Source organism: Nitrosomonas communis (assembly GCF_024102715.1).
In the GTDB taxonomy this organism is placed as follows: Bacteria; Pseudomonadota; Gammaproteobacteria; order Burkholderiales; family Nitrosomonadaceae; genus Nitrosomonas; species Nitrosomonas communis_B.
The window spans coordinates 1-42,323 of record NZ_JAGFJM010000013.1; the positions used below are offsets into that span (position 1 = coordinate 1).

Sequence of the window (42,323 nt, forward strand, 5' to 3'; positions counted from 1 at the left end):
CCCAATAAAAAAGAGACTAGAGAAAACCCCTAATCTCTTGATTTTATGGTGGGTCTGGCTGGACTCGAACCAGCGACCAAGGGATTATGAGTCCCCTGCTCTAACCAACTGAGCTACAGACCCATACGAACAATCAACTTACCATGAATAAACCGCAGCAAATATTTATCTCTTCTCCAGCAATCAGGAATAACTGATTAACGTCTTTCGTCTTCTTATTACGAATCAAACATCTCCGCGCCTCAACTACTCACCAAATTGGCGCACCAACAATCCCTACATTCCCAAATGCAAACATTATAACGCAATGCGTTACTTGCATAAAAAATTATGAGTTTCCCGTATCCAAAAAGCTACGCAGACGATCAGAACGAGCTGGATGTCGCAACTTCCGCAATGCCTTTGCTTCAATTTGTCGAATACGCTCGCGTGTAACATCGAACTGTTTTCCAACCTCTTCCAAGGTATGATCGGTATTCATTTCAATACCAAAACGCATGCGCAGAACTTTTGCCTCACGTGGCGTAAGGGAATCCAGCACATCCTTAGTAGCGGTACGTAGACTTGCATAAACAGCAGCATCAGCAGGTGCCACAGTTGATGAGTCCTCAATAAAATCACCCAAATGCGAGTCTTCATCATCACCAATTGGTGTTTCCATGGAGATTGGCTCTTTAGAAATCTTGAGAATTTTTCTAATCTTCTCTTCAGGCATCTCCATCTTTTGCGCCAGTAATGCTGGCTCCGGCTCCTGCCCAGTTTCCTGCAAGATCTGACGTGAAATACGATTCATTTTGTTAATCGTCTCGATCATATGAACCGGTATTCTAATCGTACGAGCCTGGTCGGCAATAGAGCGCGTTATTGCCTGACGTATCCACCATGTTGCATAGGTAGAAAATTTGTAACCACGTCGATATTCAAATTTATCAACGGCCTTCATCAAGCCAATATTACCTTCTTGAATGAGATCTAGAAATTGCAATCCACGATTAGTATATTTCTTTGCAATCGAAATCACCAATCGCAAATTAGCTTCTGTCATCTCACGCTTTGCACGTCGCGCCTTAGCTTCACCAGTGGTCATGCGACGATTGATTTCTTTCAATTCTTTAATAGGAATCTTGGCTTGTTCTTGTAACGCAAGCAAACATTGCTGCTGCTCCAAAATAGCTGGCATGAAATGTTTCAATGACTGACCGTAAGACTTGTTAGACTCAACCTCCAATCTAACCCAATCCAAATCTGTCTCATTGCCAGGAAAACATTTGATAAAATGATTGCGTGGCATTCCCGCCTTAGATACACATAGATCCATAATTTTTCGTTCGCAACCGCGAATTTCATTAACGAGATCGCGTTGTGTATCACATAATTTCTCTACCATTTTAGCTGAAAAGCGCATCGCCATAAGCTCGGATGAAATTTTCTCCTGCAGAGCTTTATATTTTTTATCTTCTCGCGCACTTTTCTTTTCGACTATTTTTTGCATTTCATTATAAGCTTTGCGAATCTCTACAAAACGCTCTAATACATCGCTCTTTAACTTAATCAAGCTGGCGCTTGCGACTGCAACGCCGCCCTCATCTTCCATATCATCAGAAATAAAATCCTGCTCCAGTGTCTCATCAGATAGCTCTTCATTAAGAATTTCCTGAGTATCATCATCAAGAAAACCATCGACCAATTCATCAACACGCAACCGATCATTCTCTACTTCCGTCGCCAAATCCAGAATATCCGCAATAATCGTTGGACACGCAGAAATAGCCTGGATCATATGTCTCAAGCCATCTTCAATACGTTTTGCAATTTCTATTTCACTTTCGCGTGTTAATAATTCAACAGATCCCATCTCACGCATATACATGCGCACTGGATCAGTAGTACGTCCAAACTCCGAATCTACACTTGAAAGGGCAGCTTCAGCCTCTTCAACTACGTCCTCATCAGTTACAGCGGTTGCCGTATCAGACATAAGCAATGCTTCTGCATCTGGCGCCTCATCATGAACCGATATTCCCATATCATTGATCATGCTAATGACGCCCTCAATTTGCTCAGCATCTAGCATATCATCGGGCAAGTGATCATTAATCTCAGCATAAGTCAAATAACCACGTTCCTTGCCCTGTACAATCAATTTTTTAAGCCGCATCTTTCGCGCCTCGATATCTTGAGGCGCAGAAGATAAAGTTTCCTCCACAATCTCTTCTACTTGATCATTATTTGGCGCTTTATTCTTTTTTGATACTCTCATTTTCACTGATTTTATCTTGGTTAACTCCAAGTGCTCAGCAGCAATTGGATTTTCTATGTCTTTTTCTGATGTTGATCGCTTTGTAGCCATATTTTTTTAAGTATCCTGAACCATTCCTAAAAAATTCAACCTCTATTTTTATAGCCGTCTCTTCTCTATGCGCACCCATTCATTTTAGCAACAAGGCCTATTTTCTATTTAAGAATTAATATTTGTTAAGCTATTAATTTCCTTCCAGGTTACCGCTAACCATTAATATCTATTTGCTGAATTCCGGTTGATAAAGATAAATAAAGTCTTAAATTTTAAGTATATCAAAAAATTGTCATACCGCTTCTTTTCATCTAGATAACGCCCCCCCCAAAGAGCTCATCTTCATTTATACCCTGTAACCTATTAACGCCACAACGCCGGCCCTCTTTTTGTTCAATTAATCAATGAAAAGTTCAAAATGAAAGTCATTCTCACCAACTGGCATCCAGATACCTTATTTATTATAGTAACAACTTGATAACAATCCTCACGACATAGCCAATTGCTGCAATTCCCGCTTTTCCTCTACAGTCAGCATGCTTAGAGGTTTACTTTGCAATACCGCCATTCTTTGCTTGCGCTGCATCTCTTGCAGCCGCAACAACACCCCAACAAACTCTGCCTCTATGTCCATACCCTCTTCCCATATATTTACCTCTTCCTCTATTTTTTCCAGCAATTCATAGCAAGGGCTATCACAGAAATATGCCTTAACTGACAACGATGCCGCATCTTTTAAGACCTCTGGTGGGAAAGAATTAAAAAAATCTACTAGCGCTAGTAAGAGCGTTTTTTCATCATTTTGTTCATCACAACCAGCAAGCACATTCTTATCTAACTTCCCAGCGTATGCAGGATTATGCAGGATCAACTGTATTAATTTACGATAGGGTGTAGTTGGTTGCGGTCGCTTCATTTTCGGACTCGAGAGGGATAATGAACTCTTTCGCTTAAATTGCAATATCTCCTCTAATTCATTTTGGTTAATAGCAGTGAGTTGTGATAGTCGCTTTATCAGCACAAGAGCAAGAACTGGAGCACCAATTTGAGCTAGCAGCGGTTTTGCATGCTGCACCAATCCAGCACGACCCTCGCTCGTTTGAAGATTCACACGTGCAGATAACTCACCATAAAAAAACTCTGACAGAGGTTGTGCCCGCTCCAAAAGCGCTTCAAACGATTCTTTCCCAAACTTACGAATATAACTATCGGGATCTTCATTCTCGGGCAGAAACAAAAAATTTATTTTCTTTCCATCTCTTAATTGAGTGAGGCTATTTTCAAGCGCCCGCCAAGCCGCTTTTCTTCCTGCATTGTCGCCATCGAAACAAAAAATTATTTCATCAGTTTGGCGCAGAAGCTTCTGTATATGAAAAGGTGTGGTAGCCGTTCCAAGAGTTGCAACCGCATAGTCAATACCATGCTGTGCAAGCACGATTACATCCATGTATCCTTCTACCACCAAAGCCCGACCTGATTTACGGATCACTTTACTAGCGGCAAATAAATTATAAAGCTCGCGTCCTTTTGTAAATAAAGGCGTCTCGGGAGAATTTAAATACTTTGGCTCTCCGGATTCCAACACCCTACCACCAAACCCAATTATCCTGCTTTTCTGGTCGAGAATTGGAAACATAATACGATTACGGAAACGATCATAATGCTTACCATCGTCGCCCGATACCACTAAACCCGCTTTTACCAGTACATTTTCCGCCTGATTTAACGAATAATCAGAAAACACAGCAGCAAGATTCTGCCAACCAGGCGGCGCATAACCAATTCCAAAACGAACGGCTGTTTCTCCCGTTAAACCGCGTTTTTTCAAATAATCGATAGCATGATTGGCATTCTTGAGCTGTCTACGATAATATCGGGCTGCAATGCTCATCGATTCAACCATACGATGCATAGATCCTCCCGCCTTATCTTGCTCACCTTCTTTTTTAGCAGCGGATAAATGGGATTCCGACACATGAGAGCTAGTCATCGCAGCTGGTCGAACTGGAACTTGCAATCCAGCATAGACAGCCAAATTTTCAACTGCATCGATAAAACTCATTCCATTATGCTCAATCAGAAAATTAATGGCATTGCCATGTCTACCACAACCAAAGCAATGATAGAACTGCTTAGCGGGACTAACCGTAAATGATGGGGTTTTTTCATCATGAAAGGGGCAACATGCGCTAAAATTGCCACCGACTTTCTTGAGTGGCACATAACGCCCGACTACATCCGTTATATCGATGCGACTGAGCAACTCTTGAATAAACGATTGAGCAATCATTTATTAAAGTAAGTCAATATGTTAGTTGATTATTAAAGAAATCGCCAAACCCTTACCACTGACTCACGCAAACTTAAAACGAATATCCATCCAATAAAATCAAGAAGAAATTTTTTTCTTCACCAGCGCAGCCACCTGAGCCATATCCGCACATCCAGCCAGCCTAGCCTTTAGCAACGCCATGATCTTCCCCATTCGCTGCTGCCCCGTATCTGCCACATCAGCGACAATCTCATTCACTATATTATCAATTTCAACTTCACTTAACATCTGCGGCATATAGGCGCGCAATACGTCTACCTCATATTTCTCAGCATCAGCCAAATCCTGCCGGCGCGCTGCCTCATATTGCACAATCGAGTCCCGACGCTGCTTAAGCATTTTTTCGATCACAGCAATAATCGCCGCATCATCCAATTCAATACGCTTATCAACCTCTCGCTGCTTAATTGCTGCTCGCAACAGCCGGATCGCATCGCGCCTCTTCGAGTCACCGGCACGCATTGCGGCCTTCATATCTTCTGTGATTCTCTGCTTCAAATTCATAATCAAGCAGCCCAAAAAACTCGTCTTATAAACCTACTGATCAGCTAATAAAGTTTTGGCGGAAGTAATTGGCTACGCAAACGTTTGTAGGTGCGCTTTACCGCTGCAGCGAGCTTACGTTTACGCTCTGCCGTTGGTTTCTCATAAAATTCTCTTGCACGCAATTCTGTGAGTAACCCAGTTTTCTCAACCGCGCGTTTAAAACGACGCATAGCAACTTCAAATGGCTCGTTTTCTTTAACTTTAACAGTGGTCATAAAACAGTAATCCTTTCGGTCTCCTTCTATTGAATGTTAATAATTTTACAAAAAGCTTGCTACTATAGCATTATTATTTTTTTTATAAAAGCTTACCGCAAGAAAAATTCTTCAATACAATCAAATGAAAATCAACTAACCATTAATTGCGTTTTACCATTGATCTCTTTTCGATAGCCCCTTTTGCGCCCAATAGGCATAAAATTAGATACAGAAAAATTTAGTATAAATTATATTTACATTTAAAATGATTGTGCTTGGCATTGAGACATCGTGTGATGAGACAGGCATCGCCCTCTATCACACTGAACATGGTTTATTAAGTCACACGCTATATTCGCAAACTGAAATCCACAATGAGTATGGCGGAGTTGTACCAGAGCTCGCCTCACGTGATCATATCCGCCATGTAGTCCCTCTTATAAAACAAGCTTTGAAAGAAGCAAATATTTGCCTGAAGGAAGTTAATGCCATTGCTTACACGCAAGGGCCTGGCTTGGCAGGAGCATTATTGGTAGGTGCATGCATCGGTTCTGCGCTTTCATTTGCTCTTGGTATTCCAGTACTGCATATTCATCACCTTGAAGGCCATCTTCTGTCTCCTTTATTATCGACACCATCTCCCACATTTCCTTTTTTAGCATTACTCGTTTCTGGTGGTCACACCCAACTGATCAGGGTAAATGACATAGGACAATATGTACTACTTGGTGAAACAGTCGACGATGCAGCGGGTGAAGCTTTTGATAAAACCGCGAAGCTTCTTGGGCTAGATTATCCCGGCGGACGGGCACTTGCCGCGCTCGCTGAACAAGGTGGTAGATCCAGTCATTTTAAACTTCCTCGTCCCATGCGGCATAGCGGGGATTTTAACTTTAGTTTCAGCGGGCTAAAAACCGCTGTTTCTACCTTAATAAAAAATCATAAAATTACCCACCAAGTCAGCGCCGACATTGCGCTTTCTTTTCAAGAAGCAGTCATCGATATCCTGACAGAAAAATCCTTGTCTGCCCTCGTGCAAACTGGACTCAGTCAACTCGTTGTAGCTGGCGGAGTAGGCGCAAATATTCAGTTACGTAAAAGACTCTTTCGCGAAACAACCAATATGGGGGCAACAGTTTTTTTTCCTGAATTCGAATTCTGCACAGACAATGGTGCAATGATCGCTTTTGCTGGAGCGATGCGCGTACAAAAGCAAGGCATCAACTGTCAACAACTTATGAATAGCTTCACCGTTAGAGCTAGATGGGATCTGGAAACACTGTAAAAAATAGTCGATATCAAATCACAATTTACTTTTTTCTCCAATACGCGTTTCTCTACCTGCAGCCAGATTGATGATATTTGGTTTATGCCGCCAAAAAAGAAGTAGCGATATCATCGTAATGGCCCAGACATTTATTCCGGGGCCAAACAAAATATATGCATAAATAGGCGCCAGCAGTGCAGCAACCAATGCAGCCAATGAAGATACACGCCAAATTATTGCGACCAGCGCCCAGGTAAGCATCACTGCCCCTCCTAACCAAAGATCCAAGCCGAGTAGCACGCCAGCCGATGTTGCCACCCCCTTGCCACCTTTAAAGTCAAGAAAAATAGGAAACAAATGACCAAGAAAAACAGCCAACGCAACGCCAGCGATCACTTCGCTTCCAAGTTCCCATGCGAAGGAAAAATATTTGGCGAGTATTACTGCTAGCCACCCTTTGCCCGCATCACCCAATAACGTTAAAACTGCTGCTACTTTCTTGCCGCTACGCAGCACATTGGTCGCACCAGGATTTTTTGAGCCATATGTTCTCGGATCAGGCAATTTAAATAGCCAACTTGCTATTACTGCAAATGAAATTGAGCCCAGCAAATAAGCTACTAACAACATCAACCCTATTTCCATACCATCACCAAAATAGCACCACTTTTATAAATAGACTAGAATCGCTATAACAATACATGAAGACATTTTTTAAATTAATTCAAAGCAAAACTATAAATCACATTTAAATCCGAATGATGGATACTATCTTTCTCCAAGGCTTCCAAGCAAAAACGCTCATTGGAATTTATCCATGGGAAAAAAAAATTGCTCAAACAATTGAGCTTAACCTTGAAATTGCCCTCCCAACCAATCGCGCCTGTTTTACCGACAATCTAGAAGATTCGCTGGATTATTCCCTCATTGTCAAGCGTATCAATGATACTTTGGCTACCAAACACTTCTGTTTACTTGAGGCACTAGCCGAGCATATTGCTCAAATTGTCTTGATAGAATTTAATTCACCATGGGTAAAAGTAAGCGTTGCTAAGCTTGACATTATTCAAGGAGTAAAAAAGCTTGGTATCTGTATTGAACGAAAATCAACGCTATACCAGCTTACCCCTTCGCCTGCATAGCAGATTTATACTATTTAGCCCGTAATCCTCTTAATCCGGAAATGACGAAAACATTGAGCCAGATCTTCAAGATATTCTATATCGTGTTGGATCGGGGATCTGTGCCGCATTAAAACCCGCCTTGCGCAAGCGGCATGCATCACATAGACCGCAAGCGAATCCAGTTTCATCAGACTGATAACAAGAGACAGTTAAACCATAATCAATCCCTAATTCTACTCCCAGACAGATAATTTCTTTTTTGGAAAGATTAATAAGCGGCGCATGCAGCGTCAGCTTATTCCCCTCTCTGGCAGTTTTGGTTGCAAGATTCGACATTTTCTCAAACGCTTCAATATAGTCTGGCCGACAATCCGGATAACCAGAATAATCGATAGCATTGACACCGATAAAGATATCGTGACTTCCGAGCACTTCAGCCCAGGCTAATGCCAGGGAAAGCATAATCGTATTACGTGCAGGAACGTAGGTAACAGGAATACCAGTCATTATTCCTTCAATAGGAACAGCGATAGACTTATCAGTGAGTGCGGAACCTCCCAGCACACCCAAATCCACGCTGATGATCCGGTGTGCTTTGACACCCATGGATTGACCAATCTTCAGTGCTGCCGCCAACTCTGACTGATGACGTTGACCATAGTCAATACTCAAGGCATAACATGCAAACCCTTTGTCACACGCGATCGCAAGTGTCGTTGCCGAATCTAATCCGCCTGATAAAAGCACAACAGCTTTTCTCATAAAGCCACAAGATTTTTAATAGAGAAACAATTCGCAGAAACATATTTGCCGGATCATCATCGTCCTGTTACCTCCCCCCACAGTATTTTATGCAACTGGAGTTGTAGTCTAACCGGCAAACGATCCTTTAATATCCAGTCTGCAAGCAGAGACGGCTCAAGCTGGCCATATACTGGTGAAAACAGCACCGGGCAAATCTGATCGAGATGCCGCTCATTAAATACGCCAGCTGCCCATTGATAATCTGCCTCGTCACACAAAACAAATTTTAATTCATCATGATAAGTTAAATAATCAAGATTTGACCACCGGTTCTTCGTCACTTCACCCGAGCCAGGGGTCTTGATATCTACAATCTTGGAAACTCGCTTATCCACCCTAGAAACATCGAGTGCTCCACTTGTTTCAAGAGAAACAGAATAACCTGCATCACACAGCACAGTAAGTAGTGTCAGACAAGCTTTTTGCGCCAGAGGCTCACCACCCGTAACTGTAATATAGCGAGATGCATAACTTGAAACTTCGTTCATCACCTCACCAATTGACAGGTTCCTGCCCCCTGTGAATGCATACGCGGTATCACAATATCCACACCGCAAGGGACAACCCGTCAAGCGAATAAATACTGTCGGCAAACCAACCCGACTGGTTTCTCCTTGCAAAGAGTAAAATATTTCACTTATATGCAATACTTCTGCTTCTAGCTTCTGTTCAGAATGTTGTTGTAGCGGAAAGGGAAAATGCATTACCTCTCAAGAGACACACTAATGATTGCTCTCTTCGTTATTAAATTTTATTTTATATTAATGAGTCGATGCTTAGCCTTTTCAGCTGCATCACTATTAGGGTATTTAGCGAGCAAGTTTTGCAGTGTTTTCTTAGCTGCAGAAACTTCAGCCATTTCCAATTGACTACTCGCCATATTGAGCATAGCATCAGGCGCTTTTGCGCTATTAGGATAATTTTCGATTATTTTTTGCTGCGTATTGATGGCAGATCTAAAATCACGTAATGCATAATGAGCATTACCTATCCAATACACAGCTCCTGGCGCCAAATTAGAAGCAGAATAACGTGCGAGAAAATTTTCAAATTGAGCAATCGCTCTGGAATAATCACCTTGTTTGAACAAATCATAACTGGCATTATAAGCATCTCGCTCTGATACATCTGTCGGTTGGGCTACAGCCACAGTCCTTTCGCCGGTTGCCGTCGTAGGGGCAGAAAGCGTGGTATCTGATGAAGAATTCGGGCTAATCGACGTATCATGAGATGCAGGTTCAACTTGTCTCAATCGGTTATCCAAATCAATATAAAAATCCTTCTGCTGTTTTTTCAACAGCTTATTTTCTTCATTCAATATTTCAATTTGCCCATGTAGTTTCCCAAGCTCAATTTTAAATGCTTCGAGCTGGCTATATAGTTCTAATATTGCCTGATTTTTAAGAGCTTCTTCTACGCTAATGATACGCGCCCCCATCTCTTGTATTTGTTTATGTAATAATTCAATTTGCTCACGTGCTTGTGAGTCATCGAATAATCCAGCAAAACTTACATTACAACTAAGCAAAAACAATAGTACAGAAGCGCGCACCAGCATTAGTATTCCCCTTGATAAAGGATATCGGCGCGACGGTTCTCAATCCATGAAGACTCATCATGACCCACTGCGCGAGGTTTTTCCTCACCCAAGCTTACTGCTTCAATCTGATGATCACTCGCACCCGACAACAGCATGGCATTTTTCACGCTGTCTGCACGACGCTGGCCAAGCGCAAGATTATACTCGCGACTTCCACGCTCATCTGTATTACCTTGCAACAATACCCTTGCATTTGAGTTGTCTCGCAGGTATTTGGCATGTGCCAGCACTAGCTCTCTATACTGGTTTCTGATGGTATAGCTATCAAAGTCGAAATAAACACTACGCTGGGACAAAATGTTAGAAGGATCTCGTAATGGACTCATGGCGAACCCACCTGATCCCATACCATCCTGTGTACCCATGCCACCACTCCCACCACCCATGGTTCGATCCTCCATCTCACTTGTAGGCTGTGTAGATTGGCTTGCGCACGCTGACAATAAACAAATTGTCAGCACACTCAAAATTTTTCTCATTTTTTACCTTATAAAATTAATTAACGAAGTTACCGATACGCTGCGATTTCAGCAAGGGTCCCCATACCGGTTCTCTAATATCACCAGTTTGTGATGAAAGCCGCTGCTTCGTTTGTCCATCGCTCGAAACGGCGGATAATATACCACGTCCGCTTATTTCAGTAGCGTATAAAATCATCTTGCCATTAGGGGCAAAACTGGGCGATTCATCAAACCTTGAATCGGTTAGTAATTGCATTTGTCGTCTAGCAAAATCTTGTACTGCAATATTAAACTTGCCATTATGACGATGAATGTAAGCAAAGCTTTTCCCATCGGGACTATAGCGTGGACTTACATTATAATTTCCTTCAAATGTGAGGCGCTCAGCTACGCCCGCTTGAGCGCCGATTATCGCCATACGGTATATTTGCGGACTGCCTCCACGATCAGAGGTAAAAATAATCGAGCGACCATCCGGAGAAAAACTAGGTTCCGTATCAATCCCAGAACTTTGTGCAAGCCTCTGTAAGCCACTGCCATCCGCATTAATCAGAAATATTTGAGAACCCCCGTGCATAGTCAATACCACAGCCAGTTTACTGCCATCGGGAGACCAGGCCGGTGCACTGTTACTCCCCTTAAAATTAGCGACAGCCTTTCGTTCCCGCGTTGATAGTGTTTGCACGTAAACGACGGGCTTCTTGCTTTCAAATGAGACATAGGCAAGTTTTCTGCCATCGGGTGACCATGCAGGTGAAATAATTGGTTCGGTATATTCGATGACTGACTGAGGATTAAAGCCGTCAGAATCAGCTACTTGCAGCGCATATTTGTTGCCTTGTTTCATTACATAAGCAATACGGGTGCTAAATACTCCAATATCACCGGTCAACGCTTCGTAAACAACATCAGCAATACGATGAGCGGCGGCGCGTAGCTGATCGACTGAAACCGTCCCTGCAAATCCAGTCACCTGTGCGCGCTTAGCGACATCCATCAAACGAAAGCGCACATCAACCCGTCCATCCGGCAGCATCGTCGTGCTACCTATCACGAGCGCGCTCGCGCCTCGATTTTGCCAATCTGCATACATGATCTCTTCTGGTTCATGAGGCGTGTGTCCCAATGATTCAATTAACCTGAATAAACCTGTGCGCTCCAAATCGGCTGCCACCACAGCCGTTATACTCTGCGGAAGTCTTGATTCAGCAGAAAACGGAACAATGGCAATAGGAATTCTGGTCGCCCCCCCCCAAATATCTCGATATTCAGCGCAGCATTAAGCGGCGCATGCATAATCGATAGCATCAGGAAAAGCACATAAAAGGAAATATGATGTAAATAGTTCCACATAGCAGCAACTCTCAAAAAAATTGCAATCTATAAAAATTAAAGCGATTCACGATAATATACTGTGAGATTAAAATCACGAAATTCTCTGAATAACGCCGAATCAGGTGGTAGCGGCAACGGTGTGGACAAGAAAATAGCTCTTTCCACTGCTTCATCAAATGCAGCATAACCGCTCGTTCTGCGTAACACCACATTCAATACTTCTCCACCAGGTAACAGCGTCACCTTGAACTCAGCGACTGGATTACCCGGTAAATCGGGCGGCATGACAATACGACTTCTGATTTTTGCCTGGATCATTGCCTTATATTTAGCTATTTCATCTGCCTGCCTGTTCTTCTCAGCAGCAGTGCTTTGTGCAATGGCTTCCTGCTGACGTTGCTGCTTGATTTCCTCAGCACGTTGCTGCTCCTTGAGTAGCTTTTCCTTCTCAACTTCAGTTTTTTTCGTTGCCTCCTTAACCACTTCTGGCTTTGCCACCTTCTCCTTGATTGGCTCTGCTTTGGCAGGCGTCTCTTTGACTAACTCAGGCTGCTTCGTCACCTCTTTTACCGGCTGAGGTTTTACTGCTTTCTCCTTGCTCTCAGTAGCAGTTTTTTTGGGCAGTGGAGGTGCTTCTACTTTGACCGGCTCAGGCTTGGGTGGCGTCTCTTTAACTGGCTCGGGTTGCTTTGTCACCTCCTTTACCGACCGGGGCTTTACTATTTTCTCCTTGATCTCGATAGCAGGTTTTCTGGGCGGAGAAGGAGGCTCTACTCTGACCGGCTCAGGCTTAGGTGGCGTCTGTTTAACTGGCTCGGCTTGCTTTGTCACCTCCTTTACCGGCTGATGTTTTACTGTTTTCTCCTGGATCTCAGCGGTATTTTTTTTGGGCGGCGGAGGTGTTTCTACACTGACCGATTCAGGCTTGAGCGTTGTCTGTTTAATCACAGGAGCAGGCTTGACAGCTTGCGGCAGCTCACTCCATAAATCGACAACCATAGTTTCAGGAGGTTCATTCTTCCAGCTTAAACCAAAAACCATGAATATAAAAAAGACAAAATGAACGAGCAGAGCTAGTACAGCAGCCCGCAATAGCCCTGGCTCTGCATGCGAAACATCGCGCCAAGCTGTCACATTCATCGTCACTTACATGCTATCTAGGTTTTGTAAGCAGTCCGACTTTGCTCACTTGTTCTTGCTGCAAGATATCCATGATATTAATCACTTCTTCATAACGCACATTTTTATCTGCAGCGATCACGACAGGTTGTTCCGTATTTTGCATCTGTTTATTTTTGATTGCTTTCACTAACTCGCTACGGCTCATCTTCTGCTCACTACCCGCTTTACTACGGTCACGTAATGTTAGACCGCCATCTGCAGCAATGATAACCTCCAATGGCTCAACTGGGGCAGTAGACGATTTGCCAATTTGGGGCAACTCTATTTGACCAGGATGAATGAGTGGTGCAGTGATCATAAAAATAACCAGCAACACCAACATCACATCAATGTACGGCACAACATTGATTTCATTCATTAAACGACGTTTAGCTCGACGATTAATCATGGGAAGACCACGTTCTTCTATAATTTTGCTGCGCGTCGCTGCAGCACATTGGACAGCTCTTCCATAAAACTTTCGTACCGTGTTGCTAACTGACTGGTATCACTAGCATAACGATTATAGGCAATAACCGCCGGGATCGCTGCAAACAAACCCATCGCTGTGGCGATTAATGCTTCTGCAATACCAGGCGCAACGTGCGCAATTGTCGCCTGGGTCAAATTAGATAGTTCACGAAATGCATTCATGATACCCCAGACTGTGCCAAATAGACCTACATAGGGACTCACTGATCCTACAGTGGCCAAAAAAGACAAATGTGACTCCAGCCTATCCATTTCGCGTTGATAGGCAGCACGCATTGCACCCCGGGTACTGTCCATCATGGCACCAATATCCATACCAGCCTGATGCTTAGTAAATTCACGAAATCCCGCCTCAAAAATACGCTCCATACTCCCCGCCATGTCACGTGCACCAGTCGCACGCTGGTAAAGCGCACTCAAATCCACCCCTCTCCAGAAAGTATTTTCAAACTCGTCGCTTTGTTTGATCGCCAGTCTAATTGCAAACATCTTACGAAAAATAAACCACCACGATAACAATGATGCAACCAACAAAAGCAGCATCACCAGCTGGACAGGCAGACTGGCACTGCTAACCAGGTAAAAAAGCGATAGATCTTGAGTAACAGTCGTATTCATAATAATTTATTTTTCGATTTTTTGACGAAGCATTACAGGGACACTCACCGGCTTGAGATTATTGACGCCCACACATACCACATGAATAATTGCACTGACTAACATGACCTGATCTCGTAATACCTGCTGAAATAAGGTGATGCGACTTCTGCCGATCTCGGTTACCTGCACGGTCACGTGTAATAAATCATCAAGAAACGCTGGTTTGAAATATTCAATATTAAGCGATCGCACCATAAAAATTATTTGATGAGCTTGAATCAATGTATTAACGTCAAACCCCATTTCTCGCAACCATTCGTAGCGGGCGCGCTCCATAAAATTAAGATAAGTGGCATGATAAACAACCCCCCCGGTATCGGTATCCTGATAATAAACCCGTACTGGATGGAAAAAAATATCACTCGATAAAGCCAACTCTGTTTGGCGCTTGAAACTCATTTTTTGATCTACTGTTTATCGTTCACAAAATTTATCAAAATTTCAACATTCTTCCCACAAATCATCCATCAAATTATTTTTCGCAGGAATGATATCGAAATGCTGATACGTCATGGCTGTGGCCATGCGGCCACGCGGCGTGCGCTTTAAAAATCCTTGCTGAATTAAATATGGTTCCAACACATCTTCAATCGTGTCACGTTCTTCGTTGATTGCTGCAGCAAGATTATCTACGCCCACTGGGCCACCTTCAAATTTTTCAAGGACAGCCAACAATAGCTTTCTATCCAATACGTCAAGCCCGATTGCATCCACATCCAGCATCTTTAAAGCTGCGTCTGCCACGGATTGGGTAATACACCCTTCGGCCTTGATTTCAGCAAAGTCCCGCACCCTTCGCAACAAGCGGTTCGCAATACGAGGCGTGCCACGCGATCGGCACGCAATCTCCATAGCGCCTTCAAAAGTAGTTCTGACATGCAGCAATCCAGCCGAACGCATTACAATTTTACTTAATTCGTCAGCAGTATAAAACTCCAGCCGCGACACAATACCAAAACGATCTCTCAACGGATTTGTCAACATGCCAGCGCGCGTCGTCGCCCCCACCAAAGTAAAAGGCGGTAAATCAATTTTAACTGAGCGAGCAGCTGGTCCTTCACCAATCATGATATCAAGCTGATAGTCTTCCAGCGCAGGATAGAGAATCTCCTCCACCACAGCCGATAACCGGTGAATCTCATCGATAAACAGCACATCATTAGGCTCAAGATTGGTTAACAAAGCAGCCAAATCACCCGCCCTCTCCAAAACTGGGCCTGAAGTTTGGCGCAAGCTAACGCCCATTTCTCTAGCAATGATATGCGCCAAGGTCGTTTTACCTAAACCAGGAGGGCCGAATAGCAGCACATGATCCAACGATTCTTTCCGTCGCCGTGCAGCTTCGATGAAGATTTGTAATTGTCCTCGAATTTTTTCCTGTCCGACATACTCCTCAAGTTGTCTAGGACGTAAGGCGCGCTCTAATACTTCTTCTTGAGAAGAGAACGGTGCTGCAGTAACGATTCGATCTGTCTCAATCATTTACTTATCCAGAAAATACGCTATTTCCCTTTTGAAAGAAGCTTTAATGCTTGTTTGATACCCTCTGAAACAGCGATATTGCTGGGTAATTGTTTGATTGCCCAATCCAGTTCCCGATCATTATAGCCCAGCGAGCGCAAGGCGTTGAGTATGTCATGACCACTTCCTGCAGAAATAACTGCCACTTCAGAATGATCCGAATCAAAATCAAATTTGTCCCGTAGCTCTAAAAGTAAACGTTCAGCAGTTTTTTTTCCTATTCCTGGAATTTTGGTAAGGAGAACAGCATCTTGAGTGGCAACTGCACGATGTATCTCTGATACACTTAATCCGGACAACAACGCCAACGCAATTCTCGCACCAATGCCAGAGATTTTCATTAGCCGGCGAAAAACAAATCGTTCAGCTTCGGTGCCAAAACCAAATAATAAATGAGCATCGTCCCTGACGATGAAGTGAGTATAAAGTGCTACAGTTTCCCCAATCACTGGTAGCTGATAAAAAGTACTCATCGGCACATCAATTTCATAGCCAATTCCTTGCACATCTATCAGCACTAAGGGAGGATGTTTTTCAAGCAAAATGCCTGTTATCTTCCCTATCACACTGTCCTTCCACGCTTTAGGTAGTGATACGTAGCTGCGACTGATCCTACTCCGCCATGGGCGTGACAAATCGCACAAGCGAGCGCATCTGATGCATCTATCCCAGGCTTCCCCCCAAGTCTCAATAATCTTATCACCATCTCCTGCACTTGCTCTTTGCCAGCATGCCCATTACCAACCACCGCTTGTTTGATCTGCAATGCGGTATATTCAGATACCTCAAGATTATTAAGTACAGCAGCACAAATTGCTGCTCCCCGAGCCTGCCCAAGTAATAAAGTTGATTTTGGATTAATATTAACAAAGACTTGTTCTATGGCGATATAATCAGGAGCATACTGCGAAATGATGTGATTAAGACCATCAAGAATCAACTTTAATCGGGGCGGCAGTTTATTGTCTGGCGATGTTTTGATACAACCGCTACTCACATACGACAATTTATTACCTATTTTATCGATTATCCCAAATCCAGTGATATGCAAACCGGGATCTATACCAAGAATACGAATTTCTTCACCTTTCCGGCAAACTACCCGTCAATGACAGCAGTGGTATAAACCTCCTGTACATCGTCAATATTCTCTAATGCATCTAACAGTTTTTGCATTCTGACTGCATCATCCCCGATTAGTAAGGTTTCGTTTATCGGTTTCATCGTGACTTCAGCAAGTTCAGCTTTAAAACCTGCTTTTTCCAATTCAGCTTTAACTGTAATGAATTCATAGGGCGCTGTAATGACCTCTATGCTTTTATCTTCATTACTAATAATATCTTCCGCGCCTGCTTCCAACGCTGCTTCCATCAATCGCTCTTCGTCGGCACCAGGTGCAAACAGCAATTGCCCACAATGTTTAAATAGAAATGCAACCGATCCGTCCGTACCTAGGTTACCCCCATATTTTGTGAATGCATGACGCACATCAGCAACGGTTCGCGTTCGATTATCCGTCATACAATCCACCATGATTGCGGCTCCTGCCACGCCATAGCCTTCGTAACGGATTTCTTCATAACTTACCCCCTCCAGATCACCACAGCCACGCTTTATCGCACGCTCGATGTTGTCTTTCGGCATATTGTGTTCATACGCCTTATCAATGGCTAGACGCAAGCGTGGATTACTCCCTGGATCAGCTCCCCCTAATCGAGCTGCAACAGTTATTTCCTTAATCAATCGTGTGAAGATCTTGCCACGCTTGGCATCCTGTGCAGCTTTCTTATGTTTAATATTAGCCCACTTGCTGTGACCTGCCATCAACTTCCTTTCTTATTCAAAAATAATACAATCCTATCATCCCATCCTTTATGAATAAAGTGGTCACGATATTAAACAGAAAGAGCAAAAACACCCTGAATGGCTGCACGCTCATCAGAAAGCTAGAACCCATGGATAGTCAGCTTGAAGAGGTGCTGCCAATCACTCCCGTTAAGTGCATCATAAAGAATCACTTTCAATTCCCCTTTTGGGGCTTGCAGCCGGATTGCTTTCATTTTTTTTAAGCATGAAGCAATCCAGCATACGATGATGATCAAAGACAACCTCTCCTTAACAATTACTCAACTGTTACTGCCTTTGCCAAATTCCTTGGTTTATCTACATCAGTACCTTTCTGGAGGGCAACATGATAGGCCAGTAATTGTAATGGAATAGTATGCAGAATAGGACTTAGCATTCCAGCATGCCCTGACAGTCGGATAATATGCACACCCTCACTCTCCTGGATTTGAGAATCCGCATCAGCAAAAACGTATAGCTCCCCCCCTCGTGCCCGAACTTCCTGTAAATTAGATTTAAGCTTCTCCAATAGCGCATCATTCGGTGCAATGGCGATCACAGGCATATCCTTATCCACCAGAGCAAGTGGACCATGTTTAAGCTCTCCGGCAGCATAAGCCTCCGCATGAATATAGGAGATTTCTTTGAGTTTGAGCGCACCTTCCAAGGCAATAGGATAATGCACTCCACGCCCAAGAAATAAAGCATGACGCTTTTGAAAGAAATCACCAGCCCACTTCATCACCTGCGGCTCAATCTGCAGCGCAAGCTGGATAGCGGTAGGCAAATGCCGCAATGCCGCAATCACTTTTTGTTCAAACTCGCTAGAGAATTTATTACGCAGCTTGGCTAGTGTCACGGTTAATAGCATTAATGCAGCCAATTGAGTAGTAAATGCCTTGGTAGAAGCCACTCCGATTTCTGGTCCTGCGCGAGTAAGAAAACGTAGATCAGTCTGCCGAATTAAAGCACTCTCAGGAACATTACAAATAGCCAAGCTATGCCTATGCCCTAATGATTTAGCATAACTAATGGCAGCCAGCGTATCAGCAGTCTCACCCGACTGGGAGATCCCAACCACGAGTGTATGAGCATCTGCGATTGGATCACGATAACGATATTCGCTCGCGATCTCTACACTGCAAGGTAATCCTGCTATGGTCTCCAACCAATACTTGGCAACGAGGCCAGCATGATAACTGGTACCGCAGGCCAATATCAAAATACCCTTAATATGTCTGAAAACTTCTTCAGCCTCGCTACCGAATAATTGCGGTGAAATGGAATGTGCATTTAATACCATTTCTAGTGTGTTAGCGACTGCGATGGGTTGCTCAAATATTTCCTTTTGCATGAAGTGCGAATATGGGCCCAATTCCACTGCATCGCGAGTTAAACTACTCTCCTGGATAGGCCGACTCACCTCCTTAACCTTGGCGTTATTAACACAATTCAAAATGCGATAACCGTCATTATGTAATTCGGCCACGTCTCCTTCTTCTAGATAAATCATACGTCGTGTCACTTGTACCAATGCAGAGGCATCCGACGCAACATAGTTACCCTCTGCTCCCAATCCTAATAGCAAAGGTGCGCCATTCCGCGCTACCACAATATGATCTGGCCGTGTTTCTTCAACTACAGCAATCGCATAGGCGCCTTGTAGTTCCGTGATCGACAAGCAAACAGCTTCAAGGAGATCATGTGTCGTCCGCAGATGCAGCGAGATAAGATGAGCTATCACCTCGGTATCTGTATCTGAAAGAAACTCGAAGCCCTCTGATTGAAGACGCTTGCGTATTGCTTCATGGTTTTCGATGATCCCATTATGGACGACAGCGATCTTCCTTTCATCTCCTGACAAATGCGGATGGGCATTACGCTCACTAGGCGCACCATGCGTCGCCCAGCGCGTATGAGCAATGCCAGTAAACCCATGTGTTTTCTGGAGATGCGCAAGCTTACCCAATTCAGTCACACGCTCAGTGGTACGCAATCTGTGCAAACTTCCGTTTGCAACAACGATTCCCGCCGAATCGTAGCCTCGATATTCAAGTTTTGATAACCCTTCCAACAAAACTGGTACCACGTCATGTTTAGCGATGGCTCCCACTATTCCGCACATAAAATCTCCTTCACGCTATATATTGTTTAATACAAACATGAAACTATGCTTTGTCTTTTTTTGGCCGTTTCCAGCTACTAATGCTCACTTGCCTTGAGCGGGATAACGTTAATTGCTCTTCAGGTGTATCTCGGGTAATTGTAGAACCTGCACCAATAGTAGAACCTCTTGCTACCCTTACCGGAGCTACGAGTTGCGTATCTGAACCAACAAACACATCATCCTCAATAATAGTCTGATGCTTAAAAGCGCCATCATAATTACAGGTTATCGTTCCAGCACCAATATTAACCTTCGTGCCAATTACTGCATCACCAATGTAACTCAGGTGATTTGCTTTGCTCCCCATGCCAATATTACTGTTTTTAACCTCAACAAAATTACCGATATGGGCTTCATCATAAAGTCTGGTTCCCGGACGGATGCGCGAGTAGGGTCCAACGTGACAGCCTTTTCCTATCTCCGCGCTTTCAAGCAAGCTATATGGAAAAATCGTCGTGCCTGAAGAAACTGAGACATTCCGTAAAATGCAATGCGCACCAATTTTAACATCGTCACCAAGCTGTACAGTCCCCTCAAAAATACAATTGACATCTATTTCGACATTACGGCCACAAATCAACTGCCCCCGCACATCAATACGAGAGGGATCCATGATCATAACGCCTTGCTCCAAAAGATTATTCGCACACTCACTCTGATTAATACGCTCAAGCTTGGCTAAATGCGCTTTGCTGTTAACGCCCAATATTTCCCAGTTATGTACTGGATGCGCAGCATCAACCATGAGACCTGCCTCAACTGCCATCGCAACAATATCAGTAAGATAGTATTCACTCTGAGAATTCTTGTTTTGTAGCCTAGGTAAAAAATTATGTAAATGCGAATTAGGCAGCACCATAATACCTGTATTGATTTCTCGAATTGCAAGCTGAGAGTTACTAGCATCCTTTTCCTCAACAATGGCTTGAATCGCACCTGTTGCTTGATTTCTAATGATTCTTCCATAGCCAAACGGCACGTCCAGCTCTGCCGTCAATAAGACAAAACTATTTTCTGTAGCTTTTGCGATCAATCTGTCCAGCGTATCAACTTTAATTAGAGGCACATCACCCAACAATACCAGCGTCACCCCCTCAGCATCCAGATATGGCAAGGCCTGCAACAAAGCATGGCCAGTACCAAGCTGAACTTCCTGCTTCACCCAAATAATTTCGTTATCATTAATCACCTTCTGGACCATCTCACCGCCATGCCCATAAACCACGCAGATTTTTTTAGGTGAGAGTGTTTTAGCCGCATCGAGCACATGCCCTAATAAAGGTTTTCCAGCCAGTGCATGCAATACCTTAGGCAGCGATGATTGCATTCTTTTACCAATTCCGGCAGCCAAAATAACGATATTAAGATTAGTCACAACCAAACACCCTTTTCAAATTATTTTCGATGGATTTATGTAGCTTAGGCTTATTGCAAGATATAACGACTATATATAACCGGTCAAAGCCGCATATGACTTTATTCCAATATTTCCATTTTGAAATTTACTACAACAACACGACAGGCAAATTAAAAAATTAATCCGATTTTGTTCAGCTTATCGTTAGTTTAGGCAAAATATTCCAGCCTTTTCTATAAATTTCACTGTCATCGTTTAATTCCCTCACCTTCTTCGGTAGGTATTGTACGATTTTGCGAGCGCAGCGCATTAGAATGCTCACTCTGCATCATTTTACTTGCTTTGCGCCCGCAACACCGCACTTCCCCTTTCCCAGTCTAAGAATTCCAGAATTTCTTAAACTGACTCCCAACTTAAACAACTGAATCAAGAGAAGCAGTTATGGCAAAATATTGCTCCACTCCTCTGGATGTATTACCGAATCGGTGGCGCCCCCTTTGCTGAATCATGGCGAGGTTTGGAAAATTTATCTCTCCCACTTATTATCTCAGCCGCTTCACCCTCGAAATGAGCTGCCGCATCAAGGAGAGGCTGAGGATTGCCGCCTTGCTGTGCAATAATTTCTGCCGTCGCCATATATTGCGCCACCAGCAATTTCAGCTGCTCGGAGTATACTGGGTCCTCCACTTTTAGGCGCTTGTCGTTTTCCTTCAATATTTTAACTCTCTTCTCCCCTTTTTCAGGTTTAGCTTTTTCAGGTTTAGCTTTTTCAGGTTTTCCTATCTGATCAGGCTTTTTCTCCGGAGCTGCATACGCTGATAGGGAAATCCCTCCTGCGCCAATCGTTACAATCACAGCGGCAAGAGTAAGGACGCTCTTCAGTGAGTAAGTGTAGTATTTCATTTGAATATCCTCTTAATTGTTAATTTTTCAGCATAATTTCCGTCGCGATGAATGCTCATTGCGTCAGCGCCCGGTTAACGTTAAGTGTCGTTGGCGTCGTATTTACGCTAGTAAGCTGCCTGATTATCTGGCCACCATAGAGCTGTCCACCGGCTACGCCTGTGATAAAAAGATTCTGCACAGCTTTATCTGCTGACAAAGTCACGGTATTGGCGGCACGATTCCATGTTGCTTGAATGGCGGCGGTTTTAGAGTTAAGCCTATCCCTTGTCTGGTTGCCAATCCTGTAATAGGGATAATTCTTGACTGGCAGCTTAAACAACTCCTCGTAGATTGCGAAGACAGCGTTTAACCAGTCAAACTGAAGCGTATTACCGTTTTCATCATATTTGGCCAGGTTCGACTGATGGAAATAATGAGGCCATTTATTAAAGGTCAGCATATGCCGCACTGCGCTGTCAGCTTCAGCCGTGAGAATTTCCTCATAAGTCCGAGTAGCGCAGATAGCCCCAGGTATTGCACATGGGTCCTGTCCGGCATTTACAAATCGATCGTGAAAAATATAGTTGTACTCATCAACCAACTGATCCGGGTTAATTACATTGTAGAAAACATTGGTCGGCCAGCGCGGCAACATGAGGCGATTGCTGCTGCTGCCATCATCGTACTGCGTAATAAACTGCTCAATATTCTGAGCCTGCTGCGATGAGTCGGAGGCAAGATAGTTCACACCTGCGCTGGCGGCAGCTTGTAGGAATAGCGGACTGGCCCCACCCTGATCAAACGGTATGTCGTCATCCTGAACGTTGAACATCTCTGGATGCAGTTCAGGATAATCGGTGCAGTTACGGTCTTTCAAACCAGAGTGATTGCCAGTCACGATAACCTGATTATTAGCACTTTGCTCAGGCAGACCCAGAAGTCCCCACACCGTCCGGTTCTTGGTAATCTCTGCCTTGATCGCCGCTAGAGTAGTAAAGGTATCGTAATCACAATTTGGATTAGCCGGTACGGGCGCTTTATCCATATCTGCATGACTAAAGGTATGGTTGATGAAGCGGAAATGATTTTTGTTGGCAACCACCGCTGCCACCAAATCTTCTGTCAGGTTTGCAGTGAGTGTCGTCGCGGCCGGATCAACTACCGCTCCAGCGCCATTGAATGCAAAATCTAGCTTGAAAGCACCTGCTGTCGGAAATGCAGCACGAAAAGCAGTCTGCTTACTTACACCATTGCTGATATCACTGCTGTTCAACCGATAAGTTTGCAACGGATTGTCTGCACTAAGAGCGGGATCCCATAGCGTATTATCAAGAAACAAGTCATCCAAATGGGCGGCCATATGAACGAAGCGTGCTCCAATGAATACCCCTTGAGTCGCCCAGTTGACAAACTCATAGGCCAGCACCCTTGAATGAAGGAGGAATGGGGCATGAGTAATCGTCGAGAACATAACTTCACGCACTGGTGTTGTTCCGGGCGGCACTATGTACTGTATGATCGAGACCAATGCCTCTCCATTCTGAGTTTTTAGAAGCGGCACCACACGAGGCACAGTACCATCCCGTGGACCCAGCGTGTCATTACGAGGATTGGCTGCAAAGGCAAAATCCGTAATCGGAAGCGGATTCGCCTGATTAATATACTCAAAAACTTCTTTCTGATAGTTAGCAGGCACTGACCACTGAGCACTGTAGTTCGCTCCGCTAGAAGAATAGGTCAGACCGTAATCCAGATAGATTCCAAACGGTGGATTGGGATCCCAATAGGTGCCAGGCCACCCTGACAACACCGCTTCGCGCACACGAAAATCTTTTTGGTAATTATGCAGAATATCCCATTCTGACGGCGTGAAGTTTGGAACCAAGTCAGCATCTGTCAGAATAACGCCATTGTAGTTACCTACACAACCAGCTTCCTGCGAGCTGCAGGCCGCTCCATTTGAAGCAGAGGCAAGCATTGCAGCTGTTAAATCGTCTGTTGCGGCATTTAATACATCATAGGGCACGCCCATTTCATCAAGAACAGGCTTGATAAAGCTGAGCCCCAGATCTTGCGCTTCGCTTCCCGTGGAAATAACCAGCACTCTCAGCTTAACGGCATTATCAGCAAATGCAGATGTCACCACCACAAATGAAGCTAGCCACACTGCTACTGTGACTAACAGACCACCTCTTATACTCCAGTTCTTTTTCATAAGAATTCCCCTCTCAACTCGATATACAAAAAAAAAGCTAGTGTCGCTTTTTAAGCCCAATAGTTCATGCAATCTTTGACCACTTTTAACGATTGCCTCACCACAAACTATATTAAATACATTGCATGATTCATGCCAAGATCAAAAATATACAAATAATCATAATGTTACCCACGCACAAAATTCAGTCCTGTATTAAAGTGTAAAATTCCCCGACAAAATTCTAGCGTATGCACTTTAGTCTTTTAGATAGTCAATTGACCTTGCCAATCCAGCAGTTGATGGAATTTGCACCGTAGAAACAGACGACAATGATGCATCTGGAAACTGCGACGCCCGAGTACATGCAAAAACTAGGACGGGCACTCAAACGGATCTCTCTTGGATGACTCTCTCATAAGAAGCTCTATGGCAGGACAAGGCACAATGACGCGGAATAGTTACTCTATTCTATGGAGTTACAGCATAGTCACATGCCCGTAGAATCATGCAATCTACACTGGAGCGGCAACACTTGAAAGGTGAAAATGGAAATTATGGTAAAGGTTGCACAATATGCGCAATGTTAACACCAGAAAATAAGCGCTCAATGCTCAACACTCAATCGAGAAAGTCGGATTAAAGCAAAGCAGAGAGCAAAATACTATTAATATGTTGAATATATTACTCAACTAGAGTGTAAAGTTCTCCGACAAAATTTTGTTATTTATCAAGACAAACTACATAATTACCGTTTGCAGAAAGCGAGATCTGATAACCAAATAACTATCTATTTTTATGCAAGCTGGCTTCCAGGGATAGCCTCGCGGCCTCGTGTCATCCTTGCACCCGACTGAACATGCCTTATCTTACCCAACTGCAGTTTTTAGCACCATTCCTTACACATTTTCCCCCTATATCAATACGGAAAATAGCAGGCACTAAGTTACATTTACTATTTTTCTGTTACCCGATAGATACACCGAAGTTTTTATAAGGCATAAAAACCATTTATTGGTGAAGAAAAAATATATTTGACCTAACTATTACCATTATTTTCTTAAAAAAATTAAAGAATATTGGCCAGTTGCCCGATCAATAGGTTCCATCTGTCGTTATTTTGAATCAACTGCTCTTGGTTTTGAGTCCTAAACTTTCTAACCACAAGCAATGATCGATCTAGTTAAATTTCATAAATTCCAATATGGAAGGAAATAGTCAATGACTGAACCAGAAATGATCCAAGCCTCTAATATTCCTCCTATCAACTCCAAAATTAACTCAACAAGAAGATTCTCGGCGCATAAAATATGCCAACCCCAAAAAGTAAAAAGCTTAATTCAACTACTTTTAACTATGTTGCTACTTATAGCAAATATCAGTTTTGCTGAATTTATTTCTCCATCCAGCTTATTAAATAAAAGAGGCTCATCTTCACCACAACCGCTAGATACTGTTACTGTTAAAGATCAGCAAGGCACAGACGACAATTGGAACAACTATATAGAATTTGAACCAGGCTCCCAAGGATATCAAGGAATCTTCAAATTTAACCTTCCAGCTAGTCCAAACAAAGCAATTTCGGAATTAATATTCCATGCGAATTACCGTGGCCCAGAAAAGTCCATTCAAAAATGGGAATTCCAGTTACTTAATAGTTCAGGGAATTGGATTTCTATCGCAGACAATCACAATATTGTAGATTGGGTTTGGAGCGATATTATTTCAGTAATCAAAGAGCCCGGTCAATTTATAAACAACAAAAATCAGATCACTTTACGCTACCGAACATCAAGTCACGTAGACCATAGTCAACTTGACTACCTTGCTTTCGAAATCAGCAACCTGGAATCAAATTCTCCTGAAGTTGGTCATAATACGTCAGAACTGGATGATGTTATCACTGTTACACCATCACCGACAGCTGGAACCCGTTGGCAACCAACTCCCGGGTTAAAGTGGCAAATCCAATATCATGACTCGCTCGATACCTCTTTGAATGTCGATGTTTATAACATTGACCTGTTTGATACCAGCGCAACAGCTATCTCAGCATTACAATCAAAGGGTAAGTATGTTATTTGTTATTTTAGTGCGGGTAGTTACGAAAACTGGCGTCCTGATACCGGCGCCTTTCCAGCATCGGTTCTCGGTCGCAATCTGGATGGCTGGGCAGGTGAAAAATGGCTGGATATCCGGCAATTAGATATTCTGATTCCGATCATGCAAGTACGCATGAAGCTGGCTGCTAAAAAAGGCTGTAACGGTGTTGATCCTGACAATGTTGACGGCTACAGTAACAATACGGGTTTCCCTCTCAGCTATAACAATCAACTGGCTTATAACATAGCCCTTGCTGAAGCTGCGCATGATCTTGGACTCGCCATAGGCTTGAAGAATGATGTTGATCAAATCAAGGATCTTGTGAATTATTTCGACTTTGCAGTAAATGAAGAGTGCTTTCAATATGGTGAATGCAATACACTCAAACCATTTATCAATGCTGGAAAAGCTGTTTTTGGCATAGAATATAATCTTTCAAATTCGAGTTTCTGTCCGCAAGCAAATTTGATGAATTTCGATTTTCTCAAGAAAAAATTATCTCTCGATGCCTGGAGAGAATCCTGTAGATAGCGCTGAACTGCCAAGCTGCTGCCTCCCCCGGCAGCAGCACTTATGACAAGTACTGCTGCTGGCTAAGTACTGCTTGATACTTACCGATACCCTATTTCTCTGAATGGCAACGCTATAATTTTCTTTAAGCAAAAATTAGATTAAATCAAAAATAGCTTATAGGTATATAAAACATTATGAATATTCTCGTAACAGGTGGCGCAGGCTATATCGGCAGCCATACCGTCATTGAACTCATAAATAATGGATACGATGTCATAATTATTGATAATCTATCAAACAGCAGTAAAGAAGCAATTATTCGCGTAGAAAAAATTGTTGGTAAAGCACTTCCTTTTTATAAAAAAGATGTACGAGACAAAAAAGCACTTGAGGTAATATTTTCAAATCATCGAATAGACGGGGTTATTCATTTTGCTGGCCTTAAAGCCGTTGGCGAATCGGTCAAGGTACCACTTAAGTATTATAATAATAACCTTAACTCTACCCTCTCTCTCCTAGAGGTGATGGAATTTCATGACACAAAGCAGCTGGTTTTCAGTTCATCCGCCACTGTGTATGGCGATCCAGTAAGCGTACCAATCAAAGAATCTGCTACGCTTCCCGCCAAGGTTACCAATCCCTATGGCCAAACAAAGCTTATTATCGAAACAATACTCATGGATCTCGCGATAACGAATAATAATTGGCAAATTACTGCACTGCGCTACTTTAACCCAATTGGCGCACATGAATCCGGCACCATTGGTGAAGATCCAAGTGACATACCCAATAACCTTATGCCATATATTAGCCAAGTCGCAATCGGCAAACTTAAGGAGCTCTCGATATTCGGCAATGATTACCCTACTCGTGACGGTACCGGCGTGCGTGACTATATCCATGTAACTGATCTTGCAAAAGCGCACGTGGCAGCCCTTAATACGCCAGCCCCACCAAACAAGTACCGCGCAATAAATGTAGGTACCGGCAAAGGTACCAGTGTGCTCGAGCTTGTCAATGCCTTCGAACAGGCAAATGGCGTAAAAGTGCCATACAAAATTACTGGGCGCCGTCCCGGTGATGTCGCAGAATGCTATGCCGATCCAAGCTTGGCGCACTCTATATTAGGTTGGCAAGCACAAAAAACGATTGAAGATGCCTGCGCAGACTCCTGGCGCTGGCAAAGCGCTAATCCTAATGGATACAAAGGATAATTTGGGAGAATTTGATAGCGTTTGCTGTCGACCATGAAATTCGATAGCCTAAACAGCGCATAGATCTTGCCAGGATGACGGCATAGAAGCTGTAGTCAATTATCTTCGTTAATCACCGGCATAGCTTGCTTGCATGCTTTGAATTTTCGATAAGACAGCAACTCTGTTTTGAGTATCTTTCAGCAAATTTATATGTTTAGAAGCGGATAGAGTATTGCAGGCCTATTCCCTTAAATGCTTGATCAGTCTTACCCCCCTGGATATTACTATAAAATGCTCCGGCACTAAGTATGTCAGGACCTAGCAATGAAATTCCGACGCCTATCCGTCCGGTATAACCCAACACATTGTTCGGCCACACCCATCCTGTCCAGGCATCCGCAAGAAAAAACGGGCGCCTCAGCACACCCTGATCAGATGGTCCATAACGAAAAGTAGTACCTGCACCCATGGTACCAAACCTCTTCGTGATCAGTGTCTCTACATCTGCTACCGGCGCTGCAAATAACCCAGTCAATTCAGAAGGAAGTGTCCCTGCAAGATCATTGCTTTCCCATGTTCCCTGGAGTCTGATCTGCCAATCCTGAATGCCTGTAAGCAGAGAATTTGCCAGTATCCCTTGCAGCTTATAGCCTTTACCCAGAGTACTCCTTTCTCTCGTCAAATAACGATGCGCATCAATATCTAAACTCATGAATGTTTGCCGAGTTAATTGAGTAGATACATTGAATAAAATAATATCTTTTCTTCCTAACGCTCGTAACGGCCCTGTTTCTTGGCTTATTTCATTCACTCCTAGACGTAAGCTTGTTTTCACACTATTGGTAATATCCTGGCTAACCTTAGCCGCGCCATATACCACAGATTTATCGTCTCTGAGGTTGCCGCCTAGATTCAACTGGAGCATTCCTTCTCGCAGCGGATGTGTAAACTCTGTCGCTATATCTACTTCGCTATCTACAGGCAAAATAATATTAGGATCTGATGAATTCAGATGCGTATACTTAAGCTCCATTCCGAGTGTGCCACGTAAGTAGGGTGCAGTAAAACGCGTCCGACCCTCGATAAAATCTATATCTCCAAGACTTCTATAATCAAAGCCGCCTATCAGCTGCTTGCTTGATTTCACTGCTAATTCATCTCTGGCCTGGAAAAAATATGTTTGCAATGCTGGCGTTTGCCCTTTAGCTGGATCAAGCAGATCATAGGTTAGCGCCAAGGCCTCTTCATTTCTGTTAAGACGCTTAAGCGCATCCATTTTATTAAACGCTGTAAGCTTATCGTTTTCATTTTCAAGTATATGCTCAGCAGCAGCGAGATCATTTGCCGTCAAAGCTAAAGTAAGGCGTTGCCAGGCTGGTGTTTCTTGTCTGGCAATATGTTCTTGCAACAACCAATAACGCGCGGCAGCATAATTCTTCTGAGATAGATATGCGGCAACAAGCAGCTCCTGAACAACAGGATCATCGTAGCCTTGTGCAAGGCGCTTTTTCAAAATGGAAACTTCAGCATCTGCACCTTCCATGTCTCGCACTAATGCTAAATATTGCGGATGCAATAAATCCTTAATACTTTTTTCTGACTTGTTTCCAGCCTCATTAAAACGTGATCTTAAGTTAAATAAAACATATTGACGCAGACGCCAAGCTGCATCCGCATGCCCAGCCCGACTCAAGACATCTGCATAGGTAAGCTGCCAGAGATAGTCATCGGGACTGATTTGTGATTTACGCTCAAGCCAAGGTAAGGCTTCTTCGTACTGACCTATCGTAGCTAATGCTATACCATAAACACCCCATAACATCGAATTTTCTGATGCATCCGTATGCCACATTTCAAGATAAGATTGCAGTGAATTTCTATCATGTCGCTCAATGAGACTCCACAAAATCCCTTCTTTGGCCGTAGTTGATGCAGGATTAACTGTTAAAGCCTGTTGATAATGCTTTATAACCATTTCAGGTTTGTTCTCATGAATATCCAGCTGGGCTCGCAACAACCAATACATCTCTGAATCCTCGAATTTTGCTTCATCATTCATTGCTATTTTTACGAGCCGCTTTAGTTCTGTTGGCATACCGGCCTGATTAGCCACATCCATAGAAAGCAATAACCAGCGTGATTCATTAAATCGAGTATAGGCTTCTTCACCGATTGCGATAGTTTCTTCTGCCCTATCCTTATCACGCATCATCTGAATCAACCGTTCTACCACAAGTGCATTAGCATTTCTCGATTCCCAGAGCGTGTTATAAGCTAAAAAAGAATATTCAGGCTGTTCTAGCTCCCAGGAAAGCTCGCCTAGAATCTCCCAGTAATAAGAATCTTTTTCTGTCACCTCATCTTGGCTTGATAACAAGAGAGAAAATGCCTCCTCTGATTGGCCATTTCTCCACATTAATCTGGCTTGATGGGCCACAGCTTCCGGCAGACGATTGAAATATTCTCCAATATATTGCCATGTTGCCATTGCCTCGGCTATTTGTCCGGTATTTTCCTGCGTTTTAGCCAATGCCTCCCATGCTTGTAAGTTATTCGGATAACGCTTTAAATAGGATTCTAAAAAATTAATATGATCGGATAAATTGCCTGCCTCATTATAAGCAAACAATAAGTTGCTCACCTCTTCCTCGGTTAGTTCCCGTGTGCTTGCCAACTGCTCCAACATTTCAATGGTGATATTAAAAAAATATAGCTCTCTTGAAAGCTTGGCTGCATTCAGAATTGCCACATCATCCTTCCTATTTCTGGCTAACCATAACCATTCTTTAAATGCTACCGCCGGCTTGTCATTCCATTCTGCAATACGCGCTAAACTTTCATGGGCATTATGATCATCTGGCACAATGCCGATTAACCGATAAGCTAGCACCAAAGCTGATTTAATTTCCTCGGCAGCAAGCGCACGTTCAATTTGTTTTTTAATTTGATCAGGATTATCAGGATCCAATGTCAGGCGCACAATACCCATTTCATATGCATGTCTTGGTTTATTGTCAGCAAAATAAATACTGATCATCTCATCAAGAAGCTCTGGATCCTTCGGAAATTGCTGTTGGTAATCATGGAAATATTCCTCAGAGCGAACACTACCACCGACCGCTCGCAACACTTGCAGGGCCAGAAGCGCAAATTGCTTAGCCTGGGCGGTATTCCCCGCTAACTTATAGCTCTCGTGATAAACTTCTGCCGCCTTATACGGTAACTCAGCTGCGATATACCAGCGAGCTGATTCTTGCAATTTATCAAGCCGTTCAGCAGCATTGAAAATACTAGTCGACCATTGATAATACAAATTTGCAGCAATAACTGGTTGATTAAGCTCCAAACTAAGCCTAATGATTCTAGGCATCAAAGTTACTGGAATTGTTTTTTCGCTAATCTCAATAATGCTGCTTTGTAGTTTAACTAGTTCTGTTTGCCGGTTTGGGTCATCTTCTGCTAAATAGAAATAATCCCTCAAATTAATTTCCAGCATCATGAGTCTGGCATCCAGCGCAGCGGGATCATCCTTTGCTAACAATGACTTCAACTCCAATCGAGCCTTATCATCATCCCCCAAATTAATATAGTGGCGCGCGAGCTCCAGCCGTAAGTTAGCGTTCTCAGGATCTATATTTAATAGAAGCTTTAAATACAGCACTGAAATGTGGTCGGGTTGGACTATTCGAAACAATTCTCTTAACCGCTCCTCCTTATAAAACACCAGCGCAAAAATAATAGCTAGCGCTATAGTGAATACGAGTATTGCTTTTTTAGTATTACCCGACAATTTTTGATTCATAATTTTAAAAGCCGCAGTTGGACGGGATGTAGCGCGTGACAATCAGGACGCAAGACAAGGCGCATGACGCTGCAGAACCGCCCCTTATAACCTCGAGTAGCGCCACTTTCATACCGAAAGTAACATACGATATACTCCGTAGTGTCCCCATTGTTCAGGCTAACAAAAAATTTCGAAAATGTCTCTAAATACCATCGGTCTGACTTCCCTATCAAGTGATCAACCGCGATTTTTAGGATAATAGATTTCTTTTAAAAAATATATATCCAAATACATTTCTCTGTAATATCGGCAAGCATAGCGAAATTCACCATACCAAAATGATTATCAGCAACTTATGCTCTTCGCGCATTCAAAAAATTATTCAAATGAAATGGGATTAAAATGGTTACCTTGCGCTCCATATTTCTTAGTCAAACAACTGCAAAATGTATTGAGACCTCCTTGCAAGTATCTGACTATAAGCTACCAACAATAAAATTATATTTATCGCACATTTGACGACAAAAAATATGTTACTTCTAACAGAAAAGGCAACATATTACATTCCGCAAAGCCCCTGCGCATACGATGTTTAAGCCCAGAAACCACTTCTAGTCTAAAGCTCGAACCGTCCTGCTAGTTAACACTTTCGCATAGAAATCTTGCCAAATACTTTTTTTATGCTGAATAGTTACCATAGCGCTTAAACTAACCAATCGATATGTAGTAAGAAATGTGTTTGAGTAGCTGGTGCATTACAGTGTTAATATATTCATGCTCGAGTTCTTGGGTTGGAAAATTGCTGTTTCGATACGCCAATTTCACCCTCTCCCCAAGCTCTCTCAGGCCCTGTTTCTCAAAGATTTATGGTTAACCGGACTGTTATGAAGAGGCATATTAAATTAATCCGCCAAAAGGAGATTTAGTTTATGTTGATTGATTGCGAAAAAATCCTGCAATTTGTTCATCTAAGGTTTAGATTTTTCTTTTTTATTATTTTGCTTAGTTTGTTGATGTCATGTTCGGTAATCGATGTACAGAAAAGTGCTCCGCTTTCTTCTTCTGGACGTTGGCTGATTCTGCCTTTTCAGAATTATTCCCAAACTCCACGAGCTGGCGAACAAGTCGAAGAAATGCTTGCCACCTTGCTTAGAATTCGAGGAGTTCCACAAATAGAAATGTACCAGCAACAAGATGAAAACAAGAATAGCTGGCCTGAATTGAATGATCGTAAACGCCAGGAAGATGCCTTGTCATTAGCTATTAAAGACAATGCTTCCTATGCAGTTGCCGGAAGCGTTGATGAATGGCAATACAAACTTGGTGTTGGTAGTGAGCCGGCTGTTGGTCTGACCATCCGCATTATAGAAATTCCCTCTGGCAAAGTCATTTGGTCTGCAAGTGGAGCGCGCTCCGGCTGGAGTACAGAATCATTAAGCGGTACTGCGCAAAAATTGCTCAGAGATTTGACTTCAAGTATTGAAGTTACCAAATTATAAGAAATATCTGGGTGAATTACGTTTTTGGTTAGCGAGCATCTCAGAAGAAATTTGGAAACTCTTGCATTAGGTGAGGCGCCTCAGCACAATGCGATTCCCGGTATAGTATCATCCCCGATTTCGTCAATGCGCGTGAGGCGCTCGTGAGCGTTACCGATAAGGCGAATGTTTGAAGTAGTGAAAGTATACTCGACTGTCTATAGACTTGGAACTATGAAATACTTTAAAGGTAACATGATAATCTAACCGCACTCTCATTTTTAACTATTACATGCCCTCGCTCGCACAATAGTTCGAATATTTCGGCAGCTCATTATCCTCAAGATAAAAATAGTCAGCATTTAAATCATAGGATTTAGGTTAGAATTAGCAGTTCTGTAGGCTTTGTGGCAAGATACATTGGTACACTGTTGGGTGAAATTGTAGTTTATCCAATATGCAACTTGAGCCGGGCATACTATCCATTATCTATCAATGCATTATTCGTTTCCTCGAATTCCGGAACTTTAGTTAAAAACTTTTGCATTTATGTATAAAAATTTTCAGAATTCAGCCGAATACTGTAATTAATGATAGAAATCTTTATTTCTGAAGAATAATTTTTATATTCAAAAAATTGAATAACGCGATAGCACCCAAAAAGGAAGAAATAATCAAATGGCTAGAGTCCATTGGTATTTCTATATTACTTCCAATAATTGGTTATTTTATTGATTCATTAGATCCTTTCTTCGTAAATTATGAGTTCCCCTGGTTAATTCTGGCTCCTTTATTAATTAGCCTTCGATATGGATTTGTGTGCGGAATAATGACTTGTGCATTACTTATAAGCATGATAGCAACAGGATTCTACTCCGGATGGTGGGGGATTTCATTTTTTCCAAAAGAACTGATCGTTGGCTTGTTACTAATTACACTCATTGCTACTGAATTTCATGGAATTTGGGTTCGTAAAATAAAGCTCCTAGAAAATAAATATAATCATATTAACGCGAGAATGGATAAGTTTACTCGCGCATATCATCTTCTTAAAGGTTCACATCATCAGCTGGAGCTACATGTAGCAAGTCAAGCGAAAAGCTTGCGCTCTTTTTTACTTGATTTGGAACGGCAAGTTTTATCTTTAGAAAAAAGTAGTGGCGGCCCGCTCGCGGGTATCGGTGAAAATATTCTTAAACTTTTTAGTGATTTTGCCAGTGTGCAGGTTGCTGCAATTTATGCTGTAACGGACGAGCAAAAAAAAATTAATCCTGAACCAGTGGCCTGTTTAGGGCATGCTTCCCCTTTGTTAGCTTCAGATCCTCTAGTAAGAGAAGCGTTAAGAACAGGACAGGTTGCGAGCATTAAATTAGAAGACGACATGGATGCTGTAAAAACACTTGTCGTTATTCCTTTAATTGATGTTTATCAGAAAATCTGGGGACTGGTTGCCGTAAATGAGATGCCATTATTTGCATTCCAGGAAAGTACCATGGATTTATTTGCTATTTTGGGCGGACATATTGGTGATCTGATTAAGCGTCGCGCAGAAAGCTATCGGTACGTAGACGACAGAGGAAAAGATTTTGAACATAAATTGCGCCGGGTTTTAAATGAAATTGAGCTCTTAAAGACATCAGCCATAATGATTGGCGCAATTATCAATTCTGATGAGTTGCGGAGTAAATATCTTGCCAGATTTCAGGCTAACTTACGCGGCGTTGATAAAATTTGGATCTTTAAAGATGAACAAAATCATGAAACTTATTTAATCCTATTGCCTTATACGGATGAAAAAGGCGCTAATGCATTTTTGAATCGTATTGGATTATCAGAGCCTATGGCAGAAAAGGTTAGCACTGGGTTAAATAGCAAAGCCTTTAGCTATTACGATGGTGATGTTAGTATTTGCACATGGATTTTAGATAATAAAATTTCACTGAAAAAAGTTATATTAGAAATTTATCAATTTTATAAGAGCGATTTATCTAGTTATCCTAACGGCAAGAAATAATAATGCGATTATTTCTAATTCTATTTAATTTGTTTCTTCTCGCACTAGCATTAGGATTAGAAATATATAGCTTACAGTTAATTTTCAAAGAGCCTGTATCGGAGCAAGCTCTAATAACAGCACTTTTCTTTCATTTTATTGCATGTGTTGTTGCCACCTGTATTTTTCCTAAAATCATCACGCCCAGTCAAAATAGACCTCAATTAAAGGTTTATATTTTCTTCTTTGTGGTCACTTTTTATTTACCCGTAGCAGGATTAACGGGTTTAACCTTGGCAATACCATTCATACTACGCCGCTCTTCCAAACTAAAAAAAGCAAATTTGTCTGTAAGCTTAAGTAAAATCAGAAAACTTCCTGATATACCAGCTCTAGTTACAGAAGGCAATTCTGCAGACTTACATAGCTTATATCGATCCAAAAATCCAGACAAAAGACTGCAGGCTATCTATGCTACATTAAAATTAAAGGATCAAGACGCAGTACCAATATTGCGCATGGCACTTGGTGATCCAGTCGATGATATCAGATTGCTGGCCTACGCTTTGTTGGACCGCAAAGAACACCATCTCAGTGAACGAATAAAGAAATCGAGGCAAAAACTTGAAAAAATAGAAAACTCAAGAAACAAACAATTATATCGGCAGATTGCAAATGACTATTGGGAGCTCGCCAATCTCGGTCTCGCACAAGGAGAAATGCGAACCTATGTGCTCAATATGGCCTGCAAATACATTGAATTAGGCCTTAAATATTATCCTCAAGATTTAGGATTTTGCTTTCAATATGCACAAATTTTACTTAAGCTGGGAAGTTATGATCAAGCATATGAACAATTTAAAAAAGCTGAGAGCCTAGGAATTGAACATAAAAAATTACTGATTTACTATGCTGAAATTGCTTTTCATAAGCATCATTATCACAAAGTAAAACAATTGATGGCAGCAATAGATTTTCCCGCAGCCTATCCTCAATTATCATCGGTAGTGCAATTTTGGCAAAAAAAGAATTAATACAACAAGTACGGAATTACGCTGACATTACCCTCTTGTTAGAAGGCACTTATCCCTTTATTAGAGGTGGCGTTTCAGGCTGGGTTCACCAGTTAATAGAAGGGTTCCCCCAATATACCTTTGCTTTGATTTTTCTCGGATCCAAGAAAAATGATTATGATGAAGCAAGATACATTTTGCCTGATAATGTTATTCATCTGGAATGCCATTATTTGTGGGATCATTTTTCTATAGCTGAGCCGAAAGCCTGTGAAGGCAATAATGATTATATTTTGAGCTCAAGAAAGCTCCATGATTGGTTCCGTAATCCTTGCTCGAGTTTTGATGAAGCAGTCATCAGCAAACTTTTGGTTACTTTAGGGCAACCTTCTGGCTTCACTGTAGAGGAGTTTTTTTATAGCGAAACATCATGGCAGCATATCTGTGAGTGTAATGACCAATATAATGCGAACAACTCATTCATTGATTATGTATGGGCAATTAAGGCTATGCATGCTCCATTATTTAAGCTTGCCAGTATTGCTCATCAGTTTTCTTTTCGTACCGGAACAATCCATGCCGTGTCTACAGGCTTCGCAGGTTTTCTTGGCGTGCTATTGCATTATATATCCAACCGCCCCTTTATTCTTACAGAGCACGGGATTTACACTAAAGAAAGAAAAATAGATTTGCAATCTCTTTTTATTAGGGAGCATCGTGATTTATTAAGTGATGCTCATCAGATGGGAATGCAATATCAGGAAATATTATGGGTAAGATATTTTGAATCATTAGGCCGGCTTATTTATAAAACATCTAACCCTATTATTAGCTTATATGAGAAAAATAGGGAGCGTCAGATCACTGATGGCGCAGATCCTGACCGAACAATAGTTATACCAAATGGAATAGAATCTGAACGTTTTCTTCCTATACGGACACAACGGCCAGAAAAAATTCCCCTGGTGATCGGGTTAATTGGAAGAATTGTGCCGATAAAAGATATTAAAACTTTTATTCGGGCCATGCGCACGATTCTGAGTCAATTACCTGAAGTTGAAGGCTGGCTGATTGGTCCAGAAGATGAAGATAAAGAATATGCGCAAGAATGTAGAGATCTGGTACTGGAGCTAGGATTGGAAGAAAATATACATTTCCTAGGATTTCAAAATATAAGCGACTTACTTCCTCGTCTAGGACTGCTGATATTGACATCAATCAGTGAAGCTTTCCCGTTAGTAATACTTGAAGCCTTTGTAAGCGGTTTGCCGGTTGTAGCAACCGATGTAGGCGCCTGCCGAGAAATCATCGAAGGTAGAAGCGAGGAAGACCGTGCTTTGGGATGTGCAGGAATAGTAGCCCCGATTGCTAATCCAGAAGCGATTGCAGCAGCTGTAATTACATTATTGACCGACGAAAATCGGTGGCATGCGGCAAGCAAAGCTGGCATTCAGCGCGTTGAGAAATATTATACGCAGTCTATCATGCTAGATGGCTATAAAACAATTTACGATCAGGCGTTGACACAATAATGGCAGGCATTGGGTTCAGACTACGCGAGTTAAAGAAGGGAGATACTCTTTCAGGACTTCTGCTAGCCTATGGGTTTGCCGGGATTATTGGTTCTGGTCCATGGGTGTTATCGATCGTAGGCATACTGCTAATTGGATTCATCCATACAGAAAGCTCATCCGCGCCTTATTTTGTTGAACAGTTTCAGATATCTGTGACTTATCTGATGGCAATTTCTTTAATCCTGACGGGACCGTTACAACTATTGCTCACGCGCTTTATTGCCGACAAGTTATACGAAAAAGATGACAAACAGGTGCTGCCCAATCTGATAGGCGCTATATGCATTGTTATTGCTGTTAGTGGAACGCTTGCAGGTTTTTGTTTAGCTTACTTGTTTACTGGCTCAGTATTATATCGTTTATTGATGCTGAGCGGTCTGGTCATCCTTTCTACCATCTGGATTGTAGTCGTTGTGTTATCGGGACTTAAGGCTTATCGTGAAATCTTGTTAGCGTTTCTGTTAGGTTATGGAATAACAGTGTGGGCGGCTAAAGAATTGGGAATGTTTGGACTGGAAGGCTTACTTTCCGGGTTTGTAGTAGGACACAGTATTTTATTGTTCATGCTTTTGATTGTGGTTTTTAACTCCTATTCAAGCAATAAACTGATTGCCTTTGACTTTATGCGGCGCAGTCAAATATTCATAAGCTTAGCATTTACTGGCTTTCTCTATAACATGGCGATTTGGGCAGATAAATTTATTTTCTGGTTTAACCCTGAAACAAGCAGTGCAATCATTTCACCTTTGAGAGCGTCGGAACTTTATGATCTTCCAATATTTCTTGCCTATTTATCGATTATACCCGGGATGGCGGTATTTTTATTGCGCATGGAAACAGACTTTGCAGAACAGTATACAAAATTTTATGATGCCATTAATGGTGGCGCTCCCTTAAAAATTATTTTACAAATCTACGAAGAAATGGTTGCCACAATTAAAAGAGGATTTATTGAAATCTTTAAAGTGCAGGGAATGACTATCGCTATATTGCTGGCAATAGGAGATAAATTACTAGCGTGGGTAGGAATATCCCCTTTTTATAAAGTGCTACTAAATATAGATCTGATTGCGGTAGGCATACAAGTATTATTATTGGCTGTTCTCAACTTGCTATTTTATTTTGATTACCGTAAAGATGCTCTATATCTCTGTTTGTTATTTGCCACCTCAAACATTATATTCACTCTTCTGAGTCAATATCTAGGACCTATATTTTATGGCTATGGTTTTGCCTTGTCAGTGGCATTAACCACAATAGTCGGGATGATCATCGTCTCAAAAAGACTCAACGAGCTCCTGTATGAAACATTCATGCTGCGTTATAGAACCAATAATTAAAAATTAATTATAAAATTTTTCTAAAGGGTAAGTCGTTTAGCTTTACTAAAAATATTTGGTTTGATGCATTTCTAAAAGAAACACAGGACAATAATATGAAATTAGTTTTCTCGCGCTACCGCGCAAGTATAATACTTATTCATAGCATACTTTTATGGTGTATTTGCATGCCCGCATCCGCTAATTCAAGTATTGCGTTTTTCTATGGCCAATCTGTCCCGTTGGATTTACTTTCTCATTATAAGCAAGTGGTAGTGGAGCCTGAGAATATAGATAACCTAGATTATCTGCAAGCGAAGGGAACAGAGGTATTCGCCTATATCAGTATTGGAGAAGTCCATCAGACACGCTCTTGGTATTCAGAAGTTTCCAAACGCTGGTTTATGGGCAGCAATGTAGAATGGGGAAGCAGTATTATTAATTTAACCAAAGAAGGATGGCACGACTATCTAATTAATAAATATCTGACTAAGTTATGGAAAGCGGGCTATCGCGGTTTTTTTTTAGATACCCTGGATAGTTATCAAAGAGTAGTCACCGATCATGATGGTCGATTGCGTCAGGAAAAAGCATTAGCAAATCTAATTAAACGTATACATCAACATTTTCCGGGGGTTAAACTTATTCTTAACCGCGGATTTGAGATTTTGCCGGAAGTTGGTCGATATGCTGTCGCATTGGCTGCGGAATCGCTATACCAAGGGTGGGACCAGTCCAATAAAAATTATACCGAAGTTACCGAGCAAGATCGTAAGTGGTTATTAGAGAAATTAAGGTACGCACAGAATCAATATGGATTGCAAATAATTGTCATTGATTATGTTGATTTAAAACAGAAAGAGTTAGCGCGAAAGACTGCTAAACGCATATCTGACCAAGGGTTTACGCCTTGGGTGGCAAATCCTAGCTTAGACATTCTTGGTGTCGGGCTATCAGAAATTATCCCCCGACGAATTTTGGCGCTCTACAATGGGCAGGAATATCCGGAAGGTCTGCAACAAACGGATGTGCATAAATTACTTGCCATGCCACTAGAATATTTGGGCTATGCTGTCGATTATTTGGATGTGAACATGGGATTACCAGCAAATTCATTGACCGGGCAATATGCTGGAATCGTCACCTGGTTCAACAATGATGCCTTATCAAGGCCGATAGCTTATCGAGATTGGCTGTTACGGCAGATAGATACAGGCATAAAAGTTGCAATTCTGGGAAATTTAGGTTTTAAAGCTAATAATAGCTTTTTGCAGCATCTGGGAGTCAAATTAAGTCAGTCAGCAATAAAGGAACCACTCAAAATTGAGCAGAGCGATAAAATTATTGGTTTCGAGGCAAAGCCTCATCCCAAAACACGCGGATTTACTGCCTGGCAAGCTCTAGCAAATATCGAAACACATCTGAGTTTAATAGATCAAAGCAAACAGTCTTTGGTGGCTGTATTTACCGGACATTGGGGCGGAGCGGCCTTACATCCTTATGTCATCGAAACTGGCTATAAAGGGCGTCAACGCTGGATTATCGATCCATTTAGATTTTTAGCTAAGGCACTTGATCTGCCAGAAATACCTGTGCCAGATGTCACTACTGATAATGGTCGGCGCTTGTTACTGGTGCAAGTTGATGGCGATGGCGCAAGCAATAAGGCAGAAATACCGGGAACGCCATTAGCGATAAAAGTAATTCAGGATTATTTCTTGAAAAAATATAATCTGCCAGCTACCGTTTCTATCATTGAAGGAGAGATCAGCCGTAGCAGCTCATCAGACAAGCTGACGGAAACCGAAAAACTAGCGCGGGATATTTTTAAACTGAATAATATAGAGATAGCTAGCCATTCCTATAGCCACCCTTCAGCATGGTTTCAAAAGAATTATATTGTTGCGAGAGGTGATGATTTTCACCTTGCCATTCCTGAATATGAATTTGACTTGGAACGGGAAATTGCCGGATCTGTAGATTATATTAATAAAAAATTAGCACCTGAAAAGAAGCAAGTTCGTATTTTTTTCTGGACCGGCGATGGGCTGGCAAATAAAGAAGCACTCACTTTGACACGCACACTTGGATTAGAAAACATGAATGGTGGCGGCGCTACTATGAGTAAAGATGAAAACACCATTACTCGCGTGCCCCCTCTTGGCTATGCCATCGAAAATCAACTTCAGGTATATGCTCCAATTGCAAGCGATCATATCTATACAAATGGCTGGCAAGGCCCTTTTTACGGATTTGATCGAGTCATTGAAACCATGCAGCTCACCGACAATCCTCTTCGCCTGAAACCAATGCATATTCATTATCACTTTTATTCAGGTAGCAAAATAGCATCCATCAATACTCTTACGTCTGTCTATGATTGGAGCATTAAGCAAGAATCCAGGGCTATCTGGATAAGTGAATATACTCAGAAGGTAAAAGAATTCCAGAATATGACTATATCTCGCAGTTTGGATGGCACTTGGAATATTAGAGGGCTACAAACATTACGTACATTACGTCTGCCAGCGTCAATCGGATGGCCTGATTTCAAAAGATCCGAAGGAGTCATTGGAGTGCGGGATGTAAAACAAGGGCGCTATGTGCATCTTTTGCCAAATCGCAATGGGCAGGTTCTATTGAATACAACCTCTAAATTTCCATCAACGACTTATTTATTGCACAGTAACGGAGAAATTAAGAAGTGGCATAAAACAGCAGAAGGAGTTAATCTACAAATACATGCTCATACTCCTGTGGAGCTGTCCATTGCATCTCCAAGCCGTAACTGTTATATAAAATGGAAAGATGGTACGCTAAATGCGCAGCATCAACATCAAGGCTGGAGATTTATTTTTCCTGTAGCAAATCCCGGAAATGTCTCGTTAGTTTGTAACTAACTTCGATAGAAAAGAGCACATCTATGATGTGAGAACAAGTAAGAGAATAGTAATTAGTCGATCCTGAAAAACTGCCTCAATAACCATCTTGGATCAGCAGTTTCAAAAGGCAGTGTACTAATAAAGCCAAAATCGAGCAGTTTGGTTCTCTTCCATCAAATAATTTGTGTGGTTTGCACTCTTCGCCACGGGAAATAGAGGAAAAAAGT

At 42.2% G+C, this 42,323-nt stretch carries 32 protein-coding genes, 1 tRNA gene and 1 pseudogene; 10 read left to right on the top strand and 24 right to left on the bottom strand.

What is annotated here, in order from left to right; genetic code table 11:
• Positions 1-46: 46 nt before the first annotated feature.
• From J5I83_RS01850 to rpsU, 5 genes are all read right to left on the bottom strand, one after another.
• Positions 47-123: transfer RNA gene (locus J5I83_RS01850), tRNA-Ile, on the bottom strand.
• Between the two features lie 205 nt (positions 124-328).
• A complete protein-coding gene (rpoD, locus tag J5I83_RS01855) occupies positions 329-2,260 on the bottom strand; it encodes an RNA polymerase sigma factor RpoD (RefSeq protein WP_304052896.1) in 1,932 nt (643 codons plus the stop codon).
• Between the two features lie 520 nt (positions 2,261-2,780).
• Complete coding sequence (gene dnaG, locus J5I83_RS01860) at positions 2,781-4,583, bottom strand: DNA primase (protein WP_304052837.1); 1,803 nt, start codon at positions 4,581-4,583, stop codon at positions 2,781-2,783.
• Positions 4,584-4,682: 99 nt separating this feature from the next.
• Complete coding sequence (locus J5I83_RS01865; protein WP_304052839.1) at positions 4,683-5,129, bottom strand: GatB/YqeY domain-containing protein; 447 nt, start codon at positions 5,127-5,129, stop codon at positions 4,683-4,685.
• A gap of 44 nt (positions 5,130-5,173) precedes the next feature.
• Positions 5,174-5,386 carry a 30S ribosomal protein S21 gene (gene rpsU / locus J5I83_RS01870; RefSeq protein ID WP_090670508.1) on the bottom strand — a complete coding sequence of 71 codons (213 nt, stop codon included), beginning with the start codon at positions 5,384-5,386 and terminating at the stop codon, positions 5,174-5,176.
• 247 nt (positions 5,387-5,633) lie between these two features.
• Here rpsU and tsaD point away from each other — a divergent pair, with 247 nt between their 5' ends.
• Positions 5,634-6,653 carry a tRNA (adenosine(37)-N6)-threonylcarbamoyltransferase complex transferase subunit TsaD gene (tsaD, locus tag J5I83_RS01875; protein ID WP_304052848.1) on the top strand — a complete coding sequence of 340 codons (1,020 nt, stop codon included), beginning with the start codon at positions 5,634-5,636 and terminating at the stop codon, positions 6,651-6,653.
• Positions 6,654-6,671: 18 nt separating this feature from the next.
• Here tsaD and plsY read toward each other — a convergent pair whose 3' ends face one another.
• Entirely contained in the window at positions 6,672-7,280 is a 609-nt protein-coding gene (gene plsY, locus J5I83_RS01880) for a glycerol-3-phosphate 1-O-acyltransferase PlsY (protein WP_304052850.1), read from the bottom strand.
• Between the two features lie 116 nt (positions 7,281-7,396).
• Between plsY and J5I83_RS01885 the strand changes: the two genes are divergently transcribed.
• Positions 7,397-7,777, top strand: coding sequence for a dihydroneopterin aldolase (locus J5I83_RS01885; RefSeq protein ID WP_304052897.1), 381 nt, complete (start codon positions 7,397-7,399; stop codon positions 7,775-7,777).
• A gap of 66 nt (positions 7,778-7,843) precedes the next feature.
• Here J5I83_RS01885 and queC read toward each other — a convergent pair whose 3' ends face one another.
• From queC to J5I83_RS01970, 17 genes and pseudogenes are all read right to left on the bottom strand, one after another.
• Entirely contained in the window at positions 7,844-8,521 is a 678-nt protein-coding gene (gene queC / locus J5I83_RS01890; RefSeq protein WP_304052852.1) for a 7-cyano-7-deazaguanine synthase QueC, read from the bottom strand.
• A gap of 56 nt (positions 8,522-8,577) precedes the next feature.
• A complete protein-coding gene (gene queE, locus J5I83_RS01895) occupies positions 8,578-9,267 on the bottom strand; it encodes a 7-carboxy-7-deazaguanine synthase QueE (protein ID WP_304052854.1) in 690 nt (229 codons plus the stop codon).
• A 47-nt stretch (positions 9,268-9,314) separates the two neighbouring features.
• A complete protein-coding gene (ybgF, locus tag J5I83_RS01900; RefSeq protein WP_304052856.1) occupies positions 9,315-10,121 on the bottom strand; it encodes a tol-pal system protein YbgF in 807 nt (268 codons plus the stop codon).
• Positions 10,121-10,642 (bottom strand): peptidoglycan-associated lipoprotein Pal, encoded by a 522-nt coding sequence (gene pal, locus J5I83_RS01905; RefSeq protein ID WP_304052858.1) that lies wholly within the window; start codon positions 10,640-10,642, stop codon positions 10,121-10,123. The genes ybgF and pal overlap by 1 nt, the downstream gene beginning before the upstream one ends.
• Before the next feature lie 16 nt (positions 10,643-10,658).
• Positions 10,659-11,932 (bottom strand): annotated as a pseudogene (gene tolB / locus J5I83_RS01910) (Tol-Pal system beta propeller repeat protein TolB).
• Between the two features lie 81 nt (positions 11,933-12,013).
• Positions 12,014-13,099, bottom strand: a complete 1,086-nt coding sequence (gene tolA / locus J5I83_RS01915; RefSeq protein WP_304052860.1) for a cell envelope integrity protein TolA — start codon at positions 13,097-13,099, stop codon at positions 12,014-12,016.
• Positions 13,100-13,112: 13 nt separating this feature from the next.
• Positions 13,113-13,529 carry a protein TolR gene (gene tolR / locus J5I83_RS01920; protein ID WP_304052862.1) on the bottom strand — a complete coding sequence of 139 codons (417 nt, stop codon included), beginning with the start codon at positions 13,527-13,529 and terminating at the stop codon, positions 13,113-13,115.
• A 17-nt stretch (positions 13,530-13,546) separates the two neighbouring features.
• Positions 13,547-14,230: a protein TolQ gene (gene tolQ / locus J5I83_RS01925; protein WP_304052864.1), complete on the bottom strand. Its 684-nt coding sequence runs from the start codon at positions 14,228-14,230 to the stop codon at positions 13,547-13,549.
• Positions 14,231-14,236: 6 nt separating this feature from the next.
• Positions 14,237-14,671, bottom strand: a complete 435-nt coding sequence (gene ybgC / locus J5I83_RS01930) for a tol-pal system-associated acyl-CoA thioesterase (RefSeq protein ID WP_304052865.1) — start codon at positions 14,669-14,671, stop codon at positions 14,237-14,239.
• Between the two features lie 42 nt (positions 14,672-14,713).
• Complete coding sequence (ruvB, locus tag J5I83_RS01935) at positions 14,714-15,754, bottom strand: Holliday junction branch migration DNA helicase RuvB (RefSeq protein WP_304052866.1); 1,041 nt, start codon at positions 15,752-15,754, stop codon at positions 14,714-14,716.
• Between the two features lie 20 nt (positions 15,755-15,774).
• Positions 15,775-16,359 carry a Holliday junction branch migration protein RuvA gene (gene ruvA / locus J5I83_RS01940; protein ID WP_304052868.1) on the bottom strand — a complete coding sequence of 195 codons (585 nt, stop codon included), beginning with the start codon at positions 16,357-16,359 and terminating at the stop codon, positions 15,775-15,777.
• A complete protein-coding gene (gene ruvC / locus J5I83_RS01945; RefSeq protein WP_304052898.1) occupies positions 16,356-16,871 on the bottom strand; it encodes a crossover junction endodeoxyribonuclease RuvC in 516 nt (171 codons plus the stop codon). The genes ruvA and ruvC overlap by 4 nt, the downstream gene beginning before the upstream one ends.
• A 20-nt stretch (positions 16,872-16,891) precedes the next feature.
• Positions 16,892-17,617 (bottom strand): YebC/PmpR family DNA-binding transcriptional regulator, encoded by a 726-nt coding sequence (locus J5I83_RS01950; RefSeq protein WP_304052870.1) that lies wholly within the window; start codon positions 17,615-17,617, stop codon positions 16,892-16,894.
• Between the two features lie 298 nt (positions 17,618-17,915).
• Positions 17,916-19,763 carry a glutamine--fructose-6-phosphate transaminase (isomerizing) gene (gene glmS, locus J5I83_RS01955; RefSeq protein ID WP_304052871.1) on the bottom strand — a complete coding sequence of 616 codons (1,848 nt, stop codon included), beginning with the start codon at positions 19,761-19,763 and terminating at the stop codon, positions 17,916-17,918.
• 43 nt (positions 19,764-19,806) lie between these two features.
• Positions 19,807-21,180, bottom strand: coding sequence for a bifunctional UDP-N-acetylglucosamine diphosphorylase/glucosamine-1-phosphate N-acetyltransferase GlmU (glmU, locus tag J5I83_RS01960; protein WP_304052873.1), 1,374 nt, complete (start codon positions 21,178-21,180; stop codon positions 19,807-19,809).
• Between the two features lie 456 nt (positions 21,181-21,636).
• Positions 21,637-22,065 carry a hypothetical protein gene (locus J5I83_RS01965; protein WP_304052875.1) on the bottom strand — a complete coding sequence of 143 codons (429 nt, stop codon included), beginning with the start codon at positions 22,063-22,065 and terminating at the stop codon, positions 21,637-21,639.
• A 55-nt stretch (positions 22,066-22,120) separates the two neighbouring features.
• On the bottom strand, positions 22,121-24,262 hold the full coding sequence (locus tag J5I83_RS01970) for a hypothetical protein (RefSeq protein WP_304052877.1): 2,142 nt from the start codon (positions 24,260-24,262) through the stop codon (positions 22,121-22,123).
• A 1,200-nt stretch (positions 24,263-25,462) separates the two neighbouring features.
• On the opposite strand from J5I83_RS01970, the gene J5I83_RS01975 reads away from it, so the two are divergent.
• A complete protein-coding gene (locus J5I83_RS01975) occupies positions 25,463-26,875 on the top strand; it encodes an endo alpha-1,4 polygalactosaminidase (RefSeq protein WP_304052879.1) in 1,413 nt (470 codons plus the stop codon).
• A 176-nt stretch (positions 26,876-27,051) separates the two neighbouring features.
• Positions 27,052-28,071 (top strand): UDP-glucose 4-epimerase GalE, encoded by a 1,020-nt coding sequence (gene galE / locus J5I83_RS01980; RefSeq protein ID WP_304052881.1) that lies wholly within the window; start codon positions 27,052-27,054, stop codon positions 28,069-28,071.
• A 196-nt stretch (positions 28,072-28,267) separates the two neighbouring features.
• On the opposite strand, the gene J5I83_RS01985 is transcribed toward galE, so the two are convergent.
• Positions 28,268-31,855, bottom strand: a complete 3,588-nt coding sequence (locus tag J5I83_RS01985; RefSeq protein WP_304052883.1) for a tetratricopeptide repeat protein — start codon at positions 31,853-31,855, stop codon at positions 28,268-28,270.
• 914 nt (positions 31,856-32,769) lie between these two features.
• Between J5I83_RS01985 and J5I83_RS01990 the strand changes: the two genes are divergently transcribed.
• The 6 genes from J5I83_RS01990 to J5I83_RS02015 all read left to right on the top strand — a co-directional run bounded on the left by J5I83_RS01990 (position 32,770) and on the right by J5I83_RS02015 (position 42,114).
• Positions 32,770-33,336: a penicillin-binding protein activator LpoB gene (locus J5I83_RS01990; protein WP_304052885.1), complete on the top strand. Its 567-nt coding sequence runs from the start codon at positions 32,770-32,772 to the stop codon at positions 33,334-33,336.
• 616 nt (positions 33,337-33,952) lie between these two features.
• Positions 33,953-35,329, top strand: a complete 1,377-nt coding sequence (locus tag J5I83_RS01995; RefSeq protein WP_304052887.1) for a GAF domain-containing protein — start codon at positions 33,953-33,955, stop codon at positions 35,327-35,329.
• Between the two features lie 2 nt (positions 35,330-35,331).
• Positions 35,332-36,342 carry a hypothetical protein gene (locus tag J5I83_RS02000; RefSeq protein WP_304052889.1) on the top strand — a complete coding sequence of 337 codons (1,011 nt, stop codon included), beginning with the start codon at positions 35,332-35,334 and terminating at the stop codon, positions 36,340-36,342.
• Entirely contained in the window at positions 36,324-37,853 is a 1,530-nt protein-coding gene (gene pelF, locus J5I83_RS02005) for a GT4 family glycosyltransferase PelF (protein ID WP_304052891.1), read from the top strand. The genes J5I83_RS02000 and pelF overlap by 19 nt, the downstream gene beginning before the upstream one ends.
• Positions 37,853-39,235, top strand: a complete 1,383-nt coding sequence (pelG, locus tag J5I83_RS02010; protein ID WP_304052892.1) for an exopolysaccharide Pel transporter PelG — start codon at positions 37,853-37,855, stop codon at positions 39,233-39,235. The genes pelF and pelG overlap by 1 nt, the downstream gene beginning before the upstream one ends.
• A gap of 167 nt (positions 39,236-39,402) precedes the next feature.
• Positions 39,403-42,114 (top strand): bifunctional glycoside hydrolase 114/ polysaccharide deacetylase family protein, encoded by a 2,712-nt coding sequence (locus J5I83_RS02015; RefSeq protein WP_304052894.1) that lies wholly within the window; start codon positions 39,403-39,405, stop codon positions 42,112-42,114.
• Positions 42,115-42,323 lie beyond the last annotated feature (209 nt).

Excerpts from the sequence above, each read along its gene's own strand:
- rpoD (WP_304052896.1), bottom strand. The coding sequence starts at position 2,260 with ATGAGAGTATCAAAAAAGAATAAAGCGCCAAATAATGATCAAGTAGAA.
- queC (WP_304052852.1), bottom strand. The coding sequence starts at position 8,521 with ATGAGAAAAGCTGTTGTGCTTTTATCAGGCGGATTAGATTCGGCAACG.
- J5I83_RS02000 (WP_304052889.1), top strand. The coding sequence starts at position 35,332 with ATGCGATTATTTCTAATTCTATTTAATTTGTTTCTTCTCGCACTAGCA.
- tolA (WP_304052860.1), bottom strand. The coding sequence starts at position 13,099 with ATGAATGTGACAGCTTGGCGCGATGTTTCGCATGCAGAGCCAGGGCTA.
- pal (WP_304052858.1), bottom strand. The coding sequence starts at position 10,642 with ATGAGAAAAATTTTGAGTGTGCTGACAATTTGTTTATTGTCAGCGTGC.
- queE (WP_304052854.1), bottom strand. The coding sequence starts at position 9,267 with ATGCATTTTCCCTTTCCGCTACAACAACATTCTGAACAGAAGCTAGAA.
- plsY (WP_304052850.1), bottom strand. The coding sequence starts at position 7,280 with ATGGAAATAGGGTTGATGTTGTTAGTAGCTTATTTGCTGGGCTCAATT.
- J5I83_RS01985 (WP_304052883.1), bottom strand. The coding sequence starts at position 31,855 with ATGAATCAAAAATTGTCGGGTAATACTAAAAAAGCAATACTCGTATTC.
- pelG (WP_304052892.1), top strand. The coding sequence starts at position 37,853 with ATGGCAGGCATTGGGTTCAGACTACGCGAGTTAAAGAAGGGAGATACT.
- glmS (WP_304052871.1), bottom strand. The coding sequence starts at position 19,763 with ATGTGCGGAATAGTGGGAGCCATCGCTAAACATGACGTGGTACCAGTT.
- tolQ (WP_304052864.1), bottom strand. The coding sequence starts at position 14,230 with ATGAATACGACTGTTACTCAAGATCTATCGCTTTTTTACCTGGTTAGC.
- J5I83_RS01950 (WP_304052870.1), bottom strand. The coding sequence starts at position 17,617 with ATGGCAGGTCACAGCAAGTGGGCTAATATTAAACATAAGAAAGCTGCA.
- dnaG (WP_304052837.1), bottom strand. The coding sequence starts at position 4,583 with ATGATTGCTCAATCGTTTATTCAAGAGTTGCTCAGTCGCATCGATATA.
- ybgC (WP_304052865.1), bottom strand. The coding sequence starts at position 14,671 with ATGAGTTTCAAGCGCCAAACAGAGTTGGCTTTATCGAGTGATATTTTT.
- J5I83_RS01885 (WP_304052897.1), top strand. The coding sequence starts at position 7,397 with ATGGATACTATCTTTCTCCAAGGCTTCCAAGCAAAAACGCTCATTGGA.
- J5I83_RS01970 (WP_304052877.1), bottom strand. The coding sequence starts at position 24,262 with ATGAAAAAGAACTGGAGTATAAGAGGTGGTCTGTTAGTCACAGTAGCA.
- J5I83_RS01975 (WP_304052879.1), top strand. The coding sequence starts at position 25,463 with ATGACTGAACCAGAAATGATCCAAGCCTCTAATATTCCTCCTATCAAC.
- galE (WP_304052881.1), top strand. The coding sequence starts at position 27,052 with ATGAATATTCTCGTAACAGGTGGCGCAGGCTATATCGGCAGCCATACC.
- ruvB (WP_304052866.1), bottom strand. The coding sequence starts at position 15,754 with ATGATTGAGACAGATCGAATCGTTACTGCAGCACCGTTCTCTTCTCAA.
- rpsU (WP_090670508.1), bottom strand. The coding sequence starts at position 5,386 with ATGACCACTGTTAAAGTTAAAGAAAACGAGCCATTTGAAGTTGCTATG.
- J5I83_RS01965 (WP_304052875.1), bottom strand. The coding sequence starts at position 22,065 with ATGAAATACTACACTTACTCACTGAAGAGCGTCCTTACTCTTGCCGCT.
- ybgF (WP_304052856.1), bottom strand. The coding sequence starts at position 10,121 with ATGCTGGTGCGCGCTTCTGTACTATTGTTTTTGCTTAGTTGTAATGTA.
- tolR (WP_304052862.1), bottom strand. The coding sequence starts at position 13,529 with ATGATTAATCGTCGAGCTAAACGTCGTTTAATGAATGAAATCAATGTT.
- J5I83_RS02015 (WP_304052894.1), top strand. The coding sequence starts at position 39,403 with ATGCCCGCATCCGCTAATTCAAGTATTGCGTTTTTCTATGGCCAATCT.
- J5I83_RS01865 (WP_304052839.1), bottom strand. The coding sequence starts at position 5,129 with ATGAATTTGAAGCAGAGAATCACAGAAGATATGAAGGCCGCAATGCGT.
- tsaD (WP_304052848.1), top strand. The coding sequence starts at position 5,634 with ATGATTGTGCTTGGCATTGAGACATCGTGTGATGAGACAGGCATCGCC.